The 41503-nt window shown below is 46.5% G+C and carries 39 protein-coding genes; 3 read left to right on the forward strand and 36 right to left on the reverse strand.

What is annotated here, in order from left to right; genetic code table 11:
* Nucleotides 1-41 precede the first annotated feature (41 nt).
* Together ISR87_09050 and ISR87_09055 are read left to right on the forward strand one after the other, a co-directional pair.
* Nucleotides 42-1637: a T9SS type A sorting domain-containing protein gene (locus tag ISR87_09050; GenBank protein ID MBL7025591.1), complete on the forward strand. Its 1596-nt coding sequence runs from the start codon at nt 42-44 to the stop codon at nt 1635-1637.
* A gap of 404 nt (nt 1638-2041) precedes the next feature.
* Complete coding sequence (locus tag ISR87_09055; GenBank protein ID MBL7025592.1) at nt 2042-4192, forward strand: T9SS type A sorting domain-containing protein; 2151 nt, start codon at nt 2042-2044, stop codon at nt 4190-4192.
* A 59-nt stretch (nt 4193-4251) separates the two neighbouring features.
* On the opposite strand, the gene ISR87_09060 is transcribed toward ISR87_09055, so the two are convergent.
* The gene (locus ISR87_09060) at nt 4252-4959 is read right to left on the reverse strand and encodes a DNA alkylation repair protein (protein MBL7025593.1); all 708 of its coding nucleotides are present in this window, start codon (nt 4957-4959) and stop codon (nt 4252-4254) included.
* 204 nt (nt 4960-5163) lie between these two features.
* Between ISR87_09060 and ISR87_09065 the strand changes: the two genes are divergently transcribed.
* Nucleotides 5164-5649: a hypothetical protein gene (locus ISR87_09065; GenBank protein ID MBL7025594.1), complete on the forward strand. Its 486-nt coding sequence runs from the start codon at nt 5164-5166 to the stop codon at nt 5647-5649.
* Between the two features lie 190 nt (nt 5650-5839).
* Here ISR87_09065 and ISR87_09070 read toward each other — a convergent pair whose 3' ends face one another.
* The 35 genes from ISR87_09070 to ISR87_09240 form a co-directional block, all read right to left on the reverse strand.
* Nucleotides 5840-8005, reverse strand: a complete 2166-nt coding sequence (locus ISR87_09070; GenBank protein MBL7025595.1) for a glycoside hydrolase family 3 C-terminal domain-containing protein — start codon at nt 8003-8005, stop codon at nt 5840-5842.
* 24 nt (nt 8006-8029) lie between these two features.
* On the reverse strand, nt 8030-9445 hold the full coding sequence (gene rlmD / locus ISR87_09075; protein MBL7025596.1) for a 23S rRNA (uracil(1939)-C(5))-methyltransferase RlmD: 1416 nt from the start codon (nt 9443-9445) through the stop codon (nt 8030-8032).
* 276 nt (nt 9446-9721) lie between these two features.
* Nucleotides 9722-9991, reverse strand: coding sequence for a EutN/CcmL family microcompartment protein (locus ISR87_09080; GenBank protein MBL7025597.1), 270 nt, complete (start codon nt 9989-9991; stop codon nt 9722-9724).
* 161 nt (nt 9992-10152) lie between these two features.
* Complete coding sequence (locus ISR87_09085; protein MBL7025598.1) at nt 10153-10431, reverse strand: EutN/CcmL family microcompartment protein; 279 nt, start codon at nt 10429-10431, stop codon at nt 10153-10155.
* Nucleotides 10431-11036 (reverse strand): BMC domain-containing protein, encoded by a 606-nt coding sequence (locus ISR87_09090; GenBank protein ID MBL7025599.1) that lies wholly within the window; start codon nt 11034-11036, stop codon nt 10431-10433. Before ISR87_09090 ends, ISR87_09085 begins: the two co-directional genes overlap by 1 nt.
* Nucleotides 11036-12490 carry an aldehyde dehydrogenase EutE gene (locus tag ISR87_09095; protein ID MBL7025600.1) on the reverse strand — a complete coding sequence of 485 codons (1455 nt, stop codon included), beginning with the start codon at nt 12488-12490 and terminating at the stop codon, nt 11036-11038. Before ISR87_09095 ends, ISR87_09090 begins: the two co-directional genes overlap by 1 nt.
* 334 nt (nt 12491-12824) lie before the next feature.
* A complete protein-coding gene (locus ISR87_09100; protein MBL7025601.1) occupies nt 12825-13124 on the reverse strand; it encodes a EutN/CcmL family microcompartment protein in 300 nt (99 codons plus the stop codon).
* Nucleotides 13125-13139: 15 nt separating this feature from the next.
* Nucleotides 13140-13451: a BMC domain-containing protein gene (locus tag ISR87_09105; GenBank protein ID MBL7025602.1), complete on the reverse strand. Its 312-nt coding sequence runs from the start codon at nt 13449-13451 to the stop codon at nt 13140-13142.
* A 177-nt stretch (nt 13452-13628) separates the two neighbouring features.
* Nucleotides 13629-14267: a hypothetical protein gene (locus ISR87_09110; protein MBL7025603.1), complete on the reverse strand. Its 639-nt coding sequence runs from the start codon at nt 14265-14267 to the stop codon at nt 13629-13631.
* Nucleotides 14268-14363: 96 nt separating this feature from the next.
* Nucleotides 14364-14747, reverse strand: coding sequence for a GxxExxY protein (locus tag ISR87_09115; protein MBL7025604.1), 384 nt, complete (start codon nt 14745-14747; stop codon nt 14364-14366).
* Between the two features lie 207 nt (nt 14748-14954).
* Nucleotides 14955-16364, reverse strand: a complete 1410-nt coding sequence (deoC, locus tag ISR87_09120) for a deoxyribose-phosphate aldolase (GenBank protein ID MBL7025605.1) — start codon at nt 16362-16364, stop codon at nt 14955-14957.
* A gap of 1 nt (nt 16365) precedes the next feature.
* Nucleotides 16366-17316 (reverse strand): sugar-binding transcriptional regulator, encoded by a 951-nt coding sequence (locus tag ISR87_09125; GenBank protein ID MBL7025606.1) that lies wholly within the window; start codon nt 17314-17316, stop codon nt 16366-16368.
* A 101-nt stretch (nt 17317-17417) separates the two neighbouring features.
* The gene (locus ISR87_09130) at nt 17418-17954 is read right to left on the reverse strand and encodes an LEA type 2 family protein (GenBank protein ID MBL7025607.1); all 537 of its coding nucleotides are present in this window, start codon (nt 17952-17954) and stop codon (nt 17418-17420) included.
* Nucleotides 17955-17981: 27 nt separating this feature from the next.
* The gene (locus ISR87_09135; GenBank protein MBL7025608.1) at nt 17982-19214 is read right to left on the reverse strand and encodes an MFS transporter; all 1233 of its coding nucleotides are present in this window, start codon (nt 19212-19214) and stop codon (nt 17982-17984) included.
* 161 nt (nt 19215-19375) lie between these two features.
* Entirely contained in the window at nt 19376-20125 is a 750-nt protein-coding gene (locus ISR87_09140) for a protein-L-isoaspartate(D-aspartate) O-methyltransferase (protein ID MBL7025609.1), read from the reverse strand.
* Between the two features lie 210 nt (nt 20126-20335).
* On the reverse strand, nt 20336-21376 hold the full coding sequence (locus ISR87_09145; GenBank protein MBL7025610.1) for a T9SS type A sorting domain-containing protein: 1041 nt from the start codon (nt 21374-21376) through the stop codon (nt 20336-20338).
* The gene (locus tag ISR87_09150) at nt 21369-21932 is read right to left on the reverse strand and encodes a hypothetical protein (protein MBL7025611.1); all 564 of its coding nucleotides are present in this window, start codon (nt 21930-21932) and stop codon (nt 21369-21371) included. The genes ISR87_09145 and ISR87_09150 overlap by 8 nt, the downstream gene beginning before the upstream one ends.
* Nucleotides 21933-22003: 71 nt before the next feature.
* A complete protein-coding gene (locus tag ISR87_09155; protein ID MBL7025612.1) occupies nt 22004-22258 on the reverse strand; it encodes a TfoX/Sxy family protein in 255 nt (84 codons plus the stop codon).
* Between the two features lie 16 nt (nt 22259-22274).
* A complete protein-coding gene (locus ISR87_09160) occupies nt 22275-22700 on the reverse strand; it encodes a hypothetical protein (GenBank protein ID MBL7025613.1) in 426 nt (141 codons plus the stop codon).
* Nucleotides 22700-23125: a DUF3788 family protein gene (locus ISR87_09165; GenBank protein ID MBL7025614.1), complete on the reverse strand. Its 426-nt coding sequence runs from the start codon at nt 23123-23125 to the stop codon at nt 22700-22702. The genes ISR87_09160 and ISR87_09165 overlap by 1 nt, the downstream gene beginning before the upstream one ends.
* A gap of 7 nt (nt 23126-23132) precedes the next feature.
* Nucleotides 23133-23582: a hypothetical protein gene (locus ISR87_09170; protein MBL7025615.1), complete on the reverse strand. Its 450-nt coding sequence runs from the start codon at nt 23580-23582 to the stop codon at nt 23133-23135.
* A 138-nt stretch (nt 23583-23720) separates the two neighbouring features.
* On the reverse strand, nt 23721-24833 hold the full coding sequence (locus ISR87_09175) for a T9SS type A sorting domain-containing protein (GenBank protein MBL7025616.1): 1113 nt from the start codon (nt 24831-24833) through the stop codon (nt 23721-23723).
* Nucleotides 24834-24949: 116 nt separating this feature from the next.
* Nucleotides 24950-25420 carry a hypothetical protein gene (locus tag ISR87_09180; protein MBL7025617.1) on the reverse strand — a complete coding sequence of 157 codons (471 nt, stop codon included), beginning with the start codon at nt 25418-25420 and terminating at the stop codon, nt 24950-24952.
* 7 nt (nt 25421-25427) lie between these two features.
* Complete coding sequence (locus ISR87_09185; protein ID MBL7025618.1) at nt 25428-26090, reverse strand: US12 family protein; 663 nt, start codon at nt 26088-26090, stop codon at nt 25428-25430.
* Nucleotides 26091-26125: 35 nt separating this feature from the next.
* On the reverse strand, nt 26126-26368 hold the full coding sequence (locus tag ISR87_09190) for a hypothetical protein (GenBank protein ID MBL7025619.1): 243 nt from the start codon (nt 26366-26368) through the stop codon (nt 26126-26128).
* A 58-nt stretch (nt 26369-26426) separates the two neighbouring features.
* Nucleotides 26427-26912 carry a hypothetical protein gene (locus ISR87_09195; GenBank protein ID MBL7025620.1) on the reverse strand — a complete coding sequence of 162 codons (486 nt, stop codon included), beginning with the start codon at nt 26910-26912 and terminating at the stop codon, nt 26427-26429.
* 18 nt (nt 26913-26930) lie between these two features.
* Nucleotides 26931-27557 (reverse strand): hypothetical protein, encoded by a 627-nt coding sequence (locus ISR87_09200; protein MBL7025621.1) that lies wholly within the window; start codon nt 27555-27557, stop codon nt 26931-26933.
* An 85-nt stretch (nt 27558-27642) separates the two neighbouring features.
* Entirely contained in the window at nt 27643-30927 is a 3285-nt protein-coding gene (locus tag ISR87_09205; protein ID MBL7025622.1) for a T9SS type A sorting domain-containing protein, read from the reverse strand.
* An 84-nt stretch (nt 30928-31011) separates the two neighbouring features.
* Nucleotides 31012-31689, reverse strand: a complete 678-nt coding sequence (locus tag ISR87_09210; protein ID MBL7025623.1) for a T9SS type A sorting domain-containing protein — start codon at nt 31687-31689, stop codon at nt 31012-31014.
* A 13-nt stretch (nt 31690-31702) separates the two neighbouring features.
* Nucleotides 31703-33391 (reverse strand): T9SS type A sorting domain-containing protein, encoded by a 1689-nt coding sequence (locus tag ISR87_09215; protein ID MBL7025624.1) that lies wholly within the window; start codon nt 33389-33391, stop codon nt 31703-31705.
* Entirely contained in the window at nt 33388-34671 is a 1284-nt protein-coding gene (locus tag ISR87_09220) for a T9SS type A sorting domain-containing protein (GenBank protein ID MBL7025625.1), read from the reverse strand. Before ISR87_09220 ends, ISR87_09215 begins: the two co-directional genes overlap by 4 nt.
* A gap of 26 nt (nt 34672-34697) precedes the next feature.
* Entirely contained in the window at nt 34698-35123 is a 426-nt protein-coding gene (locus ISR87_09225; protein MBL7025626.1) for a DUF3795 domain-containing protein, read from the reverse strand.
* Between the two features lie 150 nt (nt 35124-35273).
* Nucleotides 35274-35942 (reverse strand): hypothetical protein, encoded by a 669-nt coding sequence (locus ISR87_09230; protein ID MBL7025627.1) that lies wholly within the window; start codon nt 35940-35942, stop codon nt 35274-35276.
* Between the two features lie 320 nt (nt 35943-36262).
* Entirely contained in the window at nt 36263-40024 is a 3762-nt protein-coding gene (locus ISR87_09235; GenBank protein ID MBL7025628.1) for a tetratricopeptide repeat protein, read from the reverse strand.
* 151 nt (nt 40025-40175) lie between these two features.
* Nucleotides 40176-40868, reverse strand: a complete 693-nt coding sequence (locus tag ISR87_09240; protein ID MBL7025629.1) for an SH3 domain-containing protein — start codon at nt 40866-40868, stop codon at nt 40176-40178.
* Nucleotides 40869-41503: the final 635 nt, after the last annotated feature.

Raw genomic sequence — 41503 nt, forward strand, 5'->3', positions numbered from 1 at the left:
AATCTGGACCATTCTATTTTGTCAGGAATGAGGCTTTCATTGTGGTTGTAAAATTAACGGGCTTTGAAGATCAATCAGACAATACTGAATACCGAATGGGCTTCCGGTCAGGACCTTTCCACCATGACCCTCAACCCTGTCTGAAGTTTTATAATACGATCTCCAGTCCAGATGGCCGCACGGGCATCAATGATTGGGGGTGGTACATCCGGTCGTTTGTATGGGATTGGAGTGTGAACGCTGCGTTAACCAGCTGTTGCCATGTTCGCTTTCAGGTAGACCAATTGCGCACGACTTTATCCACAGATGATCGAGTAGTTAATGCCACAATCCTCTCCGATGATCCTTCTGGAAATGTTTCGGTGGTTGAAGCAAGACTTCACTATACTGTGAACGATGAAACCTTCGTTGTGTCCATGGTGGGAGATGATGATCAATACACCGGAGTCCTTCCTGGACAGGAACCAGGTACCGAAGTTCTTTATTGGGTCTCCGTAGAGTTTTCAACAGGTGATATTTACGAGAGCGAGGCTTCTTCTTATTCCATTTTTGAGGCAGTTGAACCCATGTTGTTTGTATATGATACGGATGATTTAGGCGTTGGAGTGGCCAAGTATTACTATAATGTGACTCTCGCTGACACCTTCTATAATAATTTTGATACCTGGGATCCAAAATTTGGACCCGTGACAATACAATTAATTAATAATTATGAATTGGTTTATCATGTAATGGGTAGCGGTCCATATAATGATCCTACAACTTATAGCACGATCTATGCTGACTGGCTATCACAGGGCACAGTTGAAGCGCCTCGTCGTCTGTTCATCACTGGTCAGGATTACGGTATAATCTCAGGCTTTGCTGATACGACATTCCCAGCAGGTGTTTTTGAGAACATGTATCTTGGTGTTGAAACTCTGGGACCCCAGGATATTGGTTATGACCCCTGGGGTTCAATTGCCGATCCTTATGCAGTTGACGCTGTTGCCGGTGATCCTTTAGCTGGACATCTCGCAGCATTTGAAGGAGATAGTCTGCAGTTGTATCATGACCCTTTTGGAGAACTGGGTTTTGGAAACTGGATCGATAATCTGACACCATCTTCAGGGACTGTATGTTTCACCGATCCCGGCATGAGTGATGCGGCCGTTGCTGTCTACAATGAAGGTCCCGGTTGGAAGACAGCCTTCTGGACAATTGATCCACTGGCATTAAGCTTTTATAGTCCAATAGATATTTCAAGTATGTACCATTGGGGTCTCAATGTTAATGGTGGTCCGGTCGCCGCAACCTTTGATTGGTTTGGTCCGCCAAACTACAGCACTGTTGGTCTTGAAGAAGGCATAGTTGTACCTGCTACTTCAAAACTGCAAGCCAACTATCCAAATCCCTTCAACCCGGTGACATCAATTGCTTATGAACTAGGTAATGCTGCAGATGTCAACATTACTGTTTACAACATGCTGGGGCAGGAGGTAGGCATATTGGTGGCTGATTTTCAAGCCGCTGGAGCTTACACCGTTCAGTGGAACGGAATTGATCACTCTGGTCATTCAGTAGCTTCAGGTCTGTATTTTTACATCATGCGGACTGAGGGATTTAGTGCAACGAAGAAGATGATGTTGCTCAAGTAATTCACCTGCCCGGGCTTTTAAGTCGGGGTTTAATTCAACAAACAAACAGGGGATTAAGATTTCCCATTGTCGTCTGGAGGACGTAGATGGGCTCAAAAAGTCTGGACTAAAGTCCTTCATATTTTAATGTTTCAAGACCCCCGCCCTAAAGGACGGGGTAATGAAAAGCCTAATTGTACCTCTGCGGTCTCAGTGATCTTTGCGGTTAAATATGCTTAAACAACTTTCCTGGTTTAGTGCCGATGCCTGAGTTCATCGAAGCTAGAGGAAGACTCTTCTTTGAGACCGGACATTTCGAGAACCTCAATGTCCTTGATCCTGGCTGGTGGAAGTGTGTTGCATTTATAAATATATCGAATTACCATCACGACATCATTTGCTAACAATGACCTGGAGGGGGCCTGTTGCAATTTCTGCTTAAAAGATTGGCACTATTCTCAGTTTTCAGCATGACTGTCTTCGCCCAGGACTTCGCCCTGTCTAATACGAATGGCCTCACTCTCAACAGTAATGTTGGTGGTTGGTCAGGTGATTACTTCTCAGAGCTGTACATACCTCCTGCTGATGGCCAGGCCAATTCAATTGAGTTTAATATGTCAGACCTACCTGAAGTTGAGGGTGGGAGTATGTCAGTTGCCATCTATGCCGCCAACTACCCCTGGGATGAGATCGATGAGGAGTTGATAGCGGACGAAGCACCTGGTTCCTGGCTGGGCTATTATGAGGATAACGGCATCTACGATATCGCTGGAAACAACTGGGTGTTTGGTGGGATCAATGATCTGGATGATGCTGATACCAGCTACCAGTATGATCCCCTGGGGGAGCAACTCTGGCCTGAAACTGGCATGGTCCAGATACCCGTCTACCCCAATGTTGATGACGAAGCCATGGTGACTCTCGACCTGGAAAACTCTGAATTTGGGCCTTTCAATTTTGAAAGGGACGAGGCATTTATCGTCGTTGTTAAACTTGGTGGTTTTGAGGTTCAATCAGACGGTCCTGAATATCGAGTTGGCTTTCTATCTGCCCATTCCACACATGACCCCCCACCCTGTTTGAAGTTTTACAATACGATCTCTGCACCAAATGGTCGCACGGGCATAAATGATTGGGGCTGGCATATTCGATCATATGTCTGGGACTGGTCAGTGTATGTAGGCTTTGTGTGTACACCCTATTTATTTATTCAACTAGAGGCCTTACCCACAACTCTTTCAACTGAGAACCGTCTTGTGAGTGTAGAAATATCAGACCAGAACCCTAGCGGTACAGACGATTTCCTTGATTCAGTTTCCCTGGTATATAAGGTGAATGATACCCCTGCAGAACCGATTGAGATGTCTGGTTCAAACAACGAGTATACCGCCTCAATTCCTGGTCAGAACCCAGAGAGCACAATTGAGTATTGGGTGGAAGTCATCGATATAGAAGGGGGTCAGCACACCAGTAATGTGGAGTCATATTATATCTTTGCTCCAGTTGAAGCAACACTTCTCGTTTATGATACGGACGATAATATGGGCGAAGAATGGCGCTATATGGAGGGTCTTGACTCATCATTTAGTCAGCACTATGATCTCTGGGAGGCCACCCTTGGGCCGGTTTCCAGCGAGCTGGTAATTAACTATTCAACTATTTATCATGTTATGGGCAGCGGACCCTTTAATGATGCAACAGGTTATGCCCACGTTTATCGTGGCTGGCTAGCTAGCGGGACAGTGGATAACCAGCACTGTCTCATGTTTAGTGGTCAGGATTATGGTGTGATCTCAGGTTTTGCAGACTCATCAATGAGTTCCAGCACTTTTGAAGGACGTTATCTTGGTGTTGAGACACTTGGACCGCAAGATATTAACTATGATGGAACTCCTGAATCTTATCTGGGGCCATATGCTGTTGATGCAGTGGCTGGTGATCAATTGACCGGGCAACTGGCATCCTTTGCGGGGAATAACCTACAATTATTCTATGAGCCCCACCGTGAGCTGGGATTCGACAATTGGATTGATAACCTTACTCCTTATCCCACGGCTACTGTTTGTCTCACCGATCCAAACCAGAATAACGCAGCTGTGGCTGTGTATAATTCGGGTCCCGGCTGGAAAACCTCGTTTTGGGCTCTGGACCCCCTTGGTTTGAATTATTACAATCCCGCAGACACCGTGAGCTCCTACACTTCAGCGGTTGATGCTGTGGGGAATCCTGTGGCAAATATCTTTGAGTGGTTTAGAGGAGCTATTACGATCACCTCTCTGGACGAACCTGAGATTCCAACTATGGCAAAACTGCATGCTGCCTACCCCAACCCATTCAATCCAGTGACAAGCATTGGGTATGAGTTGAATGGAGCCACTGATGTAAATATCACGGTTTACAATATGCTGGGACAGGAAGTGGCCACATTGGTTGCTGGTTTCCAGATTGCTGGCGCCTATACAGTTCAGTGGGGAGGTGTTGACCATGCTGGTCATTCAGTTTCTTCAGGGCTGTATTTCTACACCATGCGAACTGAGGGATTTTGTGCAACGAAGAAGATGATGTTGCTCAAATAAGGGTTTGAAACTTGGAACTTGTGACCTGTGACTTTCGACTTTCGACGAGCCTATACCTGTTAGCAGCGAGCGGATTTACGTTTTTTCCCTACTGCACCGCGGGTAATCACTTTGTTTACATATTCTGTAGCCAGGGGGACTTTGCAGGCGGTACTGCCCAACGTCACATCCACCGTGCCTATCTTTTCTCCAACTGCAAGAGCTTCGTCGGTGAGTGCTTCGATATAGGAGCCCACTGCGATAACAAATGAGTTCATGGCGAAGCGGACCCGATTCTGGGCGGAGTGGATCTGTTCACCCACCTGATGCAAAAGCTTGCGATACATCTCAATATCCAGCTCTTCATCTTTATGAATGGCTGCGTATGACGACAAGGTGCCCCAACCAGCATCGGCCACTCCTTCCAGATCGGATTCAATCCATTTGAGTCCCAGTTCAAACCCAAAAGGGGTTTCTGAAGCAACCCAGGGTACGGTATATTCGCTGAGATAATACCAATAGGCCTGATCAACCCATGTTTCCAACTGGGCCTTAGTGATCTTGGTTTCATCTGCCATGAGACCAGCCAGATACATAGCGTCTGAATTGCCTGTGGCGTATAACTCAAGTGAAAGCTCATGATTCTTTTTGGTCTTTTTCAGGATTTTCTTCAAATCAGCTACCTTCACACCAAAGAAGGGTTCCTTGGCCCCATGATTCATGAGTGTGTTTTTGGTTCGCTCATCTCCATAGGCTTCCAATTCTTTCATCACATCATTTATATCCATGAGGATTCTCCTGTATTTTTATTTAAGGACCTATTATGTCACTTATCTGTCAATATTTCCAGCCCTTTCTTCACCTGCCCGTCTTGATACGAGAAGACCTTCAGCATTGACAATTAACGCTCATCTATTAAAATAAGTGGTTCCCAATCAACCACCATCAAACAGCTCCTCCTCTGGGGGACGCTTAACTACAAGGAGAGAAGCATGAAATATTTAACCCTGCTGGTCTGTTGCCTGGCACTGTTAGGCTGTGAAGACGAGGCTGAAGACAAAGTTCTCAGCGATGAGGTTTTAGGTGACTGGAGCATCACCAACATGGGTGAGTATGCCAATGCCGATTGCTCCGGTGATCTGGACTATACCGGCTGGGCGCTGGCTATTGCTTTTGGCGTTAGCATGGATTACACCTTTAATGCAGATGGAACCGTTGACATTTCAACCTCTGCTTTTGGAATGACTGACACAGAAACCCTCACCTGGGAAGTCGACGGAGACCAGCTTTGCATAGAAGGTGAATGTGAGACCGTTGACCTTAGCGGAGACACTTTCACCATTGTTACCAGCACAGATGCCTATTGTGAGGACGCTGACGGTGAAGAAGTTGATGGTGTTGACATGACAGCCTGTGAAGCCGCTGGAAATGATTGGTATGCGGCTGCCTGTTACGAATTGACAGCCACAAGACAATAGCCCACATAAAGAATTATTTATTATCGCTTTAAGAGGTGATCGGCTGAGAGGTCGGTCACCTCTTTTGTATTTGCGCCCCACTGGCGACTGAGCCGGTCCAGAGATGGCCCCCATTAACTGGACATTTTGATAGGCTTTGCCTAAAGGCTACGACCTCAGAAGCAAGCTCAAAGTCCAAGACAGTAGATGCTCAGTTGATGTTGATCTTCACTGTTTTATCAATTTTGTTGGACGCCGTTCCCACATAGATCAGGTAGTCCCCTTTTTCCAGATTCCAGTCAGAGATGGATTCATCATAAAAGGCAAGATCGTTTACGTCGATTGATAATTGGACTGATGCATTTTTACCGCTGGTCAGGTGGATCTTCTGAAAAGCTTTCAGCTCCTTCTCGGCCCGTTCCACCTTTGAGTTTGTTTTCCCCACATAAATTTGAACCACTTCTGAGCCAGCAGTTTTGCCCGTATTGGAAACTTTGCAGGAAATATTGATGGTTCCACCTGCTTCATAGGATTTCTTATCGGTCTTTATATTGGAAAGCTTGAACGAGGTATATGACATCCCATATCCAAAGGCAAACAGGGGTTTGATATTCTGGGTATCATGCCAGCGATATCCAACCAGAATATCCTCTTTATAATACTGGTTTTTACCATCCCCGGGATAGGAAAGCTCACCAAAAGAATGAGCCGCATTATCGCTCAGCTTCACCGGGAATGAGAATGGCAGTTTCCCCGAGGGATTCACATCGCCACTGATAACATCAGCGATAGCGTGGCCCGCTTCACTACCCAGATACCAGGCCTGGATCAACCCCTTAACTTTGGGCAACCAGGGCATCTCAACGGCATTACCACTCACCAGAATGACACCAATATTCTTATTGGTTTTGATCAGTTTTGTCAAGAGCTCGTCCTGACCAAAATCCAGGGTCATATCCTGGCGATCCCCACCTTCACAGTCCTGTCCATGATTCTTATTGAGTCCACCGAAGAAGAGAACGATATCAGCTTTCGCTGCGATTTTGACAGCAGCTTTTTGCAGGGAGTCTGCATCCATGGTTGATGGGATGACACGACCATACTGGGAAGGACCTGCGGCATATCCCTGGGAGTGGAGAATGGTTGCCTTGCTAAATCTTTCCTGCAAACCCCGTAAGGGAGAAATTTCATCTTTGGGCTTTAATGCGGAAGAACCACCACCAGGTGTCATGGGTCGCGTGGCGTTTTCACCGATGACAGCGATGGTCATTTTCTTGTCTGGATTGATTGGGAAGAAGGATTTATCGTTTTTTAATAGAACGATTCCCTCTCCAGCAACTTTACGGGCCACCTCTATATGTTCCGGATTGTTCATTCTACCCAGGGGACGGTTAGACTTCATATTCGTACGAAACATCAATCGCAGAATTCGACGAACTTTGTCGTCCAGGACGTCCTCTTTCAGCTCATCATTTTGAATCATTTCACGAAATGGTTTGGCCAGGAAATAATAGTCATATGCGTTTTCACTTGAAGTCGTCAGGCCATCTGTGCCTGTGCCCATTTCAATATCAAGCCCAAACAGAGCTGCCTCTTTTGTATCGTGGGCAGAACCCCAGTCAGAAACCAGAACACCATCAAAACCCCATTCGCCTTTGAGAATACCGTTGATGAGCTGCTCATGATGGGTGGTGTGTTGTCCGCGAAACTGGTTATAGGCACCCATGACCGACCAAACCCCTGCTTCTGTCACAGCGGCCTTGTAGGCCGGGAGATAAATTTCATGCAGGGCACGATCACTGACTTCCACATTGATGTGTCCCCGCCACTGCTCCTGGTTGTTCAAGGCATAATGCTTCAGGCAGGCTGAGACGCCGTTTTGCTGAATCCCCTTGATATAGGGAACGACCATGGTGGCTGCCAGAAGGGGATCTTCTCCCATATACTCAAAGTTCCGACCGTTAAGAGGTGTGCGATAAATATTTACCCCAGGGCCTAGTAAAATGTCTTTTTTGCGATAACGAGCTTCCTCGCCGAGAGCGACTCCATATTGGCCAGCCAGCACAGGATTAAAGGTGGCGGCGAGACTGGTTAAAGCCGGAAAGGCGGTGATAGAGTCATTCGTCCAGCCTGCCGGGGACCAACTGTCCCAGCTAATTTCCTCCCTGACGCCATGGGGACCATCTGACATCCAGATCTCAGGAATGCCAAGACGTGGCACACCTGGCGAGCTGAATTTTGATTGGGCGTGGGTCATGGCGATTTTTTCGTCCAGGGTTAGTTGCTTGAGGATGTCCTCGATTTGGGCATCCATATCACTTGCCGTGAGTTGGACCCCTATTAAAAGGACCAGCAGAACAACAACGAATCTTCTCATGTGAATTCTCTCCCTGAAGCGTTTTTAGGCTGAAGGTTTCCTTACCATTTGCGCGACGGTTTCAATATGGGTGGTGTGGGGAAACATATCCACGGGCTGGACACTGACCAGTTCATAGTCTGTCTCGCAAAATAATTTCAAGTCTCTGGCCAGGGTGGAGGGATTGCAGGAGACATAGACCAACTTCTGGGGTCCAACTTTCAGTATATCATCCACTACCTTTTGATGGAGACCTGCGCGTGGGGGATCTACCACTATCACATCTGCTGGCTCAATGCGATCTACGTTTTGTGAAAGGACATCCTTGAGATCTCCCAGAATGAATTCCACATTTTCAAAGCCCTGGGCCTTGGCATTTCTACGGGCATTCTTTACCGAGCTGGCAATCAATTCAAAGCCGTACACTTTTTTGGCCTGCTTGGCCAGAAAGAGAGCGATGGTTCCCGTGCCGCAATACAGATCATAGACCACTTCCCCGCCTTTTAGGTCTGTTCCTTTCAGGGCTTCAGCATATAGCACTTCAGCTTGAAGGGTGTTGGTCTGGAAAAAGGAATTGGCAGAAATCTCAAATTCGGACTCGCCCAATCGATCGCTTATGTGACCAGGACCGTGGAGGAAAACCTCGGTTTCACCCACAGCAACATCAGACAATCTGGAGGTAATGCTATTAATCAGCGTGGTAATCTGTGGAAATTTGGACATAATGGTATTTTTGAAAATCTGCATATGTTCTTTTTCGTAGGTCTTGGTAACCAGATTTACCATGATCTCATCGGTGTGCTCGCCATAACGCAGGACCAGGTTCCGTGCCCAGCCCACATGGGTTTTATTATTGTAGGCTTCCCAGCCATGTTCCTTGGCAAAAGCGAATACAAAATTCATGATTTCATTCATGATGGGCTTTTGGAGATAACAGGTTTCGATATGGACAATCTTATCAAAGCGTCCCGGGATATGCTGACCCAGCCCCAGGGGCTCGTCCACATCATCGGGATGATTGCGCCAGGGACTTGGAGTAAATGTAAACTCCATTTTGTTTCGGTAGTGAAAGGCTGTCGGCGAGGGTAAAGCTGTGGGAACCTCAAAATCGATGAAGCCACCGACGCGTTGAACCAGGTCACGAACCTGTCGGGTCTTTTCCAGTAACTGATCATCATATTCCAGGTTCTGAAGACGACAACCACCACAGGTACCAAAGGCAGGGCACTTGGCTTCAATCTCGTTGGGGGCTTTTTTCAAAATCTCCAGGGGATAGGCTTCGGCAAAGCTCTTTTTCTTTTTAACAATACGGGCCAGAACTTTCTGTCCCGGAATGGTGCGTTCGACAAAGATGGCGAGTCCGTCTACCTTGGCAACACCCTTGCCGCCGAAGGCCAGGCTTTCAATTTCCAACTCAATACTGTCACCCTTTTTTACAACTCTCTGTTCTGCATCATTCATGTCGTAATTCCCATCTAGTTAATATCGTCGCAGGATAGACTACCATGGGTATTTCACCAAGGTGATTTATGGGTTAAAAAGGATATTCTATCAAGCATGAGAGAGCAGGCAGACCCTCCTTTTTGTCTTTGCGAGGGAAGTATGACCGAAGCAATCTCGGAGTTCTTGGGCAAATATGGTATGGAGATCGCCACGTCCTATCGCGAAGACTTGACAAGCACGACTTTGGACATTCAACAACAATCCGTCACCGTGAACCCGTCTAGGGGTGACTGACTATGGAAGGAGTACCTCGTCCACAATACCAACGATAACCGAGCGCAGGGGTGCATTAGAATCGCCCACAATTTGCCGGGCGCCATTGCCTTCATCCAACATGAGCACGGTTTCCCCCACGCCTGCATCAACCCTATCGATACAGATAAGATATTTCCCCGTGGGTTTCAGGTAGGCATCCAGTTTATCGACAACCAACAGACGTTTGCTATCGTAGAATTCATGATTAATAGTGGAGTGAATGGTTCCGCAGACTTTTCCCAGGATCATAAGCACTCCAAGATAAGTCTATGATTTTTCGTCATTGCGAGGAAGCCCGTCGACCAAGTCGGGGTGACGTGGCACTCTCGAGGCCGAGATCGCCGCGGTCGTTTCCCTCCCTCGAGATGACTATCAATGATTAACGCACTGATCGGTTGCATCGCCATTTTCTATGAGTCCTTCTGGATTTGGATGTCATCCACAATGCCGACCACAGCATGGTCTACAGGGACAAACCAGGGATCGCAGAGCAATGCCGCTTCACGGGAACTTTCATAATAGATCAACTCTCCAGGTCCACACATTCTGGTGGGGTCTGCTGCAACCATGGGTTCACCTTCAGGGACCTGATGTTTGTCCAGGGGTTGCACCATAAGCATGGGGACGCCCTCCAGACCATCATAAATCATAGCTGGCGTCAAGGTTCCAATGACTTTACCCAGGAGCATTATTCAGCTCCGGCTAATTTTGACAGATCAGATTTGGAAAAATAGGTGGAGGCATCGATCTGTTTGGCCAATTCTGGATCAATCAGGGGAATAATACTCTGGGACAGTATGTTTTCAGGATTCTCAACGGCTTTTTCTGAGATATTGATGGCCATTTCCACATCTTCCACCTTGCCAGCATAGATGGCAATGGATTTGCCACCGAGATCATCAGCCAATCGTAATTCAACCAGTTCAACCTCAGCGCCCTTCATGGCAGCATCTGAACTTTGGAGAATGGCAGCGACAGTGGACACTTCCATAACCGACAAGGCTTCTGACCCGCAGGTCAACCTCTTGCCCAAACAAGCCTGATAAACACTTTCGTGGATATCCGGAAGAAATACAGCATCAAGCAGATGGTCCTGACCTTTACTCATCCCTTTGGCAAATGCCATCCCTACTGAAGCCACACTACCACCAATGAGAATCAGATATTTACCGTTGTGAACGGTTCCTGACTTCAAAACGGCGATGGGAGCCTCTTTGAGCATGGCATCTGCAGTGAGAATACCAGCTGGAATACTGTCGAGCTCGATAAGAGCCAGTGCGTCTTGTGTTTTCATTAGACGATCCTGAAATTGTCAACCAGCACACAGCGGATGGGACGGGCAAAGGAATGAGGTCCTGTGAGTCCATCACCGGTGGGACTGGCGATTGAAAAAGAAGTATAGCCCTCACCGCCATAGCCTAAACCAGCCAGGGTGGGGCCATTTTTAACAAAGATGCTGCAACCCATTACCCGGGCCATACGACTCAGGTTATTGATGTTTTGTGAGTGGATGACTGCAGTATGACGGAAATTATGTTCAGCAGCTTTGGCCAGGTCAATAGCCTGGTCAACATTGGGGACTCTTGCCAGTGGCAGCACAGGCATCAGCTGTTCGGTCCAAATCAAAGGATGACCAACAGATACAGGCATAATAGCAATACGGACATCATCAGCTACCTGCATACCGATTTTGGAAAGGATATATTGAATATTTTTACCGATCATCTCTTTATTCATGACGCCGGGTTTGCGCATGCCATTGGTCTTCTCGAAGATCACTTTTTCCAGCTGATTGACTTCGTGAGATTTTAGTACAACTGCTCCATGACGGGGAAAAGCGGCCAGGAGTTGATCTGCTACAGACTCAACCACAAAGACTTCCTTCTCCAGTACACAAATGATTCCATTGTCCATACCGGCACCACGGACAATATCCCTGGCAGCCTGTTCAATATTGGCAGTTTCATCTACAACCACTGGAGGATTGCCCGGGCCGGCACAAAGAGCACGCTTACCGCTGGACATGGCGGCTTTAACGACTGCTTCTCCACCGGTTACAACCAGGAGATCCACGCCCTTGTGGTGCATGAGTTCATTGGCGCTCTGAATTGTTGGCGATGCTACTGTGGTTACCAAATTCGGCGGTCCACCAGCTTCAATGATGGCCTCATTGAGGAGTTCTACATTGAGTATACTGGTTTCCTTGGCCATGGGGTGAACATTAAAGACCACGCCATTTCCTGCAGCCAGCATGCCAATGGTATTGCAGATAATTGTGGAAGTAGGGTTGGTGCTTGGTGTGATTGAGCCAATAACACCATAAGGTGCCCACTCCGTCAAAGTCAGTCCCCGATCACCGGACAAAGCCTTAGGTATCAAGGCTTCAGGACCCTCTGTCTTTTCAGTGACCAGCTGGTTCTTAAGGATTTTGTCCTCAATACGACCCATACCGGTCTCTTGGTGGGCCTTCCGGGCCAGATCTTCACCATGGATCCGCATTTTGGCGCGGATGCTGGCAATGATGGTGACTCTTTGCTCCAAAGTCAGTTTGTTCAGGGCTTCATAAGCCACCCGGGTGGCCTTGACAGCAGCATCTACGGTGGTAAAGACACCATAATGGGTCTGCCCAGTCTGACCCAGGTCTGGAACCACGGGTGCATGCACGACATTCGGGCTCTGACTCGGGTTGAGTAGCGAGGCTACCTTATTTGCTATGAGGTCAACTTGACTATCTGTCAATTTCGACATGTCCTACCTCCGGTTTGTACAATTCCATCTAGTCAACACGTTTCGTCCTTCAGAAAGCAATTTCCGTTGGCGAGGAGCGCCAGCTAAATTGCTTTCATTCTTTGAAACCTGTTTGGCTTCGCGAAAACAGGTTTTTGTGACTCTGCAAGCTTCTAGAGCAGTTCGACAAGCTCAGTGCGACACCTCATATGACGAAACTCGTTTGATGCGTCTTCGCGAGGGAGTGAAACGACTGCGGCGATCTCGGGATCGAGATTGCCACACTCCGCCAGCCTGCGCGAAGCCGCTTCGGCATAGGCAGGCTCGCAATGACGATACAAGAAAAACCGGGGTGTTAATCATCCCGTCCTTTTTTGTATTTGAGTTTGCCATCGATCTCCCAATTGTCAACGATGGCCATGACCACTGCATCGCAGGGTCGGTTCTCGGTAACTTTGGTCTGACGGGCAGAACTTCCACTGGCATACAGAACCATTTCACCGGTTCCAGCACCCATGGCGTCTGCCGCAATGACAAATCCGCCCTTGGCCTTACCATCTATATCGACCTGTTGCAGGGTCAGAAACTTGAGTCCATCCATACTGGGCTCTTTCTGACTGGCCACAACGGTCCCAACAACTTTTGCCAGGATCATGGGATCACCCCTGACTTAGGATCTTTTGGCCAGTTCGGCTTTACCTTCTTTGTTGCGACCGAGAGGTAAAACTGCATCCACATTTGGGTGTGGACGGGCAATGATATGAACGGCAACGATTTCACCCACACGGGCAGCACCGGCACGACCAGCATCACAGGCTGCTTTCACGGCAGCAACATCACCACGGATCACGACGGTTACATAACCGCCACCTGTTTTTTCATACTCAACCAATTCAACCTTGGCAGCTTTGACCATGGCGTCAGCTGCTTCAACTGCTGCGGGGTAACCTCTTGTTTCTAACATTCCTAGTGCGTCAGACATTTTATTGCCTCCTGTTTGTTATTTCTTTGCGTTAATTTTTTCATAATTAATTGATTCACCTGGTTATTCAGAAGATTGTCTTCGCGAGGGAGTGAAACGACCGCGGCGATCTCGAGACCGAGATTGCTTCGTCTCTTCGTTCCTCGCAATGACAATTCAAAAATTAGTTTATTCTCTTTATTTCTCAATTGAAACTTCTGGATCACGGCCCTCAACCCCTTCAAGGGCATATTCGGCAGCCCGCCAGGCTACATCTATATCTTTTTCATCTCCCCCGAGATACACACGACCAAAACTACCAGTGGCTCGAACTTCCAGGATATTGATATTGGCGGCTTTTTCAGCTTCATTGGCTGCCAGGGCTGCATAGGCAGCTGGTACACACTCCATGACATACATGGATTCGCCTGGAATGATCATGTTACCATGACGCATCCGATTGATGAGCTGGGTCTGGTGATCATCAATATTGCGGATGATCTGACTGGATACCACTTTAGGTTTCCAGCGGTCCTCTTCCTTTAGCTCAAGGGCATCCAGGATAGCTGACCCAGCCTGTCGGACATCTGCCTGAGAAAATGAGTGGATTTCTAGCAAGCCATAGAGGCGTTCCACAATCTGGAGTCCAGGTGTCACATTGGTGGACTTCAGGGCAATGTCAGTGATCCTGTTAATCTCTATTCCCGGTGAAATTTCAACATACAGAGATGCCATTCCTGTTAGGGGCAAGAAGCCCCGGGCGATGGTGCAAAAGAAAGCAGCATGCTGGGGTTGCAAGTTATCTAGAAAGACATATGATCTTAGATCTACACTCATTTATAATCTCCAATTGTTTTTAAGCCACAGATGAAACACAGATTTGCACAGATGTTTTTTGTATCAACGCCTTGTGAACCTGTAGGATCGGTGGGTTTAATATATAAAACGTTTGAACTCAACTTTTTCTCTGCCAAAATTTATGAGAAGACCCACTTTGATCTCACTAGCCTTTAACTCATTGAGTAATTGGGCTTCATCCTTCTTGTTATACCGTTTCGCAACTTTGAGCTCTACAATCACCTTGTTGTCCACAAGCAGGTCCGCAAAGTATTTGCCAACGATCACATTTTTAAATTTCACTTCAAGGGCTGGCTCAAGTTCTGCCTTATGTCCATTGTGCAATAGTTCAGACTGTAATGCTCGCTGATAAACCTTTTCTAAAAACCCATACCCGAGCTCATTGTAGACTTCAAAAGCAGCACCAATAATCGCCTTGGTTGTTTCTTCGTGCTCGAGTTTTGTTGTCTGTTGTTCCATTTTTCTTTGCTCTAGCTTTTACCTTTTCGCGCTTTTCAAATCCGTGTTAATCTGTGGCTTGCTTTATGCTTCTTTCTCAATCCGTGGCTTTTTTGTCCATTCTCTCTTTACTCTTGCCACTGATCTACACGTATGTTCACTGATGGTTTTAACTATTCGGTTTTTCTATCCGTGTTTCATCTGTGTCAATCCGTGGCTAAAAATCAATTAGCTCGACACGGTGATGGTACGGGCTTTTTTCACAATGGCAATTCCAGCACTAGCGCCAATCCTTGTTGCTCCAGCCTTGATCATGTCCTGTACATCTTCGAAGGATTTAATTCCACCAGCCGCCTTTACGCCAATACCAGTGTTTGCCACAGTGCGAGCCATGAGTGCAACATCAGCTGCCGTGGCTCCATGGGGTCCAAATCCAGTTGAGGTTTTGACAAAATCTGCGCGAGCTTTTTTTGCCAGGGTACAAGCGCGGACCTTTTCATCATCAGTAAGCAAGGCTGCTTCAATGATAACCTTAGAGACGGCTCCGCCATCTTCGCAGGCTTCCACAACCATGCGTATATCCCGGTAAACCAACTCATCATTACCGCTTTTCAGGGCACCAATATTGATAACCATATCTATTTCTTCAGCACCATCTCGAATGGCACGCCGTGTTTCCATGGCTTTGATGGTAGGATGATGTGCTCCTGAAGGAAATCCAACAACTGTACACACTTTGACTTTTGAATGCTCCAGCAATTTGGCTGCCAGGGGTACATAACTGGGACTGATACAGACCGTGGCAAACTGAAATTCATCTGCCTCTGCACATAGCTTTTTGATATCGTCCTCTGTGGCATCTGGTTTGAGGATGGTGTGATCAATACATTTGGCGACGTCTTCTGGGACCGATGCGGCTCCAGTGGCATCATGAACACCGAGACGCTCCACACCAAAATCCATAAACTTGCGATAGGTGTCAGGTTGCTTCTCGGCACAGACACCACAGCGACAGACCATATCGGTGTCCTGGTGATCGTGGCCGCTGGTGACCTGCGGATTTGCAGTCACATTGCCTGCTGTAGCCTGGACGATCTGACTTATCCGCTGGGCAATTTTCAGAATATCAGCATCACTGAGTGATCTTAACTCCTGATCTTTTAAAATGGTTTCCATCTTCGTGGTTTCTTCCTTTGTCGTTTGTAGATCATCGATCATACCAACGCGTTTCAAATGACGTTCCTCGGTACATTCCGTGGTAATAAATTTTTTGACGATTTGCTGGGCCAATGAGGAGCCGATTAACCCTGACCCCAGGGTCAGAACGTTGGCATCATTGTGCTCCCGAGCATTATTGGCACTGGAGAGGTCATAGCACAACGCTGCTCTAACTCCGGCAATTTTATTGGCTGCCATTGACGATCCAATCCCGGCACCATCCACAATAACCCCAAAACGGGCGGAGCCTCCAGCCACTTTGCGAGCCACTTTGGCGGCAAAGACAGGATAATCCACAGCTTCGGTGGAGTCAGTGCCGCAATCAATGGTCTGATAGCCTTCCTTTTCCAGAAAATTCTTGATGGCTTCTTTCAGGGCATAACCCCCATGATCTGCGCCCAGGGCAATGGTAATACTCATGTTAATCCTCACCTAATAGTGTGGTAGCCACATCTTCGTCAGTAATCAGACTGAAAAAATATCCACCTGCCAACCCGGCCTTGATGGCCCTGGCCTTATCGGCGCCACCTGCGACGGCGATTGAATAGGGCTTGGCCTTCAGTTCTTCCAGCTCGATACCAATGGTGCGATCATCCAACTCTGGGGAACAAATACTGCCGTCTGCCTTGATGAGACGTGAACAGATATCAGCGACAGCACCCTGTTCAATGAGTGCCTGGACTTCTGCATCTTCAAAATAGTCAGCCTGTACCAGCACCGATTTGGCACCAAAGGCGCCAATGGTAAAGACGGCAATGTCTGCTTCTCTGGCCAGCTTCAAGGTTTTGGCAATGTGGCGATCAGAGGTAATTGCCTGTTTGAGCTCAGGTGTGTCCACGATGGCTGGCAAGGGTAACAAATAGGGAATGGCATGATAGTTATCACCCATTCGTCTGGCAATTTCGCTGGCGTGGGTATCCAGCTCGGCCTTGGAAACACCACCGTTGAGCTGCACTACCGTCATATTATCGATGGATCGTGGTTTAAGATGTTCTGTGGCAGCCTGGAGGGTTGAGCCCCAGGACACGCCTAGTGTGGTATTCTTAGTTAATATTGTATCCAAAAGATTTATAAGGGCGGAACCAAGACGGGATTTGAGGACGGTATCACTGGGATCTGACGGCACTACAATGACGTGCTTGAGGGCGTATTTTTCTCGAAGCGCAGACTCAAGACGGGTCCCCGTGGCAGTGGGGTCAACAATCTGAATTTTGACGATGCCTGCATCCCGAGCCTCCTGTAGTAAACGAGAAACACCTGGACGAGAAACCTCCAACTTCTTGGCAATCTGAGCCTGATTGAGATTATGCTCATAGTAGAGACGGGCAGCTTCCAACACAAGCAGGCTTCTATCTGTAGCCACTAGACGCATATCGCCCTGAACATATGTTCATTTACCATTAACATGTGTTCAAGTTATGGTGGCGTCCCGGGGTTGTCAAGCGCTAATGCGCCTCTATAACTTCGACCGCTTTAAAACTTCAGCTTCTTTTTATTTACCTTGATTTTTTTAGGAGACTTGGCCTTGGGTAAGGGAAGATCACCTTTCGCAGTGATAGGAACTTCAAATTTTAAGACTTTTAACTCTATTTTAAAAGTCACATCCATCTGAAAAGGAATACTCTTCTTTCCTTTTGTGATTGCCTTTGCCAGCGCACCAGCCGACTCGAAGGCATCCAGATAATTTATCTCAAGAGGCAGCTTGAACTCCTGTTTGGTGTTTGCAGGAATAGTGAACTTCACATCTTTTCCCTTTGCCGTGGGTTTTCCTTTCAAAAAGAGTTCATAGTCAGCCTTGATGTGATCCACACCAAAGGAATTTGGATTGTCGACGATATACACAAACTCAACCTTGGCCTTCTTGGCCTTGATGGACTTGACATCCATTCTATCATAAACTACTGTTGGCTTTTTGGGAGCAGATAGCTTTAATTTTGGAAGCTGAGCATAGGCAAGCTGAAGCGAGAACACAAGCAGCCCAACTGTCACTTTAAACAATTTCTTTTTCATAATACCCCTCCTTTTGATTTTAAGCCTTTACCCCTGCTTGTTGCGTTGGGAATGACCCGGTGCCTCTTGTAGCCTTGTACTTAGCACCAATGCGATAAACATGAATCCTATGAGCACAGAAAGTGGCAAGGACATTGATCCAGTAACTGGATTCTTGAAGATGTCCATGCCCAGAATAAAGATGATCCCAGAGATTTGCCCCACCAGCAACATCAACCCATTGGAAGTTCCCTCGGGTGCTGGATAAGTAATTTCTGCACCATATTGAAACCCCAGGGGTCCCGCACTCAGGAGAAAAAAACCAAAGACAAAAGCTGATAGCAGCAACAGCCCATAGCTCGTGGCAAAGGTAATCCCGATTAACCCAAGGATAGATCCGGCTACAATCGCTCGTAGAAAGGGCGTGCGTTTGCCAGACCTGTCAGAAAGGTGAGGCATGATGATGGCACCCAAAATGCCACCGAAAATCATGAGACCACCAATATTTCCAGCCTGAATGACTGAAAAACCCCGGGGCCTGACGATATCTTCCACCCAGGTCGTCACTGCATTAAAAATACCCAGGCCTATAAAGAAAAGAATAAGGAGGTAGATGAAATTGCGTCGGTGTAACGCCTCTTTGAGACCATCGTATACCAGGGATCGCTCTTCGTCTTCTTGGGCGCAGGGCGGTGTGGGTGGCCGATCCTTGGCAAAAACAAAAAAGAGAATTGCCACCACGGGAGAAGCAATGCCATAAATCAGCAGCATGCCCGTAATCTCGAAATGAATACTAAGATAAGGAGTCAGCACCAGCCCCACGGTAATACCAACATACATGGCCAGGGATCCCATTCCTGCCGCCATGGCGCGTCTGCCCACGGGAAACCAACGGGCAGCCACACTGGTCATGGCATTCAGGATGAAGGGCTGTCCCACAGCGATTCCGATCTGTGCGATTAAAACCAGACTATAGTTATCTGCAACCATTCCCCTCATGAGACCAAAAACACCCGTCAGGACCGCACCAATGCCTACAGCAATGCGAATTCCATAAGTATCAATCATCCAGGAGGCCGGCACCGATACGACGATATAGACCAACATAAACATGAGGGACAAAAGGCCAATTTGAAGATCTGAGACATGATAGAATGCTGCAGCTGGACCTGTGATTGGTGCAAAGGTAATCCAACTCACCTGATTGATAAAGATGACCAGCATGAATACGGAAAGCATCACCCATCTGTATCCATAAACCCTGAATTGACTCTGCTCCATGACGTGATCTCTCCTACTTGAAAAGCTTACAGCATGTGGATGTTTGACTTGTTGTTTATTGTTCTGAAAAGTGAGTCAAGATGTGTTTGACGACATTCTTTGTCAAGGGAAAGCTCGTTGGTCTGTCAACTCCCATGCTTGACTAACTCGAGCAAAAGACTTCAATATTTTTTTCCGGTTGGGTCCACCATAGGTACGAATAATACTGGCAATACCTTTTCTTCAACCAATTGATTATTAACCTTCCGTAAAAGCACCAAATCCTGTCGATATGAAGAACCGACGGGAATGATCATCCGTCCTCCCTCCTTCAATTGGTTTTTAAGGGTAGTCGGAACTTGTGCGGGAGCACAGGTGACGATGATGGCATCAAAAGGTGCATGCTCTTTCCACCCTTGATACCCATCCCCGATTTTTACTTTGATATTGTCATAACCTAACTCCTCTAATAGAAGTTTTGCTCTGTTTCCCAATGAGGCAATTATTTCAATCGTAAATACGCTATCACATAACTCACCCAGAATAGCTGCTTGATAACCTGAACCAGTGCCAATTTCTAAAATTTTATCCCGGGTTGATAAATGTAGAGCCTGTGTCATGAAGGCTACGATATAGGGCTGTGAAATAGTTTGTTCTTCACCAATAGGCAGGGGATGATCGCTATAGGCCAGGTGCTTGATTTCTTCGGGTACAAAGCGATGACGTGGAACCCTGAGAAAGGTTTCCAAAATGACGCCATCGTTTATTCCTCGCTTCTTGATCTGATTTTCAACCATCTCAAGTCTTTGTTTTTGAAAATCTGACCCCGAGACGTTCTGCACAAGCTCGCCTTTAAACACGTCCCCCGCTAAAACACAATTCGCCAGCGAGAACAGACAGATGAGAAACAGAGTGTTTTCAATTTTACTCATATTGCTTCCACATTAAGCTTTAACCGTTTTGCTTGTTTTATTCAAGTTTAATCACTTCAAGGGATGGGCCGAATAATTTCTCAATGACTGAGGTTTTAACCCATAACTTCTTGTTATATGTAACTCATCATTAAAACTCAATTATAACTGTTTCACATCGCTACATACTCAACGAGCTGAATATTCAGATAACAATTCCCGTGCTCGAGTTTATTTAAGGAGTATCATTTTCCGCGAGAGTTTTATGTCACCAGCCTGTATGGTGTAGACATATATGCCACTGGGGATGCTTGATGCGTTCCAGGATACCTCATGATTTCCAGCTGATATATTCTCTCTCAAAACATTAGCGATATGACTGCCATCCAACTTGAAAACATCTATAGCTACATGAGCTGCCTCAGGGAGCCCATACTCAATTATGGTGGAGGCATTAAACGGATTGGGATAGTTTTGCATGAGCTTAACCTGTTCTGGAATGGCGGGGCTATTATCATCAATGCTGACCAGCGGACTTAAATAAAAGTCAACCTGATGGGCGGTGTTTGGCCAGGCTTGAAAGGTCGTGTCTACTGATTGATGATTTTCAAAGTGGGCTTCAATATTGTGACCTCTTGCCATTTTATTCACCGCATAGTAGCCCATCATATCAGTCAAGACACAGATAGAATCCTGATGATAAGCTGTATATTCATGTCTTACTGTGGCTCCGGCCAGAGGATTTCCGCTTCTATCGAAAACATAGCCCTCAATGCTACACATTGATCCTGCTGTATCGTTTTCACTCCCGATTGTGGGAGAGCTATCAAGATACCAGTAGTGATGCCAGTCATACCCCAGACATATACTGTTCCCGGTAACTGGACTGGGTGCTTGAGAATATTCAACATCCCCATAGAACAACTCATCTATCCAGTATCCTGAATTATCAAAAAGTGTCAAGGCGTCGCCAGTGTTAGACAGGGGCAAAATTGATTGCAGACTATCCTCCCGCAATATTATGTAGGCACCCTCTGAAAGCTGGATTCCTGAATCAAGGAAGGCCGTATCTCGAGGTGTGGTGAGATACCAGCCATCCATATTCTCTGCTGGTTGCCACTGAATCTTGAGCTCTAAAACCCAGTCTCCTGGATTGTTTTCGTCAAGTTGAAGCTCAGAGAAGAATTTTAATGCCATGGGATTGGCGTAAGCTGATTGCGTGATCAGGCTGACCAGCATTGCAAGTTTTGCGATTCGCATTATTTTATTCATCTGGAACCCCCCATCGCATTTTTAAATCCTTCACGGGAAGATAGTTTTCCCGCGAGATTGAATAAACCTTTTTCTCGATTTCAGTCCAGCTCGTATCTATGTCCAGCGAGCAATATTCCAGTTGGAGATGGTCTGGGACATGGATTTCATAATTCGCCCATTCCAGAGCTCGACTCCAGGTTTGGGTTGAGGTTAAAATGTATTCAAAGACATTATGTTCAGCTGTCTGCCAGTACTCCACATGAATATTGGCTTCTGAAACCGCATCAATATTAAGGACAAAAGAAATCCCCTTGTCTGCCCCCATGAGGGGCAGGTGAACTCCGGTCTCCATGGATAGCACTTCAATCATGTCGGGAAAAGGTAATTGCTCACTTACTGGAAAAGGATAAAACAGGCGTGTCTTGACAGCTTCTTCGGAGGGGTTTATAAAATGATACTCACCGCGCATCACACACAGTGAATCACTGATATGAAACACCAGGTTTTCTCCAAGGAATATTGGAGATTGAGCCTGGATAGGTTGGATGTTTATTAAAAGGAATGCGAATGCCATGAACTGCAGTCCTCTTTGTTGTCCAGATTTAAAAACCAATATGATTCCCCCCTCCAAGTTGGGAAAAACTGTTAGCCTTCGATAATTGCTTTCAGGTCAGCCTTGAGTTGTGCTTTTTCTTCGGTGGACAAATTGTGCCAGCGTGTCCCGCGAAGCGCCCCCTCAAGGGCGTAAAGCATGTTCAGGCAGCCCGGCGCGTTGAGAGCTTCCAATCTTTGCAAGACACCAAGACTCCCAACTTCAGCCAAATCTGCTGGTGTGCAGATTCCAACAGCCGCCAGTCGCTTTTCCAGTACCTCTCCAATATTGGGCAACTCTGATAACATTTATCACCCACTCCTTTTATTGTTTTACGCTTTCAATGGTTTCCACGGGAAGCCAGTCGTCCATATTTCCATAGGCGCTTTTGTCAATGGGAAAGGGATCCAGTTCAGTGATCTCTCCCACTTGGATCAGAACCAGATAGCGTTTCCCTGCCCAACGTCCATATTGCTTCTTGCTCAGGCTGAGTTGGGTCGCGTGTTTGTCCACAAGGTCAATTGATTCTTCGCGGTTCATCTTCTCGGAGTTGATGACCTTTTTTACCTCTGCTCGAGCCAGAATGAGACCTTCTGCATTGTTATTTATTAGATAGAGAACATCCCCGGCGAAAACCCTATCATAAGGCATTTTCCGTCCAGCGGCGCCACGGATGAGCATGGATTTTTGTTGGGATAGCAACAAATCCAGCTCATTGGCCTGTGCATCGAGATAAACGACATGATCCATTATTTAATACTCAACTTTAACTCAATGAGAGTTTTAATCTCACTTATCTCTCTTGCGCCTCTAACCTCCTGGGTGATGGCGCGAATTTTTCCAAAGCGCCTGCCGTTTTTGAAGATATCCTTTAGATCGGTGGATAGGGTGCTTCCCAGAATGGCAGATTCAGCCTTATCTCCAAAATAGAATGTGATCTTGAATCCACCTGGAATGATAGACAACCAGAAAATTGTTTTTGATTTCCTGGTCACCTTCATGAGCCAGGATTTACCGTCGGCATAATATCTCCATTCCTCTGAGAAATCTGGATACTGGGAATGGATGTGATTAAAAATGGATTGCCACCATATTTTTGCCTCTCCCAGGTGAGAGAAGATGATTTCCTCACTGGGATATTGATCTTTGTTAGAAAGGAGCGGTGTTTCCATCATGCATCAATCAGCCAGGCAGGCCCTGTTCTTTTAACTCGCGTTGTGAAATAAACAGACCCACCAGCAGGGCGATGACACAAAACAAACTGGGGGCCCAGGGCGCTTCTGCCCCGGTTGCAGCCAGGACCGTCAGGGTTGTAGATAACACAACGGACCAGAAGACCAGGCCAACGAGAGGGATGGCGATGCCCGACCAGCTTCTGGCATGTTTTGTAAAGGAAAAAAGTATCATCAATGCCAGATTCAGGGCTACGGTCAAAAAGCCAGCTCCGGTTATTTTGAAACCAGCCAGAATCAGCATTTGAAGATCAGGGTTCAGGCGGGACCAATCAATTCCGGCAGCCTGGGCGTGGTAATCAAAAAATCTCGTGGCCGTGATAAACTGCAATCCTGCCCCAGCTGTGATAAACACAACAATAGAATATAAAAATACGGCGACCAGCTTGGATTTTTTCAAAGCTCAGCTCCTTTTCACTCACGCGTTTACTTATTTAAAGTCGAGTGACACGCCTGCGCGGACATATTCCCTGACGTTGCAATATACACTTGAAAGTGCAGAATCTGAACAGGGCTTCAAATTTGTAGTCTGGTTACTCTATTTTAACATAACCACTTTTGTGGATTCACTCACGCGTCCAGCATCTATTTGAACGATATAGAGTCCTGATGCCATCCCGCCACCCCAGGTATCCTGTCCATTCCATTTCAATTCATGGCGTCCCGGATCTGGCGCTTTGAGGCTGGTGGACCAGACCAGGCGTCCTGACAGATCAAAAATATTGACATCCACATCAGATCGCTCCTGCAATTCAAAAGAAATTGTTGTAAGCGGATTAAAGGGTGAAGGATAGGCTTCCACATTAAATAGGGCTGGCGTTATCTGTCCAGATTTCACCCCCATACTCATTTCGGCCTTGAAGGCGTATTCAAGGGTGTCCACAACGATATTCTCATGGGAGATAATCAGCCGATAGACACAATCTCCATCTGCACCGGAGTGATTTACTTCATCAAAACTCAAGACCTGGTCTTCGACATCAGTGATAAGGTGAAGTTCATAGTCATAATCCAGGGAATCCCGGACATAAAAATAGAATTCATCGCCTTCCCAGGGATAGGGATTGATGGCCATGCTATTAACCGGGATGTATTGATACCAGCAAGATTCGTAGGCATAAATCCAGATCAAGTCCAGGTCGTCGGTGACTTGCTCAAGCACGGGTAGCAGGCTTTGCCCGACGCAACCGCCATTGGTCAACAGGAGCGAGTCAGTGGGGGGCGCATAGCCTGTGGTATAATAGGCTTCCTGCACATCCCCAATAGTGATAAAGGTTGGTGGTGTCAGCTGAAACGCTTCATCGTTGAGAAAGCCAACAATGGCATAATTGCCTGCTGCAAAAGTTGTGTCCTCAGACCCGTGGAACCTCTCCCAGGTATGCGACATGGCAGGCTCCAGGGTGACCCAGGTATGGGCCAGTGTGCAGCCATAGTTGGGAGAGTCATAAGCTGCCCAGGCACCCAAATAGTAATTGAACTGACATCCCGTGGGCCAATTCAGAGTCACCGTTTCACCTGAGATATTGGTAACGGTCCCTGATATTCCTATGGTTGCGCCAGGCTGATACGCACTTGTGTCAGTTTCCACCGTGAATTGCACCTGAGCAAAGGCGGTGACGGAAATGAGTAGGATTAATAATATTTTGTACATGATTACCCCCCCCTGAAAATTTCAGGCCTTAATTTATCAATAAGTCAGGACCAGTGACAGGTGAATTCTGTTCTCCGGACTATATCCTGAAGGAGAAGAATCAATCCAAAAAGTCTTTAATTCAACCCCGTGTTAAATTGACCCTCAACCTGGATTCTGTCTTCGGGACAGTTGTAACAACTCGAGGCAAAATTCTGGAGTTCAAGCTGAAAAATCCCGGAAATAGATGATTCCGTTCGCTTGGAGATGATCAAAAACCCGGATCGAGGTCCAAAACCGCCACCGAGATTGAAGTGGGTTAAAAATACCATGGTACCCTCTGCTTCAAAAGTTTCGCCGGTCCACGAGACGACCCCTTCCTGAAATTTCTCATGGAGAATGTCCATATGTATGGTGTCTGATACCTCCAGGGTTATTTGTTCATATTCTGTGTCCCCTAACATTCGGGTTCCCAGAACCGCTTGTGCTTCATACTGGATATTTTCGATGGTCAGGACTGCCTGGCCCGGATTGAGATCAAACCCACGAGAATCAGGATCTGAACAACCCACGAGAATCATGGCGAAGATTATAATGAAGTGTTTCATATCAATCCTATCTCCGTCTCCCCACAATTCTCAACACTCTCAGGAACAGATTGATGATATCCATGTACAGGGCGGCGGCACTGTCCACCGCATTATCCAGGGTTTTGGGGATTTGATTGGCCCGGCCCCAATCATAACCGATATATCCGCAAAAGATGGCGGCCACAGCCCAGTCCAGCCAGTTCGAATGCATTCCAAGGATAAATATCTGGAACATCTCCACAATGATAACAGCAATCAGGGCCCCGGTGAGGGCACCACTTATTTTCTGGAAAAATGCGGGGTAGGCGGCGCCCAGAATCATCATGATGATGGTGACTCCTCCAGTTATCTGTATGGCTTCCAGGACAATGTCCGGACTGTATTGTGAGACCACCATATTGACAATGAGTCCAAAGGGCACCACCACAAAATTGTAACCTATAAAACTTTTTACAGGATCGTTGGATTTGGTAAAGAGGTGTATGCCATACATGGCAGAACCAAAGTACAGGATGATAAACACCAGGCTATTGATACTCCGGAGATATTCAGGGTCTACAGCCTGAACGATGATCCAGTTGACGAAGAAGCCCCAGAACAGGACTGCACCCATGGCCAGGTTGTACTGGGCATCTGAAATGATTTTATCTGTGGTGGTGGTTCTCTGGAATACGTTTGATTCCATCATGGGGGAAAGCCCTCCTGTTTAAAAGTTATGGGGCGTCAATTCTGGGACGATATGCCATTTGTCGGAATGAGCTTCGTCTCTGGATTCTCTAATTTGTATCCCAGATCAGCGACCTGTTCTTCAAGTGAAATTACTTTTTGCTCAAGGGCATGTATGCGCTGTTCAAGAATTGCCCCGGAGAATTTCTCATAGTATACCTGCCGGTTGGGTGTCTTTATTAAAAACAGTACAATGAACAATGTCAGGCCAAGCATTCCAAACCGTGTTTTTGAATCCATCTCATTCTCCTTGCATATTTAATCAAATTTCTTGGCTTATGACTTTTCGGCACAAGCGTCAGAGATCAAGTGCATATTTTGAATAAAGCTCCCCATCGAAATAGTAGGTGTACAACCCCGAGGTGGTGATGGCAGCCGTATAACCAATGCCCGCTCCCAGTGCACCAAATAAGGCGCCCCAAAGTTCAGGTTTGGCCAGGGCATCCTCCTCATCAGGGGTGGCAATATATCCCAGAGTTCCAAACATCAGAGCACCCATAAGGGCAAGGGGGACATGGTCTAGTTTAATTTCCTGGATGATACTAATCTCATCCCGATCAAAGGTCTTGCTCTCACCGTTTTTATAATAGCCCACAACAACATCTGTTCCGATTTCCACCACTCGAAACTCGATCGCCTGGTCATCTCCAATAAAGACAACGGGATTGCTTCTCAATCGAAATGTCTCTCCGGCCTCCACCAGTTTGTGTCTGTCGGCACCAGGGGATGTAGACATGAAAATGATGCTGATTAGAAACGCCGTTTTAACACAACTGATATTCATTGTTCTTTATCCGGCAATTTAAAGCCCGACATCTCTGAGAAACTGATTGGTAAAATAGACCACTCTGTTGTTGGCCTTATTGAGCACTGCGCTATAGGCATTTACATCTGTTTTGGTTTTTTTGAAGGTCTCTGCCCGGGTATTGGCTCTACCATAGATGGTTCGTTTATGGGTATGTCCCTTGTGGGTGATGATGACCTCCACCCGAACCTCGGCGGTGTATAGTCTGGTACCGTGGATGAACAACAATGAGTTCAGGGTGGTTGCCTGGTCGTTTTCGGTGGCCTCAGATGAAATCGTTACCCATTTCAAGCCCATGTCGATCTGGGCTGGCTCTGAACCAGAGGTATTGGCAAAACGATAGCGCATGAAGTCGTTCAGCATCTGGGTGAGGACGACATATTCATTGTAGACCATTTCATCTTCAACAGGGTATAAGACGTTGCCATCCCCTTTCTCATATTGGAAGAAGGAGCCGCTGGTCAGCTGGTTTTCAAGCTTGAAGACAATTGGAATGGAGTCATTGACCTCCAAATCGTATACCAGCTCATCATCCAGCGATGTGCTCATGGGAATGTTGGTTGAACAGGCAATCGTGCAGATCGTCACAATTGCAATTACTGATAACTGTTTGATGTTTTTCATTATTCCTCTCAGTAGTCCTTCTCTTTTATCTTTTTTCAAAGTCTTTCGGGGCTGCGATGTGACTACCCCAGGTACACACCCCATGCTAACGAATGAGCAGGGCTTTCTGAACCAGTCTAAATTCCGAAGTGGTAAGCGTGATGAGATAAACACCGCTGGCTGCCTGATTGCCACTGTCATTTAGACCATTCCACTGCAGGCTCTGGTAGCCAGCTGGACTTCCTGATATTTCCCGGTTCCAGATCTCTCGACCCAGAAGATCATAAATGCTGATGAATACATCAGCCTGCTCGGGAATACGATAGTGAATGGTGGTACTGGGATTGAAAGGATTGGGATACACCCTGAGCTGTTTCAACTCAAACCCATCAGGGTTCTCAGGATCATCTGCGTTACTGGAGCCAGCGGTGGTCCAGGTGTAAACATCTGTGCCTGCAATAATCGGATTCAGATATGTCAAATAAAGCTCATCACCAATGCTGAAAATGGAGTTTTGGCTAAACTGCCAACACCAGCCGGAATGTGGATTGTTAAAGAGCTCCTGGAGTGAATCACCATGGGTGGCATAATCTTGAAAGAAGACCACCACCCAATCAATATCGAGACGTGACTCCCAATTATCCAGCGTCGTGTCCTGGATGCCACCCGTATTGTTATTGTCTTTTATACCCACACAGAGCTGCATGTTTTGCTCAACATCCCACACTTCAAATGGTATGGATATAAGTCGGGGCACGTTGCCCTCAGATCGAACCCATACTGAAGCATTTTGTCCTGATTCTGTAAAACGAATCTCCAGATCTCCCTGGAGCGCAACGGGGTCAGTTGACCCACCTCCCACACCAGGAATATCGCCCACTCTATCACTACCAACTGCCCCAAAATCACTGGAAAATCCCTGGATGCGGACTTCATGGTATATATCCCAATGAAGAATAAACCAGGTATCAAGACCCCTGTCCTCAAGTTCGAAATAATCATAGGCATAGCCGACACCACACAGGGTATCCATATGCACCATTGTTGTCATTGATGCATCGGTCCAGGCCAGGGAGTCAACACCACCAGGCGATACTGCCAGAAGCTCTATTGTTGCATGTTGGTTCGGCTCAATATTCTCAGTCTGTTGCCACCCGCTATTGAACAGGGGGGGGCCGAAAATGATATCGGCAATAGTCACTTCGAATCCATCAACATAGAATTGGCCGCCTGACTCACCACCGGATAAAATGGTTTCACTTGATCCATCCGATTCTTTGTTCAAGTGCCATGCCCCATGCTGGGCGCTTGAATCATAAGTAAAGTCTATTTCATAAGCCTCGCCGCTGAGATGGCTGGGGTCAAGCACATCAATGGTAACCGATGCTTGTGCGGATCCTGTGTGTATGACAGACAAGGTGTCCCGGGGAGCGAAGCCTCCACCAGTTGGGTTGGGTTGAACACTTACGATTTGGCGCGGCGCCATAATGCTGGGCGGATTCCAGCCGTTGTCATAGAAATAGGGGCGCAACGAAAAGTAGTACTCCTGGCCATTGACCAGGGCAGCTCCACCATTTAGAGCATCCTCTGCAATATAAGCTATATGTTCCAAACCGGAGTTATTCCCATAGTGAGCGATCCGGTTCTGGATGGTCCCTGTAATGGGGTCAAAATATTGCTCCATGATGATACCGACATCGTTAACCACGTCAAAGGTGTTGATATTGGACCATGGACCCTGGTTTGTTTCCCCCTGGTATAACTCATAACCTTCAAATTCATAGTTTAACAATCCAAAGTATCCCCAATCGGCTGCCTCATATTCAGCCGCACCTTCGAACCAATTAAGTACAATCTCCTGGTCATAGCCACTACCACTGAAAATGACAGCAGGGTCGGTAGGGTTGATGGGTTCATATCCTTCGTTAAAGTCATCTCGAACAATATTGCTGAAGGTTTTCATGGCGGTGATAGCATTGAGATTGTTTGTGCCCCTGGCAATTACTAATGCGGCGTGAATAACCTGTACACCAGGCTCACCAAAATCGGCCATTCCATTTCCATTGCTGTCTTCCCAGGGGGGCATTGTAAATGGTCCCATACTCATGAGGTTTCGACGATCCCCTGGAACTGATGTGTCATATTCAGTCCAACCGATACCCGTTTCTGGATCGCCTGGATATATAAATGTTGTGATGGGTTGGTTTTGATCCAAATACTCATGCCGTGGCTCTCCCTGGGCACTTAAGCCCTGCATAAGATTGTATGCCTCTACTGCAATTTCAGGATCACCAAACAGATTGTCGCCATTTGTAAAAGGATTAAACGCCGTCATGTCCAGGGTGGTTTTGTCCAGGTAGGTTTCCCCTCCATAAAAGGTGGTGTCACCGCTGGAAGGCACTATGGGGCCTTGCAGAATCGTATATCCAACGGCCGGAGGCGCACTCCCATAATCCTGATCAGAGGTGGAGCCATTATAAAAATAACCCAGGTTTGATGGTGGATCACAGCCCACAAAATCATCAGTGGCATTTCCCACATCAGCATCAGTCCAAAAAGCATAGTAAGCATCATTGATAGTTTGTCCGCCCTTATTTACCAGTGTGATGGTATGGAATTGGACATTCTCATACATGGCGTTTATAGGAAGCGTGTAGAGCAGAACCTGAGCTTCAATTCCCAGGGGTTGTGAATTCCAGAGGTTGGCATGTGATTCAGGATGCCAGTCATTCACCACGTACCATGCCATGAATTCACCTGCAAATGCAGGGGGATCCTCACCAGTTATAAGCACACCATCCGGAGCATCATAAGTTCCATCCAGATCAAAGTCGTTAAAACTTTCATCAGCATCCCATATCCCGTTATCGTTCTCGTCTTCAAAATATTCACCATCATGAGCTGGTGCGCCATCGCTGGCAGGCCAGGTGGCATATTCCCGATTATAATCGACAGAACTTATATCAGAATTATCCCCCATCTGTATGGTGAATACTTGATAATCGGGGGAGTTTGGTGAGGATTGTCCTGTGGGTAGTTGGGTTTGTGTATCGTAAGGGATGATGCCTGGAGAATATTCAGATTGAAACTCTGCAGCAGCTGTGCGGACATCACCATTTATTTTGCCTCCCACCCAGAAACCTGATGCAAAGACAGCTGTTTGGCCAGTCCCTCTGGGCCATTCTAATCCCGAACTTCCTGTGGGTATATGACTAACCAATTGACCGTTGTTTCCAACCCAATTTCGGATCTGATTTCCATCAAATATCACGAATTCAAGTGTGGATGCTTTGCTTAAAGCGTTTGACTTTTTGTCTTCTGCCAATACAACGTTCAACAAAACGAAGAGGAGCACGATGTAAAGAAATGGTCTGTTGGAATTGTGATTCATGTTGCTACCCCTGTTTTGTTGTTGGTCTCTCGTCTTCATTTTTTACCCGCTTCCCAGCACATAACTTCTGGCTGTGAGTCTATATCATCGCAAATAGACCATCTTCGCTACACTTGAATTATCGCTTGCCTGAAGCCTTGCGAAATACATCCCCCCAGCAACTTCTCGATCGCTATGATCCCTTCCATTCCAACTCACGGTGTAGCTACCTGGAGGTTGAGATATGGAAACCAGTCGATTTACTTCTCGACCGGAAATGTCATAAATGAACAGTGTAACCTCTGCGTATTCTGGTATATCGTATTTGATGGTTGTGCTGGAATTGAATGGATTTGGATAATTTTGGACCAGGGAAGTTTTTTGGGGCTTCCCAGTTTCAGATTCAATGGCAAGTGGACTAACTGAGATATGGGTTGTGTCGTTGGAAATCCCGTAATTATCAACCAATCCCACTATTTCATGATAACCTGGTTCGATTGCCCAGTGATGTATAATATTCCAAATATATGTTGAATCGGGAAGAATCGTGAGATTTGAGGTAATGCCTAAACCAGCCAATTGAAAATCACCATCAATTGCATAATTCCACTGCAGGGATGACCCCCAATTTAAAAACAGCGTGTCGTTTGTCGTATTGTGTCCAGAAACATATATTTCAACTGGCTCATTATAATAATATTCAACTTTATCCGTATAGACACGCACGTCCAGCTGAGCAAGGCTAACGGAAAGTAGAAGAATATGGCTGATTATATATTTCATTTCTACCCTCGCTTCATCTCAAATAAACCATCTTGGCTACACTTGAATTATCGCCAGCCTGAAGCCTTGCGAAATACATCCCCCCAGAAACTTCTCGACCGTTATGATCCTCTCCATTCCAACTCACCTTGTAGCTACCTGGAGCTTGTGATTTTAAAACCAATCGACTTACTTCTCCACCAGACATGTCATAGATGATCAATGATACTTCTGAATGATCAGGTAGATCGTACTCCATGGTTGTTGAAGGATTAAAGGGGTTGGGATATAATGATAGTAAAAGGTGTCTTTTGGGTAGATTTCGCGGTTCGTCAATACTGGTGATACTCCCCAAAGTTCCTGTATATCCAACCTGAGTTGCAAAGATACGATAATTATCTTCATATACATAAATGGCTCCGCCTTCACCATCTGACACGGCATATGATGCTTGTTGGCTATAAATGTCGCTGGGTGTAGTGCGAACTGGATGCTCCCAAAGTGCATTCCCCTGGAAGTCCAGACGTTGTGCAAAATGAGCTTGAGAACAAAATCCAGCATGATGGATGACAATAAACGAACTATCATCTGCCATGGTCGCAGGAGACCAACTCCCATCCGAGATTAGTGAAAAGGCTCCGGTAATCCCATACTTCAAACTTCCATCAGCATTAATCCATTGACTAAAATTTCTATCTGATACGTCTTCCTTTCGGTATTGGATGATTGCACCTCCATCTTCATCGGGCAATAGATGAAAAGTAAAATCTGACGTATCTGAAATGACAATACCGGCATCTGACCAGAGATGTTCGAAAGATAGATTGGTCTTGAACACCCTATCATGATAATTCATGAAAAACAAGTTGTCCGACGAATCCAATTGGAATCGCCCAATATTCCCGAGATTGAAATCGTGAGCCGTATCTAAGAGCAAGACCCCATTATCATCCATTAATTGTGCATAAATCGTGTTTGTTGCAGAGATAACCAACACCTGAGAAGCTGAAGTAACCTTGAGATATCTAATGTCTCGACCGGGTATGTCAAACAAAACACCTAGACTGTCCCAAACTATCTGGCCATCGGGACTAATCTTTTGCATCCACATTCTATCGATATCATCTCGACTATCGCCCCAAATGACATAAGCACCGCCTTCGTGATCAGCAATGGAATAACTGTAAACACCGCTACGATTGTCTGATCCTGAGGCATTTTCGGGGGTTAGAATGATACCATTTCCCCACAATTTATCTCCCTCTGGCGAAATCTTTTGGACTCTTATTTTTGCTTCGAATTCAGATTCCCAGTAGTAGTATACATCTGAATAGGACATAATTAAGCTGCTGTCTGAAGCGAGTGAAATCATTGGAAAGCGGTGTCCACTGAGATATGCTCCCCATTGAGCATCCAAATCCAGGGGACCCCAAACAACATTTCCGCCATGGTCCACTCTGCTGCATCTTGCATTGCCAACATAATCACTGGTTGCGATGTAGGCTCCTCCCTGACCATCACTGATCGCGTTTATCCAGATTCCTTGACTTATCTCGAGAGATGAGTCTGGAGAGGTTGGCCATTGTGCTTGAAGGTTGAAGGGAATCAACATGAGTATGAAAGCAACCCCAATTAGTCCAAAGTAGCTCTTATTCCACGGTTCGTTCACAAATAGAGTCTTTAAAAATCTCTCCCGCATTCCTTTTGACTTGAGCTTCATCATCTCAAATAGACCATCTTAGCAACACTTGAATTATCGCCAGCCCGAAGCCTTGCGAAATACATCCCCCCAGCAACTTCTCGACCGCTATGATCCATTCCATTCCATCTCACTTTGTAGCTGCCTGGAGACTGAGAAATCGAAACCAGTTGATTTACTTCTCGTCCAGATATATCGTAGATAATCAGTGAAACCTCACTGAATTCTGGAAGGTCGTATTCAATTGATGTGCTTGGGTTGAAGGGGTTTGGATAAGCAGAAATGGCCCGGGTCTCCGGCAGGATTTTTACTTCACGGACACTTACCAGATGGTCAATATCACCCCAGAGGCTATCACCCAGACGATAACCCCACAAATCCAGACTGCCCCCACCATCCCAGCCACCTGATGTCCGACCAATTCCCCAGGTCCATATATCTGTCCCGCCCATTGAGGAGGACTCATATAAAAGGGCTCCATCTGCGGCGGGTACCACGGCAACTATGCCATACTGCTGCCACTCCGTTGGAAGGGGTCTGAATTCACAGATCAGATGATTATAGTCTCCACCATCCCAATAGATTTTATAAGGGTCATTGTCATAGGTAAGCACAGCAAAGGTATCTGGCGGGAGTAGCGTATATGGCCACCCACTGACCCGCTCGCGAGCAACTGTATATTCCTTCTGGCCGGCATCCTCATGTACATCAATAATTTCAAGCCGGGTGGCTGATAAATCGGGCGAGCCGAAATCCCAGTTCCATATATTACCCACTTGCAGGGGTTGAAAATTGCGCCAGTCCGAACAGGTCTCAGTGAGGTATGGAATCTGGATATAGGCCATTCCCCCGGTGGGGTCTTCCCCAGATAGCACGACCTGAAAGCCGGACAGTGAGTCCCCGGGAAGATCTACGTAACGAATACCCTCAACCAATTGAGAGTCCATCATGACGACTCCTGTTATCATTGAATCCAGGCTGGAAAAGCTGGTGGCCTCAAACAGAAAGTTAACGGTGGGATATATCTGCGACCCATCCGAATACATGAAGGGACCAAATTTATATTCAACCGTATCTTCAATTTGCTGTTGAAAGGTAAAGATCAGTGTATCCAGACCATGGAGAAAGGGGTACTGGTTACTAAGATGCTGGGATAGGTGGATATTCCTCACCAGGGTGTCGGCTGGAATGGTATAGATGGATTCAACACCATTTACCTGAAAATCGAAGTCCTGAGAGTGGAGACTCCCCAGGATTCCCAACAGGATCAATACAGAGATCCCCACACTTCTTTTCTTTTTCATAGCTCCCCCCTTAATGGCCATGAAACTTAACATAACCCGGACCAACTTTCACCGCAGTTTTGGCAAACAGGTCGATGCACACACAGCTGTTCACCGCAGTGCTTACAGCGCCATCTTGATCGTTCCCGCATCATAAACTTTTCAAGACCCATTCGTTTTATGTTATCAAGATTTTCAAGCATACTCATGTGGTAGTTGTTACGATATCGTTTATCCAGGTTTTTCAAACGCGTACAGGGATAGTCATGACAATCAAAACAATATCCCGACTCCGTTTCACTCAACTTTTCGCAATTTCTGATGACACACGTGGAACAGTGTTTGGCTTTATTTGTCCCTGCTGTTAAACAACCGGAGCATTTGTTTTTTTCCCGGACATGGGCCATACATATTTCACAGTTCATGCCGCAGGGAGCGATTAGATTTGTATCGAGGGGTTGTGATAAATTCATTTTATCAGATCGCATCACTTCTAATGAGGGCTTTCCCTTTATGCTAGATCAAACTCCACAGCTTGGGGGGTATGTTAATCATCATTCTTTTACTTCAATCCCAAAAACTCTCTGGGCTTTCTCAGACGAAATGTCAGGTGGTAGTTAATCTTATAGAGCTCTTTTGAAGAGGGTGTAGATGTGAAAGCCGTCTTTGAGGAATTGGGGCAGATCCTTTGGCTTGACCTTCTTGGAGGCGCGGAAGAAGATCAGTCGGTCGCCACCAGCCTCTGTACTGAGACCAGGACGCTGTTCATAATAATCCAGGATATCATCAGTAAAGCACTCACGAACCACCAGGTCATCAGTGGAGCGCAAAAGGTACTTCTCTGAGAAGAGAGGATGACTGTCAAAATCAATATCCTGATAGCCAAAGGCCTTGCCAATTTTATGAAACACATTCTGAGGTTTCAGACTAAAGGGCGGGACATCCAACAGGCTGGACCTGAGGAGAACCACGGTCTGATAGTGGGTGTGCTGGTTTTTACCAGCACCGGTGGTATAGCGATAATCAAACAAAGTGATTTCAATTTCATCGGCCATACCACTCATGACATTGAAGGCTTTTTTAGAATGTCCATGGGAAAACAGCGGGAAGGCACTCAATGAAGGCAAAAGCTGGGGGTCTGGGAGACGTGAAAACTCCAATGTCATATCTGCAGCTGCAGTCCTGAGGGCTTCCGTGCGTTTTTTTTCAAAATGCCGGACAAGCATGATGATGAACACCACCAATGCGATAATGCCTACTATGATGAGTGTGATTATGATGGGTTCCTTCATGTGGGTTCCTCCCTGGTAGATTTATGTCCGGCTAAACCCTAAGCAGTCATGGCTAAATCTACGAGAGATAAAGCTCGAATCTATCCGTTTTCCAGAAATTCGGAGATTGCCCGGTTTCCAAGAGGTCGGAGATTGCCATGCTCATTCGCTCGCAATGACGCAAGGGGCTTGACCCTACATGTCTTCGCGAGAAGGCCGAAGGCCGACGAAGCGATCTCGGGCTACCTGTTCTCCAAGAAGTCGGAGATTGCCGCGCTCATTGCATTCGCTCGCAATGACGCAAGGGGCTTGACCCTACATGTCTTCGCGAGGAGGACCCTCTATGGTGTTTTGCGGAGGAGGATTTGTCTCTCATCCGCCCGGACCGCCTCATTATAATACTTCTTAAAAGCAAGATACTGATCCGGAGGAATCACACTCATCTTGTTCACCACGCGACGTTGGCCAGTAATAACCCCATCAGCATATTTGAGGTCCACCTGATACTCTGCCATCTCAGAACTCAAGCTCAGGGTTTCCTCCAAATCCAGAGGCTCAAAACCAGCAGGCAGTATGATGCCAATTTCTTCCCAGACTGTATCCTGAGATACCCGGTAGAGATAATCATACTCCCGGTCTTCTGTAGATAAGGAGCGACGGGAAACCAGATTGTCTGTCCAGGGAATTTTTAAGAGTTTCATGCTGCTGGCATCAACCAGATAGTGGGGTACAGAAAAGCTATAGAAGAATTCAAGCTTCTGCCCCACCGTGTGAACATCTTCAATGCTGAAGGCATTCATAACCAGATTGGGATAATCTTTGGACAGGTCTTCAGCCAATTCGTCGAGACGATCTTTATCACCCATAAAGCGGTATGTATTTCTGAAGGACGCACCGGCAGACCCCGATTTTACAGTGTTTCTTTCGATGATAGCTGAATTGTCCTCGCTGAGAGTTACCTTGGAAACGCGTTTGGTCAGGCGGGGTGAAAAATAGTCCGGCGTAAGATAATGGGGTGCTTTTGTTCCCGGAATAATACTCAATGCAAAGGCATTTCTGTCCCCAGCAGGTACGGAATGGATGGGATAATTCTGAGCCGTCAAATCCATATACAGCACACCCCCAGCGGTTTCTACGCCGGCAATGGCGTGATTGAACTCGATGGCAGGCAGGATGTCTTTATTCAAGCCTTCTTTAAAGGTGTTCACCAGCACATAGTGGGCAGGAATCCCGGCTTCCTTCAACATGGAAATACACAGGGTGGCCACATCCTTACAATCACCGATTCTCTGAACCAGAACGTCTCTGGCTTTCTGGGGAATCAGACCGGATTGCCTGAAGGACACGCTGCTGTATCTGATGTTTTCAGTAATGTAATTATAGATCAACTCGATTTTTTCCATCTCGGTGAGATCTGCTTTTCCCGCCAGCAATTCGGCGACGACTTCTTGAACTTCATAGCTGCTGCGGGTCTTGGTTTTGGCCAGATCCAGATACCAGTCAACCAGATACTCCCAGTCCGGAATGGTTGAAATAAACAGCATCTTGCCATAATCATCCAGATTCTTGGTGTTGTACTCAGACTCCACTGCAGGTTGATCATAGAGGACCCATTCATGGAGCATGCCATCTTTGGTCTTGGTGATTTCAGCTTCATCTGGCATAAACTGAGTTTTGGTTTGAATGGAATATCCCTTGGGAATCAGCAGGGAATATTTGCGCTCTTTCACCGGGAAAAAGAAGTTGAAATGAACCTCTTCCCAGAGATGTTGAGACAGTCGACCCTGGTTGTAATTCTGAACCCGCCATTTGATGTAGATGTGATCGTTGGGCACCAGCGATTTAAAGACAACCTTGCCATTATTTTCATCAGCCTTGATCTCAGTTCCATCGGCTTTCAGAACCACAGCCTTTTCAATAATAAGGACCTCTGAATAGCTGTTGTAGGCCAGGTTATATTCTTTAAAGCGATCAATACCATCCATGTTAAATACCTTGAGCAGTACTTCATTTTGAGCTTCAGAAGCACCTTCCTCATAGACCACCCGACGTTTGTTGTCTACCAGATAGACAGCGTCATCATTGGGATATTCATCAGCTCCCGGGCTGGCTTTTAGCATGGCATCGATATCTACTGTGGCAAAATTAGCAAAGACGGATTGTTTGCCTTCCAGCTCTCTCAAATGAGATCTGGCCTCATAATCTGTGGCTGAATAGGTAAGTGCATTTTTATAGGCTTTGATGGCATCAGACTTTTTGCCGGCGCCCTGGTGGATCTCTGCCTGTGTGGACCAGAAACCAGAGGTGTTAGGGCTAATTTCAAGACCGTGGTTCATGTAATTCAAGGCCTTCTCATAATCCTGAAGCTGCAGAAAGGAAGTGGCCAGTTTATAGTAAACCCCTGATGCGCTGGGTTCTCTTGCCAGCAATTTATTGAGGGTGGCTTCATAGTTTTCCACATCTGATGACTGGAGATAGATGTCGGCGAGCTGGAGATAGGCATCTGTGGTACGTCGCTCAGTCAGGAACTTATTATAGATATCAATAGCGCCATCATACTGCTGAGTGGTTCTCATTGAAAACACGGCTGAGAGGTAAACCATGCTCCAATCCAGGGGATGCTCTTCATAACCCTGTTTCAAAAATGCCAGAGCTTCTTCAACCTGTCCCCTGGTGAAGGCCAGGTTCATCTGCATGAGATAGGAGTCTGATGCCTTGGGCCGCAACCCCACATAGCGACGCATGATTTCGGCTGCTTGATCCACATTCTCGGCATCGATATAATCAGAATATTTTTGATTGAGAATCATGGGGATCTCTGGGTAGAGGTCATAGATCTTGGCCACGGTTGAGGCCATGTTGTCATACTTCTCACCCCTCAGATAAGCCTCATAGAGAGAATTGTCGACAATGATGGCCTCAGGCATATAGTCTGCGGCTCTGCGCAGGGTCAGCTCGGCTTTAATGGCTTTATCATTTCTCAGGTAGCAGTCTGCCAGAAGAAGATAATTTTCAATATGGGTGGGGTTGGCCTCAATCAGGTTCTCAAAATAAACCTCTGCAAAATTACGGATGCTTTTCAGGGGGGCTCCGGGTTTTGACGGGTATTTTTTAGGTTTGGTCTCATACTGCAGATCGGTGAGAGCGTCACCTCTTTTATCGGTAATGCGGACCAGAAAATTGCACTGGGTGATTTCGGAATAGCCACACTTGATGAGAAGTCGATTCCAACCTTTTTGTAATTCTGTTTCAACGATGTAGGTGTCGAGGTCGTTATTTCTCTCTTCAAAAACGGAGATAATCTCTTCATCGTTTAGAATGGTTTTCACAGATCCTGAGGTGCCCACACGAACATGCACCACCTGCTTTTCCGGTGAGTAAACAAATGTATTGCCGTAGTAAATCGCGTCTTTGCTACCAAAATAATGGGTGAGATCAACCCAGTTATCGTGACGGAGGTTGCTAATATGAAACCATTGGGCGGGTACACCCCTTTTGCCAGTATACTTCTTTTTGAATTTGAACTCCAGCTCCGGTTGAAAGACCTTCTCAAAGCCAGAAGCTGAAATGTTTTCAAAGGGACCAATAAGTGACCATTGGGTAATGGCCCCCAGCTTGGCATAGTGCTGCGTGGCCACATCGTGATCCCCATACTCTTCCAGATAGCGTCCCATACGGCTGATGGCTCCGGCTTTCATGATGCCCAGGTCATCTGCGCCTTCCGCCAGCCCGGGAATGAGCTTGGAGAGTCCTCGATCTTCTGCAGGATCGATAACCAGCAGTCCTCTCTTGGTATAGAAGGATGCAAAGATATAGGGGTTGGGGTCCTCGAGATGGGTTAATGCGGTTTCATAATGATCCCAGGCCTCTTCATTTCTTTCAGAGAGTTGCAATAAAAAGGACAGTGCCAGATAGGGTCTGGGGTTGGTTTTATCTTTTTTAATGGCCTTTAAAAATGATTTCTCAGCGGCATCAAGATTATTGGAGGAAATTTGCTCCCAGCCTGTGTCTACCAGGTTGGTGCTGGCAGGCTTATAGGCTAAGGAGGGTGATCCAAAAATTAACAGCATCAGGCAATTGGTGAGAATTCGATTTAGTTTCACAGCTTTTTTTCCTTTAAAAATTGGCCTGGGCTGATCGTCCAGACCGATGCCCATTCTGCTTGTTTCCTTTTACACAAAACGGGGCTTAAAAAATTGAGCCCCGTTCTGTATCATTATCGTTTGGTAGATTCTTGTCTTTGAATATCTGTGGTTAAGAGCCAGAAGTTTCTTCCACAACTTCCGGTTCTGGAGTGGTCAACTCTTGGTGCATCTGTTCCAGATCTTTTATAAAAACAGATTTTGAAAAGGCAGCATTACCAAGAATAAATTCGATCTTTTCTATTTTTGTGGCTAGCTTTTTTTCAGCCAGGGCTTTTTTAGCCAGGAGGGCAACGGCCACATCTGCGTCTGTTTTGGAAACATTTTTTGCATGGATCCAGCCAGCGTTCTGATTTTTCTCTCCCACAACCTCAATCCAGTCACCAGCTACCTTGGTGACGGCCAAAATCTCCATGGGTTCGAAGACATCCTTCGTTTCTGTTACCAAATCTGGTCGACGATAAATGGATTCTTTTATAACGGATACTGCAGGAAAGGCGTCCGTGGCCAATAGACTATTTGATGCCCAGCCCGTCGTGCCGTCAGATAGTTTTATATTGAGAAAGGTAATGTTTTTTAACGTGTCAGTTGATGAACCGCCCAACCAGATCACTTTTTCTCCAAGCGCCATATTTGATACCACATCTGAATTCAATGTAGGTTCTGATCTCAGGACACCTTCATCCCAGATACATACTGTAGGGATTGCTTTAGGTGGTTCGACTGACACTTCCTTTTTTTCGCACCCCATAATCAAAATGGCAAAAGCAGCTACCAACAGGATAAGATTTGTTTTCTTAAACACGACAACCTCCATAATTCTGTTTGAGTTTGAGAACAGGGCGCTTGAGGTAACAATTACTTTACAACCAATGTAATTCACCCGATACTTGAAATATTTTTAATCTCTTGCTGATGTAGATATTACTTCCCCGACTTATTAAACGTAATGTAAATATATTCGGAGTGACCAAATTTAAAAGGGTTGATAGTTAGAAATTAGCGGTGAGACGTTTTTGAGTTTTTGAGTTGATGAGTTGAGAGGCGGGGGGTCAGGTCATTGTTAAGGGGTTGAAAAATGCTAGCCGCAGAGAACGCGAAGGGCGCGAAGGCTGGAATAGGGGGTCCGTTATCCCGGGGTTGGGGATTGCCAGGCTGCGCCCATAATAATACACGGGGCTCGATCCTACATGTCTTCGCGAGAAGGCCAAAGGCCGACGAAGCGATCTCGGACCATCCGCTTCACCCAGAGCTTGATCCTACATGTCTTCGCGAGAAGGCCAAAGGCCGACGACGCGATCTGAAGTTGCTACATTTTAGTGGACAGAGCGAGAAGACATACATTGTCCGAGGAGGTAGTCAAGATGGTAACAGAAACTATACGCAGGCAATATACTGCTGAGTTCAAACGAGAATCGGTTGAGCTTTTGCTTCGCAGTG

The sequence above is a fragment of the Candidatus Neomarinimicrobiota bacterium genome, from assembly GCA_016784545.1.
Taxonomy (GTDB): Bacteria; Fidelibacterota; UBA8477; order UBA8477; family JABMPR01; genus JABMPR01.

What these genes read in the sequence shown, in the direction of transcription:
- ISR87_09140 (MBL7025609.1), bottom strand. Translation starts at nt 20,125, where the DNA reads ATGAGTAAAATTGAAAACACTCTGTTTCTCATCTGTCTGTTCTCGCTG.
- ISR87_09175 (MBL7025616.1), bottom strand. Translation starts at nt 24,833, where the DNA reads ATGTACAAAATATTATTAATCCTACTCATTTCCGTCACCGCCTTTGCT.
- ISR87_09160 (MBL7025613.1), bottom strand. Translation starts at nt 22,700, where the DNA reads ATGGATCATGTCGTTTATCTCGATGCACAGGCCAATGAGCTGGATTTG.
- ISR87_09060 (MBL7025593.1), bottom strand. Translation starts at nt 4,959, where the DNA reads ATGGATATAAATGATGTGATGAAAGAATTGGAAGCCTATGGAGATGAG.
- ISR87_09115 (MBL7025604.1), bottom strand. Translation starts at nt 14,747, where the DNA reads ATGGAACAACAGACAACAAAACTCGAGCACGAAGAAACAACCAAGGCG.
- ISR87_09180 (MBL7025617.1), bottom strand. Translation starts at nt 25,420, where the DNA reads ATGAAACACTTCATTATAATCTTCGCCATGATTCTCGTGGGTTGTTCA.
- ISR87_09145 (MBL7025610.1), bottom strand. Translation starts at nt 21,376, where the DNA reads ATGAATAAAATAATGCGAATCGCAAAACTTGCAATGCTGGTCAGCCTG.
- ISR87_09080 (MBL7025597.1), bottom strand. Translation starts at nt 9,991, where the DNA reads ATGATCCTGGGAAAAGTCTGCGGAACCATTCACTCCACTATTAATCAT.
- ISR87_09165 (MBL7025614.1), bottom strand. Translation starts at nt 23,125, where the DNA reads ATGATGGAAACACCGCTCCTTTCTAACAAAGATCAATATCCCAGTGAG.
- ISR87_09110 (MBL7025603.1), bottom strand. Translation starts at nt 14,267, where the DNA reads ATGAGTGTAGATCTAAGATCATATGTCTTTCTAGATAACTTGCAACCC.
- ISR87_09155 (MBL7025612.1), bottom strand. Translation starts at nt 22,258, where the DNA reads ATGTTATCAGAGTTGCCCAATATTGGAGAGGTACTGGAAAAGCGACTG.
- deoC (MBL7025605.1), bottom strand. Translation starts at nt 16,364, where the DNA reads ATGAGTATTACCATTGCCCTGGGCGCAGATCATGGGGGTTATGCCCTG.
- ISR87_09205 (MBL7025622.1), bottom strand. Translation starts at nt 30,927, where the DNA reads ATGAATCACAATTCCAACAGACCATTTCTTTACATCGTGCTCCTCTTC.
- ISR87_09105 (MBL7025602.1), bottom strand. Translation starts at nt 13,451, where the DNA reads ATGTCTGACGCACTAGGAATGTTAGAAACAAGAGGTTACCCCGCAGCA.
- ISR87_09070 (MBL7025595.1), bottom strand. Translation starts at nt 8,005, where the DNA reads ATGAGAAGATTCGTTGTTGTTCTGCTGGTCCTTTTAATAGGGGTCCAA.
- ISR87_09215 (MBL7025624.1), bottom strand. Translation starts at nt 33,391, where the DNA reads ATGATGAAGCTCAAGTCAAAAGGAATGCGGGAGAGATTTTTAAAGACT.
- ISR87_09225 (MBL7025626.1), bottom strand. Translation starts at nt 35,123, where the DNA reads ATGAATTTATCACAACCCCTCGATACAAATCTAATCGCTCCCTGCGGC.
- ISR87_09085 (MBL7025598.1), bottom strand. Translation starts at nt 10,431, where the DNA reads ATGCTCCTGGGTAAAGTCATTGGAACCTTGACGCCAGCTATGATTTAT.
- ISR87_09195 (MBL7025620.1), bottom strand. Translation starts at nt 26,912, where the DNA reads ATGAATATCAGTTGTGTTAAAACGGCGTTTCTAATCAGCATCATTTTC.
- ISR87_09065 (MBL7025594.1), top strand. Translation starts at nt 5,164, where the DNA reads ATGAAATATTTAACCCTGCTGGTCTGTTGCCTGGCACTGTTAGGCTGT.
- ISR87_09100 (MBL7025601.1), bottom strand. Translation starts at nt 13,124, where the DNA reads ATGATCCTGGCAAAAGTTGTTGGGACCGTTGTGGCCAGTCAGAAAGAG.
- ISR87_09200 (MBL7025621.1), bottom strand. Translation starts at nt 27,557, where the DNA reads ATGAAAAACATCAAACAGTTATCAGTAATTGCAATTGTGACGATCTGC.
- ISR87_09210 (MBL7025623.1), bottom strand. Translation starts at nt 31,689, where the DNA reads ATGAAATATATAATCAGCCATATTCTTCTACTTTCCGTTAGCCTTGCT.
- ISR87_09130 (MBL7025607.1), bottom strand. Translation starts at nt 17,954, where the DNA reads ATGAAAAAGAAATTGTTTAAAGTGACAGTTGGGCTGCTTGTGTTCTCG.
- ISR87_09090 (MBL7025599.1), bottom strand. Translation starts at nt 11,036, where the DNA reads ATGAAAACACAAGACGCACTGGCTCTTATCGAGCTCGACAGTATTCCA.
- ISR87_09125 (MBL7025606.1), bottom strand. Translation starts at nt 17,316, where the DNA reads ATGCGTCTAGTGGCTACAGATAGAAGCCTGCTTGTGTTGGAAGCTGCC.
- ISR87_09135 (MBL7025608.1), bottom strand. Translation starts at nt 19,214, where the DNA reads ATGGAGCAGAGTCAATTCAGGGTTTATGGATACAGATGGGTGATGCTT.
- ISR87_09150 (MBL7025611.1), bottom strand. Translation starts at nt 21,932, where the DNA reads ATGGCATTCGCATTCCTTTTAATAAACATCCAACCTATCCAGGCTCAA.
- ISR87_09230 (MBL7025627.1), bottom strand. Translation starts at nt 35,942, where the DNA reads ATGAAGGAACCCATCATAATCACACTCATCATAGTAGGCATTATCGCA.
- rlmD (MBL7025596.1), bottom strand. Translation starts at nt 9,445, where the DNA reads ATGAATGATGCAGAACAGAGAGTTGTAAAAAAGGGTGACAGTATTGAG.
- ISR87_09095 (MBL7025600.1), bottom strand. Translation starts at nt 12,490, where the DNA reads ATGTCGAAATTGACAGATAGTCAAGTTGACCTCATAGCAAATAAGGTA.
- ISR87_09190 (MBL7025619.1), bottom strand. Translation starts at nt 26,368, where the DNA reads ATGGATTCAAAAACACGGTTTGGAATGCTTGGCCTGACATTGTTCATT.
- ISR87_09185 (MBL7025618.1), bottom strand. Translation starts at nt 26,090, where the DNA reads ATGATGGAATCAAACGTATTCCAGAGAACCACCACCACAGATAAAATC.
- ISR87_09220 (MBL7025625.1), bottom strand. Translation starts at nt 34,671, where the DNA reads ATGAAAAAGAAAAGAAGTGTGGGGATCTCTGTATTGATCCTGTTGGGA.